Genomic DNA, 57,671 nt, shown 5'->3' with positions numbered 1-57,671 from the left:
GGGGCCCGGGTGTCGCCGAGCCGCGGCGCGACGCTGTGCACGTTCCGGGAGACTGCCCGCATTCTCGCCGGGTTCCCTGACGAGCGTCCCGGTGCGCTCGAGGAGGGCGGCGCCGCAGGCGAAGCGACACTGGCCGGCCTGCGCGTTGCGCGGGAACGGGGGATGACGGCGCCTGATCCGGCGGAGACGTCCCTCGTCCCGGAGCCGCAGGCACGGGACACCGAGGCGGTGGCGGCCGAGTCGACGAAGGACGAGCCGGCGCCTGCCCCGTCGGCGACGGTGCCTCCGGATCGCTCCACCTCCGAAACGAACCCGGCTGCGACCGACCCGGGACGGAAGGGAGACTGACATGCCGCTGACCCCGGTCCTGAGCCGCTACTGGGACGAGCCCGAATCCTGGACCCTCGACACGTACCGTCGCCACGACGGGTACGAGGGCCTGCAGAAGGCGCTGCGTATGGAGCCGGACGAGGTCATCGCGACGGTCAAGGAGGCCGGTCTGCGCGGTCGCGGCGGTGCCGGATTCCCGACCGGCATGAAGTGGTCGTTCATCCCGCAGGGCGACGACAAGCCGCACTACCTCGTGGTCAACGCGGACGAGTCCGAACCGGGCACCTGCAAGGACATGCCGCTGATGCTGGCCACGCCGCACGCGCTCGTGGAGGGCGTCATCATCGCGGCGTACGCGATCCGCGCCGGTCACGCCTTCATCTACGTGCGCGGCGAGGTGGTGCCGGTGCTGCGCCGGCTGCAGGCCGCGGTCGCGGAGGCGTACGCGGCGGGCTACCTCGGCAAGAACATCCTGGGTACCGGGTTCGACCTCGAGTTGGTCGTGCACGCGGGTGCCGGGGCGTACATCTGCGGCGAGGAGACGGCGCTGCTCGACTCGCTGGAGGGGCGCCGCGGCCAGCCGAGGCTGCGTCCGCCGTTCCCCGCGGTGGCCGGTCTCTACGCGTCCCCGACCGTCGTCAACAACGTCGAGTCGATCGCGAGCGTCCCGCCGATCATCGTGAACGGTATCGAGTGGTTCCGCTCGATGGGCAGCGAGAAGTCGCCCGGGTTCACCCTCTATTCCCTGTCGGGGCACGTGACCACACCCGGACAGTACGAGGCTCCACTGGGAATCACGTTGCGGGAGTTGCTCGAGTACGCGGGCGGCGTCCGCGCCGGGCATCGGTTGAAGTTCTGGACGCCGGGCGGTTCGTCGACGCCGATCTTCACGGACGAGCATCTCGACGTCGCTCTCGACTACGAGGGTGTCGGCGCCGCCGGGTCGATGCTGGGCACCAAGGCCCTGCAGATCTTCGACGAGACCACGTGTGTGGTGCGCGCCGTGCTCCGCTGGACCGAGTTCTATGCGCACGAGTCGTGCGGCAAGTGCACGCCCTGCCGGGAGGGCACCTATTGGCTGGTGCAGATCCTGGAGCGGCTCGAGCGGGGGGAGGGGACCGATGCGGACCTGCAGAAGTTGCTCGACATCGCGGACAACATCCTCGGCAAGTCGTTCTGCGCTCTCGGTGACGGTGCGGCGAGCCCGATCATGTCCTCCATCAAGTACTTCCGCGACGAGTACCTCGCGCACTTCGAGCAGGGCGGCTGCCCGTTCGACCCGCATCAGTCGACGCTCATGGCTGGAGTACGCGCATGATGTGGCACCGGGGCCGCGCGGTCTGGACCGAGGAGCGAGGGAGCGCAGCGAATGAGTGACGAGGGAAGGGCGGGCGTGAAAGCCCCGGTGCCCGCGAGCGGAGCGAGCCCTCACACAGTGAGCGTTGTCATCGACGGGGTGGAGGTGAGTGTTCCCAAGGGCACGTTGGTGATTCGTGCCGCGGAGATGATCGGTATCCAGATCCCGCGGTTCTGCGACCACCCGTTGCTCGATCCGGTCGGCGCCTGCCGTCAGTGCCTCGTCGACGTGGAGGGGCAGCGTAAGCCGCTCGCCTCCTGCACCACGACCGTCACCGACGGCATGGTTGTCCACACCCAGCTCACGTCGCCGGTCGCCGACAAGGCGCAGAAGGGGGTGATGGAGTTGCTGCTGATCAATCATCCGCTGGACTGCCCGGTGTGCGACAAGGGCGGCGAGTGCCCGTTGCAGAATCAGGCGATGTCCAACGGGCGCGCGGAGTCGCGTTTCGGGGAGATCAAGCGCACGTTCCCCAAGCCGATTCCGCTGTCCACAGAGGTCCTTCTGGACCGGGAGCGGTGTGTGCTGTGCGCGCGGTGCACCCGGTTCTCCCAGCAGGTTGCGGGGGATCCGTTCGTCGAGCTGATGGAGCGGGGTGCGCTGCAGCAGGTCGGGATCTACGCGAAGGAACCGTTCGAGTCGTACTTCTCCGGCAACACCGTCCAGATCTGCCCGGTGGGCGCGCTGACGGGTACCGCGTACCGGTTCCGGGCCCGCCCGTTCGATCTGATCTCCAGCCCCAGTGTGTGCGAGCACTGTGCGAGCGGTTGCGCCCAGCGCACCGATCATCGGCGGGGCACGGTGTTGCGGCGGCTGGCGGGCGACGACCCCGAGGTCAACGAGGAATGGAATTGCGACAAGGGGCGGTGGGCGTTCGCCTACGCCACCCAGGCCGACCGGATCACCACCCCGCTGGTCCGCGGCGGCGACGGCACGCTGGCGCCCGCCTCCTGGTCGGAGGCCCTGGCCGTCGCTGCGCGGGGACTGACCGCGGCGCGGGGCAGTGCGGGTGTTCTCGTCGGTGGTCGGTCCACGTGGGAGGACGCCTACGCCTACGCGAAATTCGCGCGAACGGCGCTCGGCACCAACGACATCGACTTCCGCAGTCGCGCACACTCCGGTGAGGAGGCCGACTTCCTGGCGGCCCGGGTGGCGGGGCAGCGACTCGCGGTCACCTACGACGATCTCGACGCCGCGCCGATCGTTCTCCTCGCCGGGTTCGAGCCGGAGGAGGAGTCGCCGATCGTGTTCCTCCGCCTGCGCAAGGCGGCGCGCACGAAGGCCGTTCCGGTGTACTCGATCGCCCCGTACACGTCCCGCGGCCTCGAGAAGGTGTCCGGCAGACTGCTGCGGGCCGCGCCGAATGCGGAACCGGAGGTCCTCGACGGACTCCGCACGGGTGATGCGGACCCGGGGGTCACCGAGTTGCTTCGCCGACCGGGTGCGGTCGTCGTGGTGGGGGAGCGGCTCGCCGCGGTGCCGGGGGCACTGTCCGCCGCGGTCCGGCTGGCCGACGCCACCGGTGCCCGGCTGGCCTGGGTGCCGCGACGCGCCGGTGAACGCGGCGCACTCGAGGCGGGCGCGCTGCCCGGACTGCTCCCGGGTGGCAGGCCGGTGGGCGATCCCGAGGCCCGTCGGCAGGTCGCGTCGGTGTGGAATGCCGCGGATCTACCGGACACCGCGGGCCGCGACACCGCGAGCATCCTCGCCGCCGCCGAATCGGGGACGCTGGGGGCGCTGGTGATCGGCGGTGTGGAGATCGACGACCTCCCCGACCCGCAGGCCGCGACGGCGGCCGTCGACGCGGCCGGCTTCGTCGTGAGTCTGGAACTGCGCCACAGTGCGATCACCGACCGCGCGGACGTGGTGTTCCCCATCGCACCGGTCATGGAGAAGCCGGGCACCTTCGTCGACTGGGAGGGCCGCACCCGGGATTTCGACGCCGCACTCCGCGGCACCGGGGCGATGCCCGATCAGCGTGTGCTCCACGCGATCGCCGGCGAAATGGGTGTCCCGCTGGGTCTTCCCGACGCGGCGACCGCACGGCGGGAACTCGAACGGCTCGGCGCCTGGGACGGTGACTTCCCGGATCCGCCCGACGTCCCGCAGTCCCCACGGCGGGACCCCGGGGCGGGGGAGGCGGTGCTCGCCACGTGGCGGATGCTGCTCGACTCGGGGCGGTTGCAGGACGGGGAACCGCACTTGGCGGGCACGGCGCGCACCCCGGTCGTGCGGATGTCCGCGGCGTCGGCGGCCGAGACGGGTGCCGGTGACGGAGATCCGGTCACCGTCGCGACGGAACGAGGCGAGGTGACGTTGCCGTTGGTGATCACCGACATGCCGGATCGGGTGGTGTGGCTGCCGCTCAACTCGCCCGGCTCCGCGGTCTACCGCCAACTGGCCGCCGGGGCGGGAACCGTCGTGAACGTACGCCGCGCCGCAACCACCAACGGGATCGCCCCGGGAGGTGCGCTGTGACGATCGCGGCCGTCTACCCCGACCCGGCACTGTTCGGGCACGACCCGTGGTGGCTGGTTCTGGGCAAGGCGCTGGCCGTCTTCGTGTTCCTCGTCCTCACCCCGCTTCTGACGATTCTGGCCGAACGCAAGGTCATGGCCTGGATGCAGATGCGCGTCGGCCCGAACCGGGTGGGCCCGCGGGGCATGCTGCAGAGCCTCGCAGACGGCATCAAGCTCGCCTTGAAGGAGGGGATCGTCCCGAAGGGTGTGGACAAGCCGATCTACATCCTCGCGCCGATCATCGCCGCGGTGCCCGCGTTCATGGCGTTCGCGGTGATCCCGTTCGGCCCTGCGGTGTCGATCTTCGGGCACTACACGCCATTACAGCTGACGGACCTGCCGGTGGCCGTGCTCTACGTCCTCGCAGCCACGTCGATCGGCGTCTACGGCATCGTGCTCGCCGGCTGGGCGTCCGGCTCCACGTACCCGCTGCTGGGAGGTCTGCGCTCGACGGCGCAGGTGATCTCGTACGAAATCGCGATGGCGTTGTCGTTCGCGGCCGTCTTCCTGGACGCAGGAACGATGTCCACGTCGGGCATCGTCGCCTCCCAGGAGCACACCTGGTACATCTTCCTGCTGCTGCCGTCGTTCCTCATCTACGTCACCTCGATGGTGGGTGAGACCAACCGGGCGCCCTTCGACCTGCCCGAGGCCGAAGGCGAACTGGTCGGCGGGTTCCACACCGAGTACTCCTCGCTGAGCTTCGCGATGTTCATGCTCGCCGAGTACGTGAACATGGTGACCGTCTCGGCGCTCGCCACCACCCTGTTCCTCGGCGGCTGGCACGCACCGTTCCCGCTCAGTCTGTGGGACGGCGCGAACTCCGGTTGGTGGCCGGTGCTGTGGTTCACGCTGAAGGTCTGGGGTTTCCTGTTTGTGTTCGTCTGGTTGCGCGCCACGCTGCCCCGGCTGCGGTACGACCAGTTCATGGGTCTCGGCTGGAAGATCCTGATCCCGATCTCGCTGGTGTGGGTCATGATCGTCGCCACCGTCCGGGCCTTCCGCAACGACGGCTACGACGCCCGGACGATCACCCTCGTCGTCGCGGGCCTCGTCGTGGCCCTCGTCGTGGTGGCGCTGCTGTGGAAGCGTCTGCGTCCGGGCCGCGTTCACGCACCAGAGAAACCGGTCGAGCCGCGCGACCGCGCCGAACTGTCCCCGGAGACACTCGAACCGTTCGACCCCATGGCCGGTGGATACCCGGTTCCGCCGATGCCGGGTCAGACGCTGCCCGCGTTCCGGCGCACGCCCGTCTCCGTCACCAGCGCGCACTCCACCGGATCGACTCAGGAGAACAGCGATGACTAAATTCCTCGGCCCCATAGCGGGATTCGGCGTGACCTTCTCCACGATGTTCAAGAAATCGAACACCGAGTTCTACCCGGAGGAGAAGACGCCGACGGCGCCCCGCTATCACGGCAGGCATCAGCTCAACCGGTACGCGGACGGCCTGGAGAAGTGCATCGGGTGCGAACTGTGCGCCTGGGCGTGCCCCGCCGACGCCATCTTCGTCGAGGGCGCCGACAACACCGACGAGGAACGCTTCTCGCCCGGCGAGCGGTACGGCCGGGTGTACCAGATCAACTACCTGCGCTGCATCGGGTGCGGGCTGTGCATCGAGGCGTGCCCGACACGGGCGCTGACCATGACCAACGAATACGAGATGGCCGACGACAACCGGGCGGGGCTGATCTACGAGAAGGATCGGCTGCTGGCCCCGCTCGAGTCCGGCATGGTCGATTCGCCGCACCCGATGGCCCCGGGAACCACGGCCGAGGACTACTACCGCGGCACGGTGACCGGGGGAGCGGCGCCCGCGTCGCAGGACGAGTCCGAGGCGGACGACACGGCGGGGGACAGGCCGTGATCGAGGGAGGAGAGCCGACGTGGTGAACACGATGCCGTCCGCGGTCCAACTGGTCGCGGAACCCTTCACCCAGACCTCGACCGGCGAGGGCGTGCAGTTCTGGGTCCTCGCGACCGTGGCCGTGGTCGGCGCGCTCGGAGTGGTCAGCGCGACGAAAGCCGTCTACTCGGCGATCTTCCTCGCCACGACCATGATCATCCTGGCCGTGTTCTACATCGCCCAGGGCGCGCTGTTCCTCGGCGTCGTGCAGATCGTGGTCTATACCGGAGCGGTCATGATGCTGTTCCTGTTCGTGCTCATGCTCATCGGCGTCGATTCCTCCGAATCCCTCGTCGAAAACCTGCGCGGTCAGCGGGTGGCTGCGATCGCCGCGGGACTGGGATTCGGTCTCCTGCTGATCGGCGGCCTCGGAAGTGCGTCCGTCTCCGCGTTCACCGGTCTCGACCAGGCCAACGCGGCGGGCAACGTCCAGGGGCTGGCCGAACTCGTCTTCGTCCGGTATGTGTGGGCCTTCGAACTGACCGGCGCCCTGCTGATCACCGCGACCATCGGTGCCATGGTGCTTGCCCACCGGGAACGGTTCGAGCGGCGGAAGGATCAGCGCGAGCTGTCCCAGGACCGTGTCCGCGAGGGCGCCCGGGTCACGCCGCTACCCAGTCCCGGGGTTTACGCGCGGCACAACGCCGTCGACATCCCGGCGTTGCTGCCCGACGGCACGTTCTCCGACCTCTCCGTCAGCCGGTCGCTCGACCGGCGGCCGAGCATGCCCGCCCGGGCACTGGGCACCGCGGACGTCGCGGCCCCCGAACCCGCCGCGACCGAAGACGGTGGTGGGCGATGAACCCCGAGAACTACCTCTACCTGTCGGCGCTGCTGTTCACGATCGGTGCCGCCGGGGTGCTGATCCGCCGCAACGCGATCATCGTGTTCATGTGCATCGAACTGATGCTCAACGCCTCGAATCTGGCGTTCGTGACGTTCGCCCGGATGCACGGCAACCTCGACGGGCAGGTCTTCGCGTTCTTCACGATGGTCGTCGCGGCCGCCGAGGTGGTCGTCGGTCTGGCGATCATCATGACCATCTTCCGTTCCCGCCGTTCGGCTTCCGTCGACGACGCCAACCTCCTCAAGAACTGACGGGTCCCCGATGACGCACATCCTCGAGAAGGTGACTTTGCCCGACGACACCCCGATCGGCGGTGCGGCATGAGCGGAACGCTGTCGTCGGCGGTGTGGCTACTGCCGGTTCTGCCGCTCCTCGGCGCCGCCGTGCTCCTGCTGGTGGGCAGGCGCAGCGATGCGTGGGGTCATCTCCTCGGCTGCGTGACGGCGCTGGCCTCGTTCGCACTCGGCCTCGTCTTCTTCGTCGACATGCTGGGCCGGGACGCCGCCGACCGGGTGGTGCACCAGATCCTGTTCAGCTGGGTGCCGGTCGGCGAACTCCAGGTGGACTTCGGTCTGCAACTCGACCAGCTGTCCGTGTGCTTCGTGCTGCTGATCACCGGTGTCGGCTCGCTGATCCACATCTATTCGGTCGGCTACATGGCGCACGACCCGGAGCGCAGGCGGTTCTTTGCCTACCTCAACCTGTTCCTCGCGGCGATGCTGCTGCTGGTGCTGGCCGACAATTTCCTGGGACTGTACGTCGGGTGGGAGGGCGTCGGTCTCGCGTCGTACCTGCTGATCGGGTTCTGGCAGTACAAGCCGTCCGCGGCGGCCGCGGCGAAGAAGGCGTTCGTGGTCAACCGGGTCGGCGACATGGGGCTGATCCTCGCGATCATGATCATGTTCTCGACGTTCGGTTCGATCGAATTCGCCGACGTGTTCACGCGTACCGACGCCGCGAGCGAGGGCGTGCTCACCGCGATCGGGCTCGCGCTGCTGCTCGCCGCCTGCGGCAAATCGGCGCAGGTCCCGCTGCAGTCCTGGCTCGGCGACGCGATGGAGGGCCCGACACCGGTGTCCGCGCTCATCCACGCCGCGACCATGGTCACGGCGGGTGTGTACCTCATCGTCCGCTCCAACGCGATCTTCGACCTGGCGCCGAACGCCCAGCTCGGCGTCGTGATCGTCGGCGCGGTGACCCTGCTGTTCGGCGCGATCATCGGCTGCGCGAAGGACGACATCAAGAAGGCGCTGGCGGCGTCGACGATGAGCCAGATCGGGTACATGGTGCTGGCCGCCGGACTCGGACCGGCCGGGTACGCGTTCGCGATCATGCTGCTGCTCACCCACGGCTTCTTCAAGGCCGGCCTGTTCCTCGGCGCGGGCTCGGTGATGCACGGCATGAACGACGAGGTGAACATGCGCCGCTACGGCGGTCTGCGCACCGTCATGCCCATCACATTCGTCACGTTCGGGCTGGGATACCTGGCCATTATCGGGATTCCGCCGTTCTCCGGCTTCTTCTCCAAGGACAAGATCATCGAAGCGGCGTTCGCCGCCGAGGGCGTGCAGGGCGTCGTCCTCGGAACGGTCACGCTGCTCGGCGCGGGACTCACCGCCTTCTACATGACCAGGGTGATGCTGATGACCTTCTTCGGACGCCGCCGATGGGCACCAAATTCCCACCCACACGAATCGCCAGGGGTGATGACGGTACCGATGATCCTGCTCGCGGTGGGTTCGGTCGCCGCCGGCGCCCTCCTCGCCGTCGGCTCCTCCCTCCAGCACTGGCTGGAACCTGTCGTCGGCGCCCACCACGGCGAGCCCGCCCTCCCCGTGTGGGCGATCACCGCACTCACGCTGGTGGTGGTGCTCGCGGGAGTCGCGGTGGCCTACCGGCAGTACGCCCGGCAGCCGATCCCCGACGTCGCGCCGACGGACGTCACCGCGCTCACCGTCGCGGCCCGGCGGGACCTGTACGGCGACGCGTTCAACGAGGCGGCACTGATGCGTCCCGGGCAGGAGTTGACGCGAACGCTCGTGACCGTCGACGACCGGGGCGTCGACGGCGCCGTCAACGGGTTCGCCGCGCTCGTCGGCGGAACGTCGGTGCGGGTGCGGCGTCTGCAGACCGGGTTCGTCCGGTCGTACGCCCTGTTCATGTTCGCGGGTGCGGCGCTTCTGGTCGCCACGATGCTGGTGAGGCTGTGGTGAGCGGCTTCCCGTGGCTGACGGTCCTGTGGGTGCTGCCACTCGTCGGTGCCGGTGTGGTCCTGGCCTTGCCCGTCGACAGGCGCGCGCTTGCGAAATCGGTCGCGGTCGGTGTGTCCGTGGTGGTCCTGTGCCTGGCGGTCGTGCTGGCGATCCGGTTCGACCCGACCGGCGAGCAGTACCAGTTCGTCGAATCGCACGCCTGGATCCCGGCTTTCGGCACCCGGTACATCCTGGGCCTCGACGGCATCGCGCTCGTCCTGGTCCTCCTCACCGCCGTTCTGGTGCCGCTGCTGTTGCTGGCGGGGTGGAACGACGGCGACTCCGCTCCCGACTACGACCGGCGGCGGATGGCGCACACGTACGTGGCGCTGACGCTGATGGTCGAGGCGATGGTGATCGTCTCGTTCACCGCCCTCGACGTCCTGCTCTTCTACATCTTCTTCGAGGCCATGCTCATCCCCATGTACTTCCTGATCGGAGGATTCGGCGGGGCGGGGAGGGCGTATGCCGCGGTGAAGTTCCTGCTGTACAACCTGTTCGGCGGCCTGATCATGCTGGCGGCCGTCATCGGGCTGTACGTGGTGACGGCGCGCCAGGACGCGTTCGGCGGCGGCACCTTCGACTTCCGGGTGATCGTCGCGGAGGGTCTGGACGCCGACCCCGGTGTGCTGAAGGCGCTGTTCCTCGGGTTCATGTTCGCCTTCGCGGTCAAGGCCCCGCTGTGGCCGTTCCACACGTGGCTGCCGGGCGCGGCGGTGGAAGCCACCCCGGCCAGCGCGGTGCTCATGATGGCCGTCGTCGACAAGGTCGGCACGTTCGGGATGCTGCGGTTCTGCCTGCAGATGTTCCCGGACGCGTCCGCGTACTTCGCGCCGTTCGTCACGGTGCTGGCGGTGATCGGCATCATCTACGGCGCGGTGCTGGCCATCGGACAGACCGACGTGATGCGACTGATCGCGTACACGTCGATCTCGCACTTCGGTTTCATCATCCTCGGCATTTTCGCGATGACGAGCCAGGGGCAGGCCGGATCGACGCTGTACATGGTCAACCACGGCATCTCGACCGCGGCGCTGTTCCTGATCGCCGGGTTCCTGGTGTCCCGGCGCGGCACCCGCCTCATCGCCGACTACGGCGGCGTGCAGAAGGTCGCTCCGGTGATGGCGGGCACGTTCCTCGTGGCGGGGCTGGCCACGCTGTCGCTGCCGGGCCTGGCGCCCTTCATCAGTGAGTTCCTCGTCCTGGTCGGGACGTTCTCGCGGTACCAGATCGCTGCCGTGGTCGCGACTCTCGCGCTCGTCCTCGCGGCGATCTACGTGCTGTGGCTCTACCAGCGGATGATGACGGGACCGCTGAAGGAGGGCAACGAAACGGTACGCGATCTCGTGCGCCGTGAGATCGCGGTCGTGGCACCGCTGATCGCCCTGCTGCTCGTCCTCGGCGTCTACCCCAAGCCGGTGCTGGACGTCATCACCCCCGCGGTGAGCCACGTCCTCGTCACCGTCGGTCAGCACGATCCTGCCCCCACCGTCGCCGGGCAGGACCCAGAGGGAGGCACACCCTGATGAGTACCTCCGAATTCGTCCTCGCCCAGTCCGCGCCGTTGCCTGCGCCGGACATCGAATACGGCCAGCTGGCGCCGATGTTGATCGTGTTCGGCGTGGCTGTGGCCGGTGTGCTCGTGGAGGCGTTCCTGCCCCGGCGCGGCCGCTATTCGAGCCATCTCGTTCTCGCGCTCGGCGGACTCACCGCGGCATTCGTGGCCGTCGTCCTGCTGGCCGGAACCCGCGACTCGGTGGTCGGGGGAGCGGTGGCCGTCGACGGTCCGACGCTGTTTCTCCAGGGCACGATCCTGCTGATCTCGATCCCGGCGATCCTGATCATCGCCGAGCGGAGCGTCGACAGCGGGGTCGGCGCTGCGACCGCGGAGGTCACGGCCGTCCGCGGGGCGGAGCCCGAAGGCGGAACCGACGCCTTCACCCCGCAGGCGTTCGCCGTCCCCGGCAGTGTCGCCGAGCGGGAGGCCACCAGGAACGCCCCGGGGCACACCGAGGTCTTTCCCCTCACGCTGTTCGCGGTCGGCGGGATGCTCCTGTTCCCGGCGTCCAACGACCTCCTCACCATGTTCGTGGCGCTCGAGGTGCTCTCGCTGCCGCTGTATCTGCTGTGCGGGCTGGCGCGGCGCCGCCGTCTCCTGTCGCAGGAGGCCGCGATGAAATACTTTCTGCTCGGGGCGTTCTCGTCGGCGTTCTTCCTGTTCGGGGTGGCTTTGCTGTACGGCTACGCGGGCACCGTCGCGTTGCCGGGGATCGCCGACGCGCTCGCCGAGGGCGCCGAGGACCGGACGCTGGCGCTGATCGGCACCGCGCTCCTGTCGGTGGGACTGCTGTTCAAGATCGGCGCGGTCCCGTTCCACTCCTGGATCCCCGACGTCTATCAGGGTGCGCCGACACCGATCACCGCGTTCATGGCGGCGGCCACCAAGGTCGCGGCCGTCGGGGCGATGCTGCGCATCTTCTACGTCGCGCTGCCCGACCTCCGCGCGGACTGGCGGCCGGTGATGTGGGGCGTCGCCATCCTCACCATGGTGGTCGGTGCCGTCATGGCGGTCACGCAGAACGACGTCAAGCGGATGCTCGCGTACTCCTCGGTCGCGCACGCCGGATTCATCCTCACCGGTCTGGTCGCGGCCAACCGGGCGGGTCTGTCGTCCACCATGTTCTATCTGCTGGCCTACGGATTCAGCACGCTCGGCGCGTTCGCCGTCGTCACACTCGTGCGGGACAGCCGGGGCGAGGCGACGGACCTGTCCCGCTGGGCGGGGCTGGGGCGGCGTTCGCCTCTGGTGGGCGGGGTCTTCGCCCTGTTCCTGCTCGCGTTCGCCGGAATCCCCTTGACGAGTGGGTTCGTCAGCAAGTTCGCGGTCTTCCAGGCCGCCATCGAGGGCGGTGCCGTTCCGCTCGTCCTCGTCGGCGTCGTCAGCAGCGCGATCGCGGCGTTCTTCTACGTCCGGGTGATCGTCCTGATGTTCTTCTCGGAACCGCAGAGCGACGCCCCGACGATCGTGGTGCCCAGCATGTTCACCGCCGCCGCCATCGCGGTGGGAGTGGTGGTGACGGTGGTGCTCGGAATCCTGCCGCAGGGGGCGCTGGAACTGGCGGACCAGGCCGCGGTGTTCTTCCGCTGACCCGGCGGTGCCGGCGGGTCGCGAGTGTTCGATGTGACGGATGTAGTCCAAGTGGCTGGCGGGACCCGTGTGAGTGTGGTGGAATGCAAACCGGACAACATACCGACTGAGCGAGAGTGAATGTCGGAGACACGCCGGAGCGCGACCGATCGGATATGGGGGCGACAGTGCAGATTTCTCGGAGAGACCTGTTCCGGTACGCGGCAGCGGGATCCGCCGTGGCCGGGATCGCGGCGCTCACGTCCACCACGTCCTCTGTCGCCGTCGCGAAGGCGGACAGCCTCGGCATCCTGATCGACTACGCGGGCGGCGTGCCTTCGGCGGACGCCATCCTCGAGGCCGGATACGACGGCGCCATCCGCTACGTGTCGGATCGCCGTCCCGGCGCCGAATGGATGGAAGGCAAGCCGATGCTCGCCGACGAGGCGCAGGCGCTGCTCGACGCCGGACTGTCCGTCGTCTCGTGCTATCAGTTCGGCAAGGGGCCGACCGCCGACTGGCGCGGCGGGCTCGAGGCGGGCAAACGGCACGCGGAGCGCGGGCTCGAATTGCACCTCGCCGCAGGCGGTCCCGAAGACCGCCCCATCTACGCGTCCATCGACGACAATCCTTCGCCCGCAGATTTCCTCACCATGATCGCCCCGTACCTCGCCGGGTGGGAGTCGGTGGTCGGCAAGGGCAACACCGGCATCTACGCCAACTCCAAGACCCTGGATCTGGCGGTACTCGCCGGGCTCGGGTCGTGGTACTGGCAGCACGACTGGGGCACGCCCGAGGGGTACGTGCACCCGTCGGCGCACCTGCATCAGTACGAGATCGACGCGAGCAACGTCGACGGCGTGGGCATCGATCTCAACGACATTCTCAAACCCGACTACGGGCAGTGGTGACCGGTCAGGCTGCCGGTCGATCACCCGTCTTCGAGAGCCACTGCCGCGCGTCTTCTGGTAGGTTGCCTGCGGATTCCGCTGCGCGGCACCACTTCTTGGCGGTGGCGAGAAAGTTCATCGGGTTGTACGCGTCCTCTTCGCGCGACCACAGGTTGTCGCCGGCGTAGTGGAGGATCGTGATGTTGGCGGCGGCGTGCCGCGAGCCGTCGCCGGGATCCTCCATGGGGTTGTCGATCTCGCAGATCACCCATCCGCGGTCTTCGTCGATCACGTACCAGTTCGCCGGGAACTCGGTCATCCGGCTTCCGGGGAAGGCCGACATGGTGCGCGTGACCCAGGTGCGAATGGCCTCGCGTCCGGCGAAGTGCCCGAACGCGTGCTCGACGTACGTGGCGTCCTCCGTGAAGAGGTCGGCGAATCCGTCCCAGTCTCCGAGTTCGACGCAGCGGCTGACGGTTCGCTGGTAGTGTGCGAACGCCTCGTCGAGTTCGGCGCGACTCCACGGCATGGTGCATCCCCTTCTCTCGTCCGGCACCGCGTCTGCGTGCCTCGAAGAATGAGAACACGTTTCAGTTCTGTTGTGGGGTGTTTTCCAGTGGATGGGATCGTTGAAACGCCATCCGAGTCGACTCCGATTACCTGTTGTCACTCGTTTCACTCTGGAACCCGGAGGTTCTGCCATGGATCTGCTGATCAATGTCGTGTACACCGTCGCGTCGGTTCTCTACACCGCGCTGTTCGTCAACGGATCCTGATTGGCTCCCGCGGTACCGGAATGTGCACGCTACACATGATGTGTATCATGCACAATGATGTCCCGGTCGAGGTAACCGTGCCTCGGGCAGAATGACGGTAACTCTGGGAGGTGCCGGTGTCCGATCGCGACGAGGTGGCGGCTGATGTCGAGAACGAATTGACATTGCTGTCGCGCTATCACGCCCACGCGCAGCGGGCGGGATTCCAACTCGACCGTTCCGCCTACTTGCTTCTCGGACGCCTGGAACTGGAACATCCGCTCAGCCTGAAACAGCTCGCCGAGGCGTTCCGGCTCGACATCTCGACGATCAACCGGCAGATCGGCGCGCTGCTGAAGCGCGGACTCGTCGAGCGGGTCCCCGACCCGGACGGGGGAATGGCCCGCAAGGTCGAGGCCACTGCGCGGGGGCTCGAGCAGCTTCACGCAGACCGGGCGCTCGGCAGGAACGGTGTCGAACGCATCATCGCCGAGTGGAGCGACCACGACCGGGGTGAGCTGCGCCGCCTGCTGACCAAATTCAACGGCGAGATCGAGAAGTACGACGGCAACTCCTGGCCGCGCGCCGGCCGGACGACCTGACCGGACGTCGTCAGGACTGGACGTGCGCGGTCGCGTCCCGGGCGAGGTCCGGTTCGTCGGCGATGACCGTGAGGTGAGGGTGCTCGGGCGGCGCGTCGTGCCAGCCCTTCCACGACAGCAGAGACCACCGCGACAGCCCCGACAACGCCGATCCGAGGCTGGCGAACGAGGCGGTGCTCAGTGCAGAGCCTGCCGATCCGACGGACCCAATCGAGAGCACCGAGCCGACACTCCCGATCGACAGGACCGAATAGGCGGAACCGATCGAGAGGATCGATCCTTCCGAACGGATCGACAGGATGGAACGCCGGGCGTGTCGCGATCGCAGTGAGTGGTCCGTTGTGTGATGCGTCGAGGGCATTCCTCGGTCTACCACGGTGGCGCCGTCGGCAAACAGTGAAGCGGCGCAGACATGAGCGAGGGGCCCTCCGGAAAGTCCGGAGGGCCCCTCGCTCGTTCAGCTGTGAAGTGCTACGCGACCTGGAACATGCCGACGGTGGGGAGGAAGCTGCACGTGATCGGCGCCGCGCCCTCCTTCTGGGTCGTCAGTCCGCCCGACACGACCGCGAGGACGCGGCCCGGGCCGGTGTCCGCGATCGCCGACAGGGTTGCCGGTCCGTCGGGGTTGATCTTGGCCTCGTTGGTGAGGTTCTGAGTGGCGCGCCGCTGGTTGTCCAGGTTGATCCACGTCACGGTCAGCGGTTCGGGCTGTTCGGCGGCAACGGAACTGGTTCCGAGGGCGGTGAACACGAAACCGGCCTGACCTGCCTTGGGGCCGGGCGGGGGCAGCTGGGCCGGGCCGGGGACCGCGAGCGCGGTGCCGACCGAGTCGGCGCCCTCGCCGATGCAGCCCTTGCCGATGGTCGGGTAGAGGAACTGCGCGATGACGGGCGCGTTCTCCTTCGGGATCTCGGGACCGCCGCCGCCGCTGCCGTCGAGGAACGTGATGACGCGTTCGAGGGTGGACTTGAGTTCCGGCGGGATGCCGGGGGACTCGAGAAGGTTGCGGGCCTGGTCCAGGATCGCGTCCTGGGGTCCTGCGGCGATGTCTTCGGTACCAGCGGCTGCGCCGATGATGGCGGGTGCGAACGACGCGAGCATCTCCACGGGGATGCCTTCGGGCACGGGCGGCGGCGTCGGCTGCGCGATCGCCTGGGCCGGCACTGCCATAGCGGCTGCTGCGGCAACGGCGAGAGCAGTTACTGCTCTGCGCATACCTCGGGTTCGAAGCACAGTCTCCCCATCCTTAGTCATAACAGCGTGGACGACAAAACAATCCACGTCTGACGGCTCGGGGGGTCACTCTATGTACAGCGCCCCCGGGTTGTACAGCTCACGAGTTCGTTCACCGGTAGCTGCGGCACCCCGGTGGGAGTGTATGGCATATAGACCCCGACGGTGATCCTCCGGTGACGATAGCTTGTGGCACGTGTGGTTCGTGTGATTGGTGATGCAACTGTTACGCACGGCTACGGACACCTCGGAGGCAGCGGGCGGCGCCGTCTACGCTGTGCGGGACCGTTTCGGGATCGGCTGAGACATCTACACACCTCACGGGAGAGCGCCACACTGTGTCCGACCATGCAGCGTCCGACGGCGGAGCAGCCTCCGACGACCCGACTTCCGAGCGTTCACCCACGTCGACCCGGGGAACATCCGCCCTGCACACCCTGTTGCGATGCGCGCCTGTTCTTCTCGTGCTGTCGGTGCTCGGGCGGATGGCGTGGACGCTGTTGAGCCCCAACGGGATGAACCTCGTCGACCTGCACGTCTACGTCGACGGTTCCGAGGCGCTCCACGGTGGCAGTCTCTACGACTTCACCTATTCGGAAGTGACACCGGACTTTCCGTTGCCGTTCACCTACCCGCCGTTCGCGGCGCTCGTCTTCTTTCCCCTGCACTACCTGCCGTTCCCACTGGTCGGGGTCGGCTGGCAACTGCTCACCATCCTCGCCCTGTACGCGCTGGCGCGCATGAGTCTGGGGCTCGTGCTCGGCGATGCCGCGCGCAGCCCGCACTGGCGTGCGGTCGCGGTGTTGTGGACCACGGTCGGGGTGTGGGTGGAGCCGGTGCGCACCACGCTGGACTACGGCCAGATCAACGTCTTCCTGGCCCTGCTCGTGATGACCGCGGTCCGCAGTTCCCGGTGGTGGCTGTCCGGTGCGCTCGTCGGATTCGCCGCCGGGATCAAACTGACCCCGGCGATCACCGGCCTCTATTTCCTGATGCAACGCCGCTGGAAGGCCGCCGTCTTCTCCGGGGTCGCGTTCGCCGCGACCGTCGGAGTCAGTTACCTGCTGATCGGCTCGGAGGCGCGGGAGTACTTCACCCACCTGCTCGGTGACGCCGATCGCATCGGGCCGGTCGGCTCGGTCTGGAATCAGTCGCTGCGCGGCGCGTTGTCGCGGCTGCTCGGGTACGACGTCGAGACGGGCGTCCTCTGGCTGCTGGCGGTGGCGGTCACCGTCGTCCTCGCCGGCCTGGCCTGGCGGGCGATCGCCCGGGACGATCGGCTCGGCACCCTCATCCTTGTCGAGCTGCTGGGGTTGCTCGTCTCACCGATCTCGTGGTCGCACCACTGGGTGTGGGTGATCCCGATGCTGATCTGGTTGCTGCACGGCCCCTACGGTTCGATGCTCGGCACCCGGATCCTCGCCGGGTACTGGCTCGCCACCACTCTCATCGGCGTGCCCTGGGTGCTCAGCTTCTTCCAGGACTCGATCTGGCTGATCTCCCGGCCCGCGGTACTCGCGTGGCTGGGCACCGTCGACGTCGTCGGCGCGTTCGGTGTCTACCTCTGGGTGGCCTACGCCGGGCGACGCACGAAGCGTGCCACCGCGGCCGTCGGCGAGATCAGCCCGCCAGTGAGTCGATCTGCGCAGCAAGATCCAGATCCAGCTGCGTGAGACCGCCCGCGGAATGCGTCGACAGCGTGTAGGTGACCTTGCGCCACCTGATGTCGATGTCCGGATGGTGGTTCGCGGCCTCCGCCGCCTCCGCGACCTTCCGGACCAGCTCCACCGCTTCGGGGAAACTCGGCGACTCCACGGTGCGGACGAGGGAATCACCCGCCCGCTGCCACCCGGGCAGTCCTGCGAGCGCGGTGTCGATCTCTCCGTCTGACAGCAACTCGGCCATACCTCATGATGGTGCCGTGCCCGAGGAACGTGCAAGACCTGTCGAGAACACCGGTGAAGTGGTGGCGGCCGCGATCATCGTCGACGGCCGGCTGTTGCTGGCACAGCGGACGCGGCCCCCGGAACTCGCCGGACTGTGGGAGCTGCCCGGCGGCAAGGCGGAGGCGGGGGAGAGCCCCGAGGACGCGCTGCGCCGCGAACTGCGGGAGGAACTCGGGGTCGAGGTGTCAGGCGGCGACCGGATCGGTGACGACGTGCCGCTGCCCGACGGCCGGGTGCTGCGCGCGTACCGCGTCGAACTGGTGTCAGGAACACCCGCCGCGCTCGACCACGCGGAACTGCGATGGGTGGACGGGCGGGAACTGGGCGAGATCGACCTCGTCGGCAACGACCGCGGATGGGTGCCGGACCTGCGGCTGCACCTGAACGGGTGGGCCTGACCTCACGCCGCGCGGGCCTTCTTGAGCCCCTTCTTCAGGTCCTTCTTGGACGCGCCCTCGTTCTCGAGCTTCTTCATGCGCATGATGACGACCGGGCACTTGATGCACCGCGTCTTGCTGCGGCAGCACTTCTTCTTCGGCTTGAGACCCGAGACCTTGCTGGCCTTCACCTTGCCCATACTCGGCTCGGCCTTCCTACTCCGGTGAACGCCGGTATCCGCCGGCTCCGCTCAGGTTAGCGTCCCCTCAGCTTTCGACCCCACCGCACACGCGAGAAGGGCCGAATTCGACGTGGCGCAGATCACTTTACGCTGGTCGGGCATGCCCCGCGAAGCCGGCGATGCGCGAAGTAGCCGTTCGGGCGGGTAGTATTCACGTGGCCGCGATGCCTGTACTGGGCGATTTACCATCGCCTCGACGAGGATTCTGAATCGAGATGACAAGGCGGCCGCCAGAAAGCCGTGCGAGGGAACTTTCGCGTGGCCGAATCAACTCAGCCAGGAGAGCCACCGCGTGACCATCACCAGCTTCCGTAACGTTGCCATCGTCGCACACGTCGACCACGGCAAGACCACTCTCGTCGACGCCATGTTGCGTCAGTCGGGGGCATTCGAGGAGCGCGCCGAACTGGTCGATCGCGTGATGGACTCCGGCGACCTCGAACGCGAGAAGGGCATCACCATCCTCGCGAAGAACACCGCCGTCCACAAGCACCACGGCGACGGCAGTGTCACGGTCATCAACGTCATCGACACCCCCGGTCACGCCGACTTCGGCGGCGAGGTCGAGCGCGGCCTGTCCATGGTCGACGGTGTCGTCCTGCTCGTCGACGCCTCCGAGGGCCCGCTGCCGCAGACCCGCTTCGTCCTGCGCAAGGCGCTCGCCGCGTCGCTGCCCGTCATCCTGGTGGTCAACAAGACCGACCGTCCCGACGCCCGCATCGAAGAGGTCGTCTCCGAGAGCCACGACCTGCTGCTCGACCTGGCCTCCGACCTCGACGACGAGGCCGCAGAAGCCGCCGAGCTCGCCCTCGACCTTCCCGTTCTGTACGCCTCCGGCCGTGAGGGCAAGGCGTCCAAGGTTCAGCCCGAGAACGGTCACGCGCCGGACGCAGAGAACCTCGACGCCCTGTTCGAGGTCCTCCTCAACTACGTGCCCGCGCCCAAGGGCAACGTCGACGCGCCGCTGCAGGCTCACGTCACCAACCTCGACGCGTCCGCGTTCCTCGGACGTCTCGCGCTGGTCCGCATCCACAACGGCGAGCTGACCAAGGGGCAGACGGTCTCCTGGTGCCGCGAGGTCGATGGCGAGCCCGTCGTCACCAAGGCCAAGATCACCGAACTGCTCGCCACCGTGGGCGTCGAGCGCCAGCCCGCCGAGAAGGCCGTCGCCGGTGACATCGTCGCGGTCGCCGGTTTCGCCGACATCATGATCGGCGACACCCTCGCCGACCTGGAGAACCCGGTGCCGCTGCCGCGGATCACCGTCGACCAGCCCGCCATCTCGGTGACCATCGGCACCAACACCTCGCCGCTCGTCGGCCGGGTCAGCGGACACAAGCTGACGGCCCGCATGGTGAAGTCGCGCCTCGACCAGGAACTGGTCGGCAACGTCTCGCTCAAGGTTCTCGACATCGGGCGCCCCGACGCCTGGGAGGTCCAGGGTCGTGGTGAGCTCGCGCTCGCCATCCTCGTCGAGCAGATGCGCCGCGAAGGTTTCGAGCTGACCGTCGGCAAGCCGCAGGTGGTCACCCGTCAGGTCGACGGCAAGGTGCACGAGCCCTTCGAGGAGCTCACCATCGACAGCCCCGAGGAGTACCTCGGCGCCATCACCCAGCTCCTCGCCAACCGCAAGGGCAAGATGGTGCAGATGGCCAACCACGGCGCGGGCTGGGTCCGGATGGAGTTCATCGTCCCGTCGCGCGGCCTGATCGGTTTCCGCACCGACTTCCTCACCGAGACCCGCGGCACCGGTATCGCGAACGCCGTCTTCCACGGCTACGCACCGTGGGCAGGCGAGATCCGCGCCCGCCACACCGGCTCGCTCGTCTCGGACCGCACCGGCTCGGTCACCCCGTTCGCGATGATCCAGCTCGCCGACCGCGGAACGTTCTTCGTCGAGCCCGGCGCCGACACCTACGAGGGCATGGTCGTGGGCATCAACCCGCGCCAGGAAGACCTCGACATCAACGTCACCCGCGAGAAGAAGCTGACCAACATGCGTCAGTCCTCCGCCGACGTGATGGAGACCCTCGCCAAGCCGATCAAGCTGGAGCTCGAAGGCGCGATGGAGTTCTGCGCCGGCGACGAGTGCGTCGAGGTCACCCCGGAGGTCGTGCGGGTGCGCAAGGTGCACCTGTCGGCCACCGACCGTGCCCGTGAGCGTTCGCGCTCCAAGGCCCGCGACAAGGCGGCCCTGTAGTCGGCACGTCCGACCACGTCAAACACAACCGGGCGAATGTACCTTCGATCGATCGTCGACCGAAGGTACATTCGCTCGTGGGTTTCCGGAGCCTTCCGGTATCTCTGAGGAAAGGCGGCGCGGTGGGTGCTGGGGGTCGACTCGAGAGAGTCCAGGCAGTTCGGGGACTTCGGGCAGTTCGGGGACTTCGGGCAGTTCGGGGACTTCGGGCAGTTCGGGGAGTTCGGGGCCGAAGGCGCGGGAACGGTGTGGCCGTGACCGCACTCCTGCTGGCACTGTCGACGGCGGTACTCACGTCGTGCACCGCCGATCCGCCTCCGCCGGTCGAGAGCACCGACAGCCCCAAGCCGACGGTGTCGCCGACCGAGAAGCAGCCCGTCGTCGTCGCGATCGACGACGTGGGCAGCGGATTCAACCCGCACCTGCTGTCGGACCAGTCGCCGGCGAACTCCGCGGTCAGCGCCCTTGTCCTGCCGAGCCCGTTCCGGCCGGTGCCCGACCCGGCGCACCCGGGCGGCAGCATCTGGATTCCCGACTCCTCCCTCGTCATCTCCGCGGATGTCACGTCGCAGGAACCGTTCACCGTCACGTACCAGCTGCGCAACGAAGCGCAATGGTCCGACGGCGCGCCCATCGCCGCCGAGGACTTCCGCTACCTGTGGCAGCAGATGATCAGCGCCCCCGGCGTGGTCGACCCCGCCGGCTACGACCTGATCCAGGACGTCCGGTCCTCGGGTGGCGGCAAGACGGTCACCGTCGTGATGAAGGCCGCCTACCCGGCGTGGCGTGAACTCTTCACCGACCTCCTGCCGTCACATCTCATCAAGGACTCCCCGGGTGGCTTCGCGACCGGACTGGCCGAGAACATCCCGGTGTCGGGCGCACACTTCCACATCAAGTCGATCGACCGCGGCCGCGACGAGATCCTGCTCGAACGCAACGACCGGTTCTGGGACAAGCCGGCGACCCCCGACCAGATCCTGATGCGCCGCGACGGCACCCCGTCGCAGCTCGCCGACTCGATGCGCAACAACGATACCCAAGTCGTTCAGATCCACGGGGGCACAGCGACGTCCGCTCAGCTCGCCGCGATCCCGACGGTACGCACCGGTGCGTCGTTCCAGCCCCGCGGACTCGACCTCACGCTGAACGGCCGGGTGCCCGAACTCGCCGACGTCCGGGTGCGGAAGAGTCTGCTGAACCTGCTGGACACCGAACTGCTCGCCGTCGTCGGCGCAGGCAGCGAGGCCTCGGCGGTCCCGGCGCGCTCGCAGGTCTACGCCCCGTCCGATCCCGGCTACAGCGCGACCGCACCCGCGCGGCCGAGCCGCGAACAGGTGCTGGCGCAGCTGGCCGAATACGGCTACGTCGCCGAAACACCTCCGGGCACCGTCGTTCCCGCAGGTACGGTGCCGCCCACCCGGCTCGTCCGCGAGGGCGTCCCGCTCACGCTCGTCATCGGGACACCCGAGGGCGACGACACCGCGAGCGCCGTCGCCAACACGGCGGCCGACCAGTTGCGCGGCGCCGGCATCGACGCGACCGTGACGTCGCTGCCCGCCGAGGAGTTGTACGGGGAGTCGCTGAGCAAGGGCGACATCGGAGCGGTTGTCGGCTGGTCGCGCGCCGGGTCCGACCCGGCGACGGCGCTGGCATCCCGGCACAGCTGTCCGCCCGCAGTGGTCGCGACGACCCAGCCGAACACCGAAACCGCCGGCCCCGAACGTGATTCGGTGTCGGAGGCCGAGGCCCCGTCCAACCTGTCGGGAGTCTGCGACCCCACCCTGCAGCCGTCCATCGACGCCGCGCTGCGCGGAGTCGGTGATGTGCCACAGGCCCTCGCCGACGCCGATCGCAGGCTCTGGGACCTGGCCGCGGTGCTGCCGATCATGCAGGACCGCACGCTGGTCGCGGCCGGGCCGGGCGTCGACGGGGTATCGCTGACCGGCGCCGTGCCGGTCGGAATATTCAGTGACGCAGCAGACTGGAGCAGGATCAAGGAATGAGTGAGCGGCGACTTCTGCTGGTCCATGCCCATCCCGACGACGAGACCCTCACCACCGGCGGCACCATCGCGCGCTACGCCGCCGAGGGTGCCGACGTCCACGTCCTGACGTGCACGCTCGGCGAGGAGGGTGAGGTGATCGGCGACGAGTGGGCGCACCTGGTCGCCGGCGCCGCCGATCAGCTCGGTGGGTTCCGGATCGGCGAGCTGACGTCCGCGCTGACGTCTCTCGGTGCGGGACGGCCACGATTCCTCCTGGGGGCGGGACGCTTCCGTGACTCCGGCATGGCGGGCACGGCGTCGGCGGCGAACCCGCGCGCCTTCGTCAACGCCGACCGCGACTCGGTGACCGCGGCGATCGTGGCGGTCATCCGCGAGGTGCGGCCGCACGTCGTCGTCACGTACGACCCGGACGGCGGATACGGGCACCCCGACCACATCCAGGCGCACGGGATCGTCACGGCGGCCGTCGAGGCGGCGGGAACGGAACAGTTCCCCGACGCGGGCGTCCCCTGGGAGGTCGCGAAACTGTACTGGACGGTGACCGAGGCGAGCGCGCTCGAGGCGGGACTCTGCCGGATCGGCGACCTTCCCGACGGCTGGCGGCTGCCGGAGCCCGGCGAGTTGCCGAGCGTGCCGGCCGCCGACGTGACGACGGTGATCGACGTGCGGGGTGTGCTCGACGCGAAGCGGAACGCGCTGTCGGCGCACGCCACCCAGGTGACCGTGGCGCCGAGCGGCACCGAGTACGCGCTCTCCAACGACATCGCGCAGCCGATCCTGGTGGAGGAGCATTTCGTGCTGGTCCGCGGCGCCCTCGGGGATCGGGACGCCGACGGCCGGGAGCGGGACCTCTTCGCTGGCGTGAGTCTCTGACCGCAGGTGTCTGTGACCGGCGTTACGTATTACACTGTGGCGCACGTCACGCAGCGGCCGCGGTCGAGTCCGCGTGGCACCCGTCAGGAGAGGCGATAGATGTACAACTGGGATGTTCAGAACGCCATCGTCGCGTTCGTCGATACGCTCCGGCCCTCGTGGCCGGCCCAGCACGACCTGTACTACAGCGTGCTGTACGGATTCGCCGACATGCAGAGCCATTTGCTGACCCTGCTGGGCTACCCGCCCGTCGCCTGATCCACTATTGACACATGACCGTCGGCACCGCAGCGAAACCCGGGCACCTCGACGCCGTGGGGAGGGTCACCCTCGCGCTGCTGGTGTTCGACGGTTTTCTGTGCGCCGTCCTGTCGGTGCTGTTCCTACCCAGCTACCTCGGTGCCACGCCGTTTCCGATCAGCATTCTCGTCGCCGCGGTCGCCAATCTGGCGCTGGTGATCGCCGCCCGGTCCACGACCGGCCGGATCAGGTCGGGAGTGCTGCCGCTCGCCGGCTGGGGGGCCGGTTTCCTGCTCTGCATGTTCGGCGGCCCGGGCGGCGACGTGCTGATGCTCGCGTCCGTCTGGACGCTCCTGCTCCTGATCGGCTCGCTGCTCCCCGCGGCGGTCTATCTGTGGAAGGTCAGTGCCAAAGCGGCTTTCGGGACTGTTTCGCCTCCGGAACGCGAGGGTACGCGGTAGCGACCAGCAGTCTGCTGAAGGAGCATCGCGATGACAGAACAGAACTTCACGACCGACGACGCCGGTATCCCGGTCACGAGTGACGAACACTCGCTCACCATCGGGACGGACGGGCCCATCCTCCTCCAGGACCACTATCTGATCGAGAAGATGGCCCAGTTCAACCGCGAACGCGTTGCGGAACGCCAACCGCACGCGAAGGGGGGCGGGGCGTTCGGACGGTTCGAAGTTACCGAGGACGTCTCCGCGTACACGAAAGCCGATCTCTTCCAGCCTGGGAAGAAGACGGATCTGCTGATCAGATTCTCGTCCGTCGCCGGCGAGCGCGGCAGCCCGGACACGTGGCGCGACCCTCGCGGGTTCGCCGTGAAGTTCTACACCGAGCAGGGCAACTACGACATGGTCGGAAACAACACGCCCGTCTTCTTCGTCCGCGACCCGATGAAGTTCCAGGACTTCATCCGCTCGCAGAAGCGGCGCGCCGACAACAATCTTCGCGACCACGACATGCAGTGGGACTTCTGGACGCTGTCCCCGGAGTCGGCGCACCAGGTCACCTGGCTGATGGGCGATCGGGGCATCCCGCGCACGTGGCGGCACATGAACGGGTACTCCAGCCACACGTACATGTGGGTGAACGCCGCCGGCGAGAAGTTCTGGGTGAAGTACCACTTCCACACCGACCAGGGCATCGAGTTCTTCACGCAGCACGAGGGCGACCAGATGGCGTCCGTCGACACCGATTACCACACACGGGACCTGTGGGAGCACATCGACGGCGGCGAGTACCCGAGCTGGACGCTGAAGATGCAGATCATGCCGTTCGAGGATGCGGACGACTACCGGTTCAACCCGTTCGACCTCACCAAGGTGTGGCCGCACAGTGACTACCCGCTGATCCCCGTCGGCAGAATGACCCTCGACCGCAACCCCACGGACTACCACTGCGAGATCGAACAGGCCGCGTTCGAACCCAGCAATCTGGTTCCCGGCATCGGACCGAGCCCGGACAAGATGCTCATCGGCCGGCTGTTCTCCTACCCGGACGCCCACCGCTACCGGATCGGCGCCAATTACAAGGAACTGCCCGTCAACCGGCCGCACGTGCCCGTCCACTCGTATTCGAAGGACGGCAACATGCGGCACCACAACCCCGGGGACCCGGTGTACGTGCCGAATTCCAAGGGCGGCCCGCACGCCGACCCGTCGCAGGTCGGCGAGACCGCCACCTGGTACGGCGCCGGCGACATGGTCCGCTCGCCCTACGCACTCCACAAGGAGGACGACGACTGGGGTCAGGCCGGGACGATGGTCCGTGACGTGCTCGACGACGCCGCCCGGGACCGCCTGGTGGACAACATCGTCGGCCATCTGCTGAACGGTGTCAGCGAACCGATCCTGGCGAAGGCGTTCGAGTACTGGCGCAACGTCGACAAGACGCTCGGCGACCGGATCGCCGACGGGGTGTCGACGAAGCAGTCCGAGACCGATCCCAAGGCGGGGGAGCAGGCCAATCCGGCGCGCAGCAGCGCGCAGGCGAAGGCCTAACGCTCGAACGCCACCGGGTGCCGAGGCTCGTACAGCATCATCTCTCCCGCTCCGGGGATCTTCAGCGAGGTGGTGAGGCCGTACCCGTCGTCGCGGACTCCGCGGGTGAACTCGGCACCCTTGGCCTCGAGTTCCGCCACGGTCGACTCGATGTCTTCGCACATCAGCGAGATCTCGTGATGCGGCCGGGTCGACCACGGCTCACCGCCCCGATCGTCCGAGGTGGGATGCACACCCATCTCGGACGGCCCGGTGCGGAAGATCAGCCAACCGCCGCCGGCGTCGACGTGCGCCCAGCCCAGCACGTCGCGGAAGAAATCGCGGGCGGCCTCGGCGTCGTCGGCGTAGACCAGAGTGTGCACAGCTGTGATCATGTGGGCAGCTTAGTGCGATTCGTCCGTCACACTGAGAGAATGTCGAACGACGAACTTTCCGGACTGACCATCGCCGTCACCGCGGAACGCCGGGCCGCCGAGTTCATCACGCTCCTCGAACGGCACGGCGCCACCATCGTCCACACCCCGGCCATCCACGTGCTACCGCTCGTCGACGACTCCGATCTGCGCGCCCGCACCGCCGAGATCATCGCGTCGCCGCCAGACCTCCTCGTCGTCAGCACCGCCGTCGGATTCCGGGGGTGGCTGGACGCGGCACGGGCCTGGGACGAGGAGGGTGCGCTGCTCGCCGCCCTGCAGTCGGCGCGGATCATCACCCGCGGTCCCAAGGCGAAGGGCGCCGTGCGCGGCGCAGGCCTGCGTGAGGAGTGGTCGCCCGACACCGAATCGTCCGAGGAAGTGCACGAACACCTCGTGGCCCAGGGCGTGCGCGGACTGCGCGTCGCGGTCCAGTTGCACGGCACCATCACCGAATGGGAACCGATGACCGACCTCAGCGTCTCCCTCGCCGGCGCCGGGGCCGAGACGACGGCCGTGTCGGTGTACCGGTGGATCCGACCCGAGAACCAGCAGCCACTGCTGACGCTGCTCGACCGGATCGTCCGCGCCGAGGTCGACGCCGTCACGTTCACCAGTGCGCCCGCCGTGTCCTCGCTGCTCAGCACCGCGAAGGACACTGACCGGGTCGAGGCCCTCCTGCAGGCGTTCCACGGTCCGGTCGCACCCGTCTGCGTCGGTTCCGTCACGGCCTCGCCGCTCACCGTCCTCGGGGTGGACACCATGCAACCCGCCCGCCCCCGGCTCGGCAGCATGGCCAAATACATCATCGAGGAGCTCCCGAAGCGGCGCTGACGGTCCTCCCCACCGGACGAACGGGACGTCCGTTGCGTCAGATCGAACGGGCGTCCCGTTCGTCCGGGGATCTGGGCAGCCCGGCCACGCGTGCGGCGTCGGAGAGCACCGACTCGAGCATGGCGGGGGTGAGACGTCCGGTGAACGTGTTCTGCTGGCTGACGTGGTAGCACCCGAACAGGTGCAGGGGACGTTCGGCGCCGGCCAGTTCGACGTGCGCGCCGTGCCCGAACTTGGGTCGCGGCCGGGGGACGGCCCAGCCGGCGTCGTCGAGGACGGGGAGCAGCGACTGCCAGCCGAACCCCCCGAGCACGATCACCGACCGCAGACCGGGTTGCAGGATGCGCAGTTCGGCATCGAGCCAGTGGCGGCAGTTGTCGCGTTCCTCCGGGGTGGGCTTGTTCGCGGGCGGCGCGCAGTGCACCGGGGACGTGATCCGGACGCCGAACAGTTCGAGGCCGTCGCCGATGCGGGTGGCCGTCGGCTGGCTCGCGAGACCCACGGCGTGCAGGGCGGCGTAGAGGAAATCGCCGCTGCGGTCTCCGGTGAACATGCGCCCGGTCCGGTTCGCGCCGTGCGCGGCGGGCGCGAGGCCCACGATCAGCAGGGACGCGTCGGCCGGACCGAATCCGGGAACCGGACGGCCCCAATAGGTTTCGTCGCGAAACGACGCGCGCTTGTCGCGTGCGACCGTCTCCCGCCACTCGACGAGGCGTGGGCACGCCCGGCAGTCGATGAGGTGGGCGTCGAGACCGGCGATGTCGGTCAGCGCCGCGCCCACACGTCACCTCCGCCGGGTGTCACCGACTCGATGAGCGACCACGCCTGATCGGCAGGCAGATCGATCACCAGGTACTTTCCGGTGCCGGCGGGGGTCGCGGCGATGACGGTCGCCACCCCGGCCCGCCGCTGGAAGAACGTCTGGCGCACGGTCCACCCGATGATGCCGTCGGCCTCGAGGCTGTCCCGGGCGCGGTCGAGGGAGCCGCTGCGGGTGATCAACCACCCGGGCAGCACCGCGTGACCGAGACCGCGGTACCGATCCCACGCCAGCGCCACGCCGCCGACGGCGAGCACCACGATCCCGGCCCACACCGCCCAGAACACGGGCCGGTCGAGGATCAGGAACACGAGCGCGGCGGCGAGCGCGATCTCCGCGGGGATCAGGGCCCGGGTGTAGCGCCGCCGCTGCGCGACCGGCCCGTGCGGGGTGAGCGGGACCGCGGCCTGGCGGTGGTCGCCGATGACAGTGGCCATCACCCGCTCGGCCTCCGCGCGCGGCGCCTGGGGGAGCAGGAGGGAGGACTCGTGCCTCTCGGCGCTGACACCGGTCATCACGGCATCCAGTCGGGCGCCGCCGGCGAGCCGCAGGAGAAGTGGTTCCTTCAGGGTCGTTCCGCGCAAACGGGCGCGGTCCAGGGTGCTCTGGCGGGTCTTCAGCAGGCCGTGGCTGACGTGCAGCGTGCGGCCGTTGTCCGTCAGCGTCATGTTGCCGTACGTCAGCAGGTACCGGACGCACGCGAGGCCGCTGGCGGCGATCAGGAGGACGACGATGCCGACGACGACGGCCACGGCGATCCCGACGCGCTCGGCGGATTCGATCCCCTCGGCCACCGTCGAGGAGCGGGCGATCTTCGCGCCGATTCCGTACTGGAACGCGAGTCCGACGATCGCCGCGATGGTCACCACCCCGGTCACCGAGAACGGGGCGTAGCGCACCCAGGCGGGGGTCCAGTGGCCGATCTCGGTCACCGCGGGTTCCTGCGTGACCGCGGTGTGCTCGACCTCGGGGGAGGGCTGACGGGCGAGAAGCGCGGCGCGCAGGTCGGGCACCAGCCCGGTGGAGAGCGCGTTGAGTTCGAACTTCGCCGCGTCCGGTGTGGACCCCACCTGCCGGCCGGTGCCGATGCGCACGATCGACAGCCCGAGCAGCCGGTGCAGGACGCCCGCCTCCACGTCGACGGAGCGGATCCGGTTGCGCGGTACGGACAGCAGGCGTTTGCGGAACAGGCCCTGCCGCAGTTGCACGTGGACCGGGCCGATGCGGTAACTCGTCGTGAACCAGCGCGAGACGCCGAACACCACGAACACGACGATGGCGACGAGACTCCACACGTGGTTGCCGCTCTGGGTGCCGATCACCAGCGAAATCAGCAACACCGGCAGAAGTTTGACGATCTCGTTGACGGGGTGGACCAGCAGCATCCGGCGGTCCAGACGCAACCAGGGTTGCTCCTCCTCCGCGGCGACCGCCGCCTCGCCCTGCGCGATGGGCGGCGCGACGCCCGGTTCCGGTGCCGCACTCATGTGGCGTCACCGACATTGGTGCCGGCGATCTCGGTGAGCCGCGCGACGGTGCTGTCGGCGGTGTCCTGATCGAGGGCGGAGATCTTGACGGCACCGGCGGACGACGCCGTCGTGACGGTGACGGTCGCGAGCCCCAGCATGCGGTCGATGGGTCCGCGTTCGGTGTCGACGGTCTGGATCCGGGAGATGGGCGCGATGCGCCGTTCCTGGGTGAACCAGCCGCTGCGCGTGTAGACCGCGGTGTCGCTGATCTCCCACCGATGCACCCGGTACCGCCAGAGCGGGACGACGGCGACGTGGACGATCGCGAGCACGACGGTGATCGCGAGGACCGTGACGTGCACCCACACGGGCCACCAGTGGAAGACGAGAGCGACGGCCTGCACGACGAAGACGGGAAACCAGAGGAGGGCGGCGTTGATTGCCCACAGCTGCTTGGCTTTGGGGCTGGGCCGCCACAGCGGTTCCGCCATGGTGACGGTGGTGGGCACACTCATGCCCCTACTTTGGCCGTGCCCCGCCATTCTGTCGAGAACGGACCTATGGTGGGAGGACCCCCGAAGTGAAAGGAGCGCAGACATGACGTCATTCGATGCGGCCGATTCTCCGGAGGTTCCCGAGGCGGACCGGCTCGAGCAGGAGATCGCCGTCGACGACGACAATTCCGACGAGGTCGAAGAAGTGTCGTCGCTGGAGGTGAACGAGGCGGACGCCGCCGAGCAGAGCCGGGCGGTTCCGGTCGACGAGGACTACCCGCGCGGGTAGCGATCCTCGCCGCTCACGGAGTCTGGGTGGCACGGCTCGTCGTCGATGGCGCATGATCGCTGGGTGACCCATTCAGGTGAAGAGTCCGGCCGGCCCACGATGCTTCCCATGCCGGGTGTTCCGGCGGCACCCCCGTCCGGCGCATCGGCGCAGGAAGTGGCACCGTCCGCGTCCGCGATGCGGCGGGTGTTGCGGCGGGCGCGGGACGGTGCCACGTTGAACGTGGACGAGGCGACGGTGTTGTTGCAGGCCCGCGGCGACGATCTGGTGGATCTGTGTTCGTCGGCGGCGAAGGTGCGCGATGCCGGGTTGCTGGCGGCGGGTCGGCCGAGGGCGGTGACGTATTCGCGGAAGGTGTTCATCCCGCTGACGCGGTTGTGCCGGGACAAGTGCCATTACTGCACGTTCGTGACGGTGCCGGGCAAACTGCGGGCGGAGGGGCGCGGGGCGTATCTGGAACCGGACGAGGTCCTCGAGATCGCCCGGCAGGGCGCCGAATTGGGCTGCAAGGAGGCCCTGTTCACCCTCGGTGACCGGCCGGAGGATCGGTGGCCGGAGGCCAAGCAGTGGCTGGACGAGCGGGGCTACGACTCGACGCTGGACTACCTGCGGGCGATGTCGATCCGGGTGCTCGAGGAGACCGGGCTGCTGCCGCACCTGAACCCGGGTGTGATGAGCTGGGAGGAGATCTCCCGGCTCAAGCCGGTGGCCCCGTCGATGGGGATGATGCTCGAGACCACCTCGACCCGGTTGTTCACCGACAAGGGCGAGTGCCATTACGGCAGCCCCGACAAGGATCCGGCGGTGCGGTTGCGCACGCTGACCGACGCGGGCCGGCTCAGTGTGCCGTTCACGACGGGCATCCTGGTCGGGATCGGTGAGACGGTCCGGGAGCGGGCCGAGTCGATCATGGCGATCCGGAAGTCGCACAAGGCGTTCGGGCACGTCCAGGAGGTGATCGTGCAGAACTTCCTGGCCAAACCGGACACCGCGATGCGCGATGCCCCGGACGCCGGTCTCGAGGAGTTTCTCGCGACGATCGCGGTGTCCCGGTTGCTGCTGGGCCCGGGGATGCGGATCCAGTCGCCGCCGAATCTGGTGTCGACCACCGAGTGCGCGGCGCTGCTGGGGGCCGGGGTCGACGACTGGGGTGGGGTGTCGCCGCTGACCCCGGACCACGTGAACCCGGAGCGGCCGTGGCCGAACCTGGACACCCTGGCCGAGATCACCGCGGCCGCCGGGTTCGAGCTGACCGAGCGCACGGCGGCGCAGCCGCAGTTCGTGCTGGCCGGCCCGCCGTGGATCGATCCGCGGATCACCGGGCACGTGCAGGCGTTGGCGGACCCGCAGACCGGGCTCGCCAAGGTCGGCACCATCCCGGTCGGGTTGCCGTGGCAGGAGCCGGACGAGTCCTGGGAGTCGGCGGGCCGGGTGGATCTGAACACCGAGATCGACACCGCCGGCCGCAACACCGACACCCGCAGCGACCTGGGCAGCGCGTTCGGGGACTGGGAGACCGTCCGCGAGCAGGTGCTGGAGTTGTCCGGGCCGGTGCGGGTGGACACCGACGTCCTGGCGGCGCTGCGCAGCGCCGAACGCGACCCGGCGGGGCTGTCGGACGACGAGTACCTGGCGTTGGCGACCGCGGACGGGGCCGGGCTCGAGGCGGTGGTGGCGCTGGCCGATGCGCTGCGTCGGGATGCGGTCGGGGACGAGGTGACGTATGTGGTGAACCGGAACATCAACTTCACCAACATCTGCTACACCGGGTGCCGGTTCTGCGCGTTCGCGCAACGCAAGGGGGACGCGGACGCGTTCACCCTGTCCACCGACGAGGTCGCGGACCGGGCCTGGGAGGCGCACGTGGCGGGGGCGACGGAGGTGTGCATGCAGGGCGGTATCGACCCGGAACTGCCGGTCACCGGGTATGCGGATCTGGTGCGGGCGGTGAAGAAGCGGGTCCCGTCGATGCATGTGCACGCGTTCTCCCCGATGGAGATCGTCAACGGCGCCTCCCGGGGCGGGCAGAGCATCCGGGACTGGCTGACCGAACTGCGCGAGGCCGGTCTGGACACCATTCCCGGCACCGCGGCGGAGATCCTCGACGACGAGGTGCGGTGGGTGCTCACGAAGGGCAAGCTGCCCACCGCCACCTGGGTGGAGGTGGTGACCACCGCGCACGAGATCGGTCTGCGGTCGAGTTCGACGATGATGTACGGGCACGTCGACAACCCGAAGCATTGGGTGGGGCACCTGCGGGTGCTGTCCGGAATTCAGGACCGCACCGGTGGGTTCACCGAGTTCGTGCCGTTGCCGTTCGTCCATCAGAGTGCGCCGCTGTATCTGGCGGGGGCGTCGCGGCCGGGTCCGACCAACCGGGACAACCGGGCGGTGCACGCGCTGGCGCGGATCATGTTGCACGGGCGGATCCCGAACATTCAGACCAGCTGGGTCAAGCTGGGGGTGACCGGCACCCAGGTGATGTTGCAGGGTGGGGCGAACGATCTCGGGGGCACCCTGATGGAGGAGACCATCTCCCGGATGGCGGGATCCGAGCACGGATCGGAGAAGACCGTCGAGGAGTTGCGGGCCATCGCCGAGGGCATCGGCCGCCCGGCCCGCGAACGCACCACCACACACGCACGACGCGAGGGACGGCCGCCGGCCGCATGAGCGAGACGCATCGGCTGGGCGACGACACCGTCGTCGGCATTCTGGATCGCGCCGCGCGGGGCATCAACCCCGTGCTCGATCTGGCCCTCACGGATCCGTTCGGCATCAAGGGCCGGACGTTCACCCCGACAGCGGAGGAACGGGGCGCCGCCGAGGCGCTGCTCGACGGCGTCGCCTGGGTGCTCGACACCGTGCGGTTCCCGGGGACGGCGTCGTGGGAGAAGGCGAGCGACGACGAGCGGGCACGGTGGTGGGTGACGCGGATCGGCGCGCTGAACACGATCGCGGTCGCGTCCCCGGGCATGTTCGGTGTGCTCCTCAACCGGCTCCCGATCCAGGACGTGCTCGGATTTGCGAATCAGGCCGTCGTGCTCGTCGCAGTGGCCCGGGAGCACGGCGTCACGAACCGGTCCGAGCAGGTGGACCTGCTGGCGTCCGTGCTCTGCCGGCGTGAGACGGACGCGTCCGCGGTGCTCGCCGGCGCGACGCCGCCATTCGCTTCGGCGCAGGGTGCATCGGTGTGGCGCCCGTTCGGACTGATCGGCGCGCTGTGGCGCACCGCGGGCACGGTGCGGGCGCTCAGTGACGAACTCGACAAGCGCCCGCAACCGGGCGGGACCTACGCGCTGCTGGGGAACATTCCGGTGGTCGGTGTGGTGGCCGGGTATCTCGGCGAACGGGGTGCGCTGGTGAGAGCCGTGAAACAGGCCGAGAAACGGATCGCGGCCCGGGCGTCGCTGCCCGCGGCGGTCCGCCGGGTCAGGTAACCCTCACCGCAAAGGGGTCCGCCGGGCAGGCGATAATGATTTCTTCCGCGAGGTACAAGCGGCCCGTACCTCGTGCTTACTCGTGTCAGAAAGGCAGGGAGAGCGGCAGTGCCCTACACGATTGCTGAACCGTGCGTGGATGTGCTGGACAAGGCGTGTATCGAGGAATGCCCTGTCGACTGCATCTACGAGGGCGGGCGGATGCTCTACATCCATCCGGACGAATGCGTGGACTGCGGCGCCTGTGAACCCGTCTGCCCCGTCGAAGCCATCTTCTACGAAGACGACGTCCCGGACCAGTGGAACGGCTACATTGCCGCGAACGTCGACTTCTTCGACGACCTCGGTTCCCCCGGCGGAGCGGCGAAGCTGGGCAAGGTCGACTACGACCCGCCGTTCGTCAAGGCGCTGCCCCCCATGGGCGAGGACTAGAGGTGCCTCGTATCCCGGTAGCCGCAGCACTTCCCGACTTTCCGTGGGACTCGCTCGAGTCGGCGAAGGCGAAGGCCTTCGCCCACCCGGGTGGCATCGTCAACCTGTCGGTGGGAACCCCGGTCGATCCGGTGGCCCCGATCATCCAGGAGGCGCTGACCGCGGTCGCCGCGGTGCCGGGATATCCGACGACGCACGGCACGGACGAACTCCGCAACGCCGCGGTCGAGGCGCTGCGCCGCCGCTACGGAATCACCGGCATCGACCCGGCGGCGGTGCTGCCCGCGATCGGCACGAAGGAGCTCATCGCCTGGCTGCCACGCCTTCTCGGGCTCGGCGCCGACGACCTCGTGGTCATTCCGGAACTCGCGTACCCCACCTACGAGGTGGGTGCGCTCCTCGCGGGTGCGCGGGTGATCCGCGCCGACGGTCTGAACCGCCTCGGTCCCGAGGGCGCGTCGCTGATCTTCGTGAACTCGCCGTCCAATCCCACCGGCAAGGTGCTCGGCCTCGACCACCTGCGGAAGGTGGTCGACTGGGCGCGCAGCCGGGGCGCCATCGTGGCGTCCGACGAGTGCTACCTGGGGTTGACCTGGGAAGGGGAAGCCCTCTCCATCCTCGACGAGCGGGTGAACGACGGCGATCTCACCGGTCTCCTCGCGGTGCACTCGCTGTCGAAGACGTCCAACCTCGCGAGCTACCGCGCGGGCTTCGTCACCGGTGACCCGGCGTTGGTCGCCGAACTCCTCGAGGTCCGCAAGCATGCGGGCATGATGGTGCCGTTGCCGATCCAGTCGGCGATGACCGCCGCGCTCAGCGACGACGACCACGAGAACGAGCAGCGTGAGCGGTACCGCCGGCGCCGCGAGATCCTTCTCGCCGCGGTGCGCGGCGCCGGATTCACCGTCGACGATTCCGAGGCCGGGCTGTACCTGTGGGCGACCCGCGGCGAAGCCTGCCGGGACACCGTCGAGTGGTTCGCCGAGCGGGGCATTCTCGTGGCGCCGGGGGAGTTCTACGGTCCCGGCGGCGGCACCCACGTGCGGATCGCGCTCACGGCCGACGACGAACGCATCGCGGCCGCAGCGGAACGACTGGCCTGACCCGAGTCGGCCCGGCCGGGACGGTCGCGGTGAAAGTATGGTGCCGTGACCCTCGACGACGTCGCCGACGAACTGTACGGCCTCGACCCCGGTGAGTTCGTCGAGGCGCGCACGACGCAGGTGACGGCGGCGCGGGACAACAAGGACCGCGCACTGGCCACCGAGATCGGGAAACTGCGGAAGCCGACGGTCGTCGGCTGGCTCGTCAACCTGCTCGCCCGCGAACTACCCGACGAGGTGGGTGCGCTCCTCGCCCTCGGCGACGCCCTCCGCGATGCGCAACGGCACCTGTCCGGCCCGGACCTTCGGCGGCTGACGACGCAGCGGCAGCAGGTGGTCCGGGCGTTGGCGCGCAAGGCGGGTGAGCTCGCCGCCGACCGGGGCCGGACCGTCGGCGAGGACGCGCTGCGCGATGTCGGCCAGACGCTGCACGCCGCGCTCGCCGACGCCGACACCGCCGAGCAGGTGCGGCGGGGCCGGGTGGTGACGGCGGCGACCTACAGCGGTTTCGGGCCTGCCGGACTCACCGTCGTCCAGGGAAAGACGGCGAAGAAGCCGCCGAAGTCCGAGCCCGCCTCCACGCCGCCGGCCGAAAAGCCGAAGAAGGCGAAGAAATCGCAGGAGCGTGATCTCGACGCCGCACGCGCGGCGGCCGAGGCGGAACTGGCGGACGCCACCGCCGGGGCCGACGAGATCCGCGGCGCGCTGGACGACGCGAACACCGAACTCGGGCGGGCGCGATCGACTCTGACCGAGATCGACCACCGGATCGAGGAACTGCGCGCCGAACTCGAACACGCCGAGCAGGAGCGGCAGTTCACCCGGAACGCGGAGAAGGCCTCGGCGGAGGCGGTGCACCGGGGAGAACGCGAACTGGAGGCGGCGGAGCGGCGGGTCGAGAAGGCCCGGCACGCACTCGACAATCTCGGTTGAGAAGAGTCCCGGAAACCTTGACCTCGAGCACCGTTGAGGTTCTAGCCTGACCTCATGTCCTTCACCGAGCAGGAACTCGACTATCTGGCATCACAGCGCATCGGCAGGCTCGCCACGGTGCAACCGGGCGGAACCTTGCAGGTCAGTCCCGTCGGCTTCCACTACAACCCCGACACGTCCACGATCGACATCCAGGGCTACAACATGGCCGCGAGCCGCAAGTTCCGCAACGTCGCCGACAACGGGAAGGTGGCGTTCGTCGTCGACGACGTGCCGTCCGTCGACCCGTGGCGGGTCCGCTGCGTCGAAATCCGCGGGCGCGCCGAGGCCCTCGACGCCGACGCCGCCCAGGCGAACGGCCTCGGCGGCCCGACCATCCGCATCCGCCCGGAACGCATCATCAGCTTCGGGCTCGGCGCCACCGACCAGGACGCCCACCAGCTCGTCGCGAACGCACGCGACGTGGAGAGCTAGGCGATGTCCGGGCGGTAGCCGGCCGCGAGGACGGCGACGGTGGACGGCGGTGTCAGGACCGTGGCGGTGCCGGTCGGCCGGTTCGACGGCGTCCCGTATCCGTCGGCCGACCACGGGACGACAGTCTCGTCGAGCACGACCGCAGGTCCGTCGTCGAACAGCACGAAGGTGCCGCGGGGCAACGACGACCACGCGGCCCGGTGCGTTCGCTGACGGGACCCGTCCAGTCGTTCCCCGTGCAACCGGGCGTCCATCTCGTCGGCGCTCGGCAGGCCGCCCCCGTTCGCGGACCGCCACGCGGCGCGAAAATCGTTGTACCGCTCGCGCCTGCAGAGGGCGCACGGCCGGTGCCCGGCGGCCAGCGCCACCGCCTCGTCGTGGAAGAACAGCACCGTGTAGTGGCCCTCGCTCCACTGCGGGACCGTGCGCGCCGGGTAGTCGGTGACGCAGATGATCCATCGTTTGCCGGAATGATTGCGTACCACGGAGTGCCCGCGGTGCAGGCAGCCCCGATTGCCCATGAACCGGCCGCGCAGTGGAATCGCGACGATGTCGGATCGGGGTGACACGCGGTTCCGTTCGGCCATGCGCCGATGCTAGCCAGCCCGTCGGCGCGTCAAAACCGGATGGGTACCCCCATCCAGAGCTAACCTGGGCTCGAGGGTTCCGTTCGGACGGGTGTCCCCGTCCGGCCGCGGTTCCCGGTCACAGTTCCTCACACGATCTGAGGGCAGGAGGCAGGCAGCATGGACGCCATCACCCAGGTTCCGGTGCCCACCAACGAGCCGGTCCACACGTACGCGCCGGGCAGTCCCGAACGTTCCCGAGTGCAATCCGCGCTCACCGACATCGCCACCAATCCCGTCGACATCCCGCACGTGATCGGTGGCAAACACCGTCACGGCAACGGCGACCGCGTCGACGTCGTGCAACCCCATCGGCATGCCGCCGTGCTCGGCACGCTGCGCAGCGCCACCCACGACGACGCGTCGGCGGCGATCGAGGCGGCCACGGCCGCGGCACCGGACTGGCGGGCGCTGTCGTTCGACGACCGGGCCGCCGTGATCCTGCGTGCCGCCGACCTGCTGTCCGGGCCGTGGCGCGAGACGCTCGCCGCGGCGACGATGCTCGGGCAGTCGAAGTCGGTCCAGCAGGCGGAGATCGACGCGCCGTGCGAGCTGATCGACTTCTGGCGCTTCAACGTTCACTTCGCCCGCCAGATCCTCGCCGACCAGCCGATCTCCTCGCCCGGTGTGTGGAACCGGCTCGAATACCGTCCGCTCGAGGGCTTCGTCTACGCCATCACTCCGTTCAACTTCAGCGCGATCGCCGGCAATCTGCCGACCGCGCCCGCGCTGATGGGCAACACGGTGATCTGGAAGCCGTCGTCGACGCAGACGGTCGCCGCGTACTGGACGATCAAACTGCTCGAAGCGGCGGGCATGCCCCCGGGCGTGATCAATCTGCTCACCGGCAGCGGGCAGGCGGTGTCGGAGGTGCTGCTGAGCGACCCCCGGCTCGCAGGAATCCACTTCACGGGTTCGACCCGCACGTTCCAGCACCTCTGGAGCGAGGTGGGCGCGAACATCGGGAAGTACGCGGGCTACCCCCGGCTGGTGGGGGAGACCGGCGGCAAGGACTTCGTGGTCGCGCACGCCTCGGCCGACGAGGACGTGCTGCGGACGGCGCTGATCCGCGGCGCATTCGAATACCAGGGCCAGAAGTGTTCCGCAGCCTCCCGTGCCTACGTCCCGAAGTCGCTGTGGCGGCGGATGCGGGACACGTTCACCGCGGAAGTCGACGCCCTCACCTACGGGGACGTGACCGACCTGGAGAACTTCGGCGGGGCCCTCATCGACCGGCGCGCCTACGACAAGAACGTCGCGGCCATCGAACGCGCCCGCGGCGCGGCAGGCCTCGAGATCGCCGTCGGCGGCAAGTACGACGACAGCGTCGGCTACTTCGTCCGTCCCACCGTGCTCCTCGCGGACGACCCCGACGACGAGGCGATGACCACCGAGTACTTCGGCCCGATCCTGACGGTGCACGTGTACGACGACTCGGCCCCGAACGCGTTCACCGACGTGCTCGCCAAGGTCGACTCGGCGGCCCCGTACGCGCTGACCGGTGCGGTGATCGCCGACGACCGGCAGGCCGTCGAGCAGGCGACGGCGGCTCTGCGGTTCACCGCCGGAAACTTCTACGTCAACGACAAGCCGACCGGTGCCGTCGTCGGGCAGCAACCGTTCGGTGGGGCCCGCGCGTCCGGCACCAACGACAAGGCCGGGTCCAAACTCAACCTGCTGCGTTGGGTGTCGGCCCGCACCATCAAGGAGACTTTCGTCCCCGCCACCGATTACCGATATCCGCACATGGGGTCGGAATGAAAGCGCCGACGGTTCTGGCGAATCCGCTTCGCCCGGCGATCCTCGCGGCGGCCCGGTCGTCGCGCGTCAAACGCGCCGTCACCGGTGCCCCGGTCACCCGGAAACTGGTCGACCGCTTCGTGGCGGGCGAGAGCCGGGAGTCGGCGCTGGCGTCCGTTCGGGAGATCCTCGATTCGGGCCGATCGGTGTCGATCGACTTCCTCGGTGAGGACACCCGTGACGCGGCGGGCGCGCAGGTGACGGTCGACGAGTACCTGGCGCTCGTCGCCGATCTCGGTGCCCTGCCGGAGGCGGCGGACAGGACGTCGGGGGTCCGCCGGCTCGAGGTGTCGATGAAGTTGTCGGCGCTCGGGCAGGCGCTCGCCGGCGACGGCAAACGGATCGCCACCGACAACGCCCGCACGATCTGCGCCGCAGCCGAGGCGGCCGGGGTGTGGGTGACCGTGGACGCCGAGGACCACACGACCACCGATTCGACGCTCGCGATCGTCCGCGAACTCCGCACCGACTTCCCCTGGCTCGGTGCCGTGGTGCAGTCGTATCTGCGCCGCACCGAGGACGACTGCCGAGCCCTCGGAGGCCCCGGTTCGCGGGTCCGGCTCTGCAAGGGGGCGTACCGGGAACCCGAATCCGTGGCATTCAAGGACCGCGCCGCCGTGGACGCCTCGTATCTGCGTTGCCTGACGATCCTCATGGAGGGCGACGGGTACCCGATGGTGGCCTCGCACGACCCGGCCGTCATCGACGCGGTCGCCCCGCTGGTCGGGCGCACCGGTCGCGCCGCGGACGCCTACGAGCACCAGATGCTGTTCGGGATCCGGGACGTCGAGCAGCGTCGGCTCGCTAACCAGGACAAGCAGGTTCGGGTGTACGTTCCGTACGGAAGCCAGTGGTACGCGTACTTCATGCGGCGACTGGCCGAGCGTCCCTCGAACCTGCGGTTCTTCCTGCGCTCGGTGGTCACCAAGGACTGACCGGCGCGGCCGCTGACCGGTTCCGCTGCGGGTGCGTCGTTGTAGAGTTTCGCGGTGACGACTTCAGGCGCGGGATGGATCAGCGCGGTCCTCTTCGCCGTCGTTCTCGTACTCGCCTCGCTGATCGCATCGGTGCAGATCGGCGAGGGGCGCATCGGCGAGATGCGGCTCACCCGTCCGCCGCGCACCGCGGTGGTGCTGTGGCTGCTGATCGCCGTGCCGTCACTGCTGCAGATCGTCGTTCCCGCCGTCCTCGACGCCCTCGAGCGTGACCCCGACCAGATCCGGGACCACCAGTGGTGGCGGATCTTCACGTCGGTCGCGGTGCAGGACGGGGGAGTGGCCGGAACCGTGGTGAACCTGCTCGTCCTCGCGTGGGTGGCGCCGCTCGCGGTGCGGGTGTGGGGTGGGGTCCGGGCGGTACTGCTGTTCGTGGCGAGCCAGATCATCTTCGGCCTGTTCACCGCGTTCCTGTTCCCGTCGCCCGGCGCGGGCAACTCGGGCGCCACGCTCGCGCTGGCCGCGTCGTTCGCGGGGTTGGTGGTGATGCAGTCCAAGGAGTGGTGGGTCCTCGCCGCGAGCGGGGGCATCGTGCTCGCCGGGGTCCTGCTGGTGGTGGTCGACGACGCCCACGGGCTGGCCGTCCTGACCGGGGCCCTGCTGGGTGCGGCACTCGCCACGGTCAGTCCGCCTCCGGGAGACCCACCGGACCGCCTCCGGGCCCTGTGAGAAGCTGTCGATGTGCTGCTGCGATCTCTGAATCCTCTGGCCGTCGCCCAGGGCGACGACATTCCCGACGCCATCCGGATCGGCGACACCACCCTGTCCCGCGGCGACGTGCTCGGCGCGGCGACGTCCGTGGCCGAACGGGTGGCACGCGCGGATCGGGTCGCGATTCTCGCCACCCCCACTGTGACCACGGTCCTCGCCGTTGTGGGCTGCCTCATCGCGGGTGTGACCGCGGTGCCGGTGCCACCCGATTCCGGACCCGCCGAACTCGAGCACATCCTGCGCGATTCCGGTGCGCAGGCGTGGCTCGGTGAGGCGCCGCCGGACGCTGCGGGCCTGCCCGTCGTGCCGGTGCGTGTCCACGCCCGGTCGTGGCACAGCTACCCCGAACCGCCCGAGTCGAGCATCGCGTTCGTGCTCTACACGTCCGGTACCACGGGACCGCCCAAGGGGGTCCTGATCAGCAGGAAGGCCATTGCCGCCGGTCTCGACGCCCTCGCGGACGCCTGGCAGTGGACCCGCAACGACACTCTGGTGCAAGGACTTCCGCTGTTCCACATCCACGGGCTCATCCTCGGTGTGCTGGGACCGTTGCGTATCGGCAGCAGGCTCGTCCACACGGTCAAACCCACCCCGGCGGCCTACGCGGCGGCACGGGGAACGATGTACTTCGGTGTCCCCACGGTGTGGAGTCGTATTGCCGGCGACCCCGAGTCGGCGCGGGCGCTGTCGGGTGCGCGACTGCTGGTGTCGGGGAGCGCCCCGCTGCCCGTCCCGGTGTTCGAGAAGGTGCAGGAGCTGACCGGGCTCGCACTCGTCGAACGGTACGGCATGAGCGAGACGATGCTCACGCTCAGCACCCGGGCCGACGGCGAGCGTCGCCCGGGGTGGGTCGGTGTGCCGGTCCGCGGCGTCGAGACCCGGCTGCGCGACGAGCGCGGTGGCGACGTCCCCCACGACGGCGAATCCATCGGCGGTCTGCAGGTGCGGGGGCCCATGCTGTTCGACGGCTACCTCGGCAGGCCCGACGCGACCGCCGAATCCTTCACGGACGACGGCTTCTTCAAGACCGGTGACGTCGCCGTCATCGACCAGGGCGGGTTCCACCGCATCGTCGGCCGCGAATCCACGGACCTGATCAAGTCGGGTGGATTCCGCGTCGGGGCCGGTGAGGTGGAGACGTCCCTCCTCGGCCACCCCAGCGTGCGGGAGGCGGCGGTCGTCGGCCTCCCCGACCCGGACCTCGGTCAGCGGCTCGTGGCGTTCGTGGTGGGGGACGACGTGTCGGAGGCCGCGCTGATCGATCACGTCGCCACCGAACTGTCGGTGCACAAGCGGCCCCGCGAGATTCGCGTCGTCGAGTCGCTTCCCCGCAACGCGATGGGCAAGGTGCAGAAGAAGCAGCTGTTCTGAAATCGGTAAGGTGGCGGGCGATACCGGCCCAACACGGATTGGCAGGCGCACAGTGAGTGTCGAGAGCATCGTTCAGAGCACCCGGATCGTCCTCGCCTCCCGGCCGGACGGCGCGCCGACCGCCGACAACTTCCGGCTCGAGGCGGTGAATCTCCCCGACCCCGCCGAAGGCCAGGTGCTGATCCGCGTCATCTACCTGTCGCTCGACCCGTACATGCGCGGCCGGATGAGTGCCGCCGAGTCGTACGCCGACCCGGTCGAGATCGACGAGGTCATGGTCGGTGGCACCGTCGGGCAGGTCGTCGACTCCCGGCACCCGGATTTCGCGACCGGTGACTACGTTCTCGGGTACGCGGGATGGCAGTCGCACGCCGTGGTCGACGGCAACCACCTCCGCGCACTCGACCGCGACGCCGCGCCGTTGTCGACCGCGGTCGGAGTGCTCGGCATGCCCGGCTTCACCGCGTACTCCGGCCTGCTGAAGATCGGGCAACCGAAAGCGGGCGAGACGGTGGTCGTCGCGGCGGCCAGTGGTCCGGTCGGCTCGGCCGTGGGACAGATCGCGAAACGGAAGGGCGCCCGGGCGGTCGGGATCGCAGGCGGACCGGAGAAGTGCGCCTACCTGCTGGACGAACTCGGATTCGACGCCGCCGTCGACCACCGGTCTCCGAACTTCGCAGAGGAGCTGCGCGCCGCGTGCCCCGACGGCATCGACGTCTACTTCGAGAACGTCGGCGGTGCGGTGGCCGCGGCGGTGCTGCCGCTGCTCAACCTGTACGCGCGCGTTCCCGTGTGCGGCCTGATCGCGCAGTACAACGACACCGAGGCCCCCGAGGGGCCGGATCGGCTGCCCGGGTTCTTTTCCCGGGTGCTCGTCAAGAGCCTCACCATCCGCGGGTTCATCCAGAGCGAGTTCGTCTCAGAGATGTACGCGGACTTCCAGCGCGACGTGTCCGAGTGGATCCGGGAGGGCCGATTCGCCTACCGCGAGGACATCGTCGACGGGCTCGAGAATGCGCCCGCGGCGTTCATCGGGCTCCTCCGGGGCAGCAACTTCGGCAAGCTGGTCGTCCGGGTCGCCGAGGAGAACTGACCGACCATCGGCTGTGGTGCCGGTATTCGCCCTGGACAGGGCGCTGTCGTGATAGAACGGTGACAGAAGCGGACCCTCGTTATGTGTGCGTGATGTCGATGATGCGGGAGTTCGGTGTCATCCACATATGGAAGCGGTCAGATCTATGACGAATCACAGTCCGGGGGCGGGTTCGCAGATCCTCGTCGACGGCAGGCCCGCGTCCGCCCCGCTGCGCGACACGCTGACCGTCGCGCAGAAACTGGTCCGCCACTTCGCCGACAACGTCACCCCGTGCGGTTCGCTGCCCGGTGAACAACTGCAGAGCGACGTCATGGATTTCACGATCGCCTGCCTCGGTCTCGGCATCCAGATGCTCGACGAGGGCATCAGCCCGACGGACGAGGACCTCGCGGAGGTGCGCAACAGTTCCGCGCGCTGGGCCCGCGAGGGGTTCCCGCTGAAACTCGTGCTCCGCATCCTCCACGAAGGCATCCGCGAGGCCGGCGACCTCGTCGCCTCGAACGCCCGCGAGGAAGACCTGCCCGAACTCCTGGTCATCCAGAAGGTGATGTTCACCCTCCTCGAATGCGTGACGGTCGCCGCCACGACCAGCTACGTGGAGGAACTCGAAGCGGTCAACAGCGAACGCGACGGCGCCGCAGTCAATCTCGTCACGGCGCTGTTCAGCGGCCGAAAGGCGGCGACGGCGGCCCGGCACGCAGGTGTGGAGCTGGCCGACGAGTACGTGGTGCTGGGGCTGTCGATTCCGTCGCATCCCACCGAGGCCGTGACCCACCGGCGCAAGGCCGTCGTCGCCCGGCAGAAGCTGCGCCGGTTGCAGATCGAACTGGCGGACGCCGCGGGTGGGGCAGCCCTGTGTTCGCTGAGCCCGGACGGCGGAACGCTGTTGCTTCCGGGCTCGCCGGAGCGGGCGTGGATGGTCTCCCTGCTCGACCGGATCGGAGCGGCCGCCGGGGTTCCCCTCACCGCCACGGCGACCCGGGTCCGCACTGCCGGTATCCCCGCGGCGGCGGACCAGGTCCACGAACTCCTCGACCTCGCCGATCAGCTGGCCCTGGAGCCGGGCCTCTACGAGATGGACGATCTGGCGCTCGAATACCAGCTCACCCGGCCGGGGCCGGGCAGGACCCACCTGGCTCGGCTCCTCGAACCGCTGCAGGGCTCGCCCGAACTGATCGAGACGCTCGAGGTGCACATCGGCCACGATCTGAATCGGCAGCGCACCGCGAAGCAGATGCACCTGCACACCAATACGGTGGACTACCGGCTCAAACGGGTGGCGCAGCTGACGGGCTGCGATCCGACCCGGCCCTCCGGGCTCCGGCGGATCCAGGCCGCGCTCGTGGCACGCCGGCTAGAGGTCGAGCAACCCAATCGCTGACCGGTCCGCTCGCGCCGCCGAGTGGAAATTCCTGTCACCAGCGCAAAGTTCTGCGGAGCACCGTTCGCTACGATGTGGGCCGGATCATATTCGGTCCGGTGCGACGGTGGTCGTCTCGTGACCGAACTGTTAGAGGGGGCAGGCGATGGCCGGAGGGCGTCATTCGAGCGCGGGGCCGGAGCGGGAGGGGCGCTCACCCGCCTTCTACGCGGTGTGCGCTGCCGCCGTGATCGGGCTCGTGGCCTCCGTCGTGGTCGTCGTTCAGGCGGTGCGCTCCTGGGCGGACGAGTGCGACCAGGTCACCGACTACACCCTCGCCGCCGACCCGAGCATCGCTCCCGCCCTCGGCGGCATCCTCGGCGAAGCGAAGCGCACCGACCTGGGCTGTGCGAACGTCGCCGTCGGCGCCGCGACGTCCGGCGACATCGCGGGACGGCTCGGCAAGGGAACCGGCGCCCCGGATCTCTGGATCCCCGACAGCGGCGCCTGGGTGGGCAAGGCGGCACTCACCGCGGCCGGACCGGTCGAGGTCATGACGGGGTCGATCGCGTCCTCGCCCGTCGTGCTGGCCTCCCGCGAGGAGGACGCCCCCACGTCGCCGACGTGGCTCGCCGCCCTGCAAATCAAGGACATCCAGCTGGGCAACCCCCTCGTGACCGGGGTCGCGCAGGCGCCGATCAACGCGGCACTCGCCGAGGGCCAGGCCGACCCCGTGTCCGCGGGGACGGTGCGGGCCGCGCTGGTTCCGCTCGCGCAGGAGGAAAGCGCGCGCACCGCGGACGAACCCGTCGGCGAGGAGATGCTCCAGGGTGTCGTCGACAACGGCGGAGTCGCCGTCGCCACCGAACAGTCCGTGCTCGAATTCACCGACGGTGACGGCGCCCGCACGCTCGCCGCGACGGTGCCCCCGACGGGCAGCAACTTCATGAACTTCCCGCTCGTCGTCACGTCGCCTGCCCCGGACCGGCACTACAAGGCCACCCAGGTGGCACGCGCCGTCGCCGCGGTCCTCGGCGGCGAGGAGGCCCGCGCGGTGCTCGCCGAGCACGGATTCCGCGGACCGGACGGAAGTCCACCGGCCGACGGCCGCGGCGTCGGCAGGATCACCAAGCTCGCGCTCGACGACGAGTCGCCGTTGCAGGACGCCCTGGGCGGGTGGGCGATGATGGCACTGCCGATCCGCACACTCGTCGCGATCGACGTGTCGGGGTCGATGGAGACCCCGGCCGGCGACCGGTCGCGCATGGATCTGACGGTCGATGCCGCCCTCGAAGGCAACGCGATGTTCCCGGACAGCGTGTCCGCCGGGTTGTGGGCGTTCTCGCAGGGGCTCGGCGGGGGACCGCAGGACTACCAGGAGCTGGTCCCGATCCGCCGCTACGACACCGTGGTGGACGGACTCACGCAGCGTGCGCTGATGGCCCAGCAGGCGGGAAAGGTCGAGGGGCTGATCGGCGGCGGCACCGGCCTGTACGACACGACGCTCGCCGCGTTCCGGACGGTGCAGGACACGTACGACCCGCGCGCAGTGAACAGTGTGATCATCCTGACCGACGGCGCCAACGAGGACCCGGACTCGATCACGAAGGAACAGCTCCTGAGCATCCTGGAGCGTGAGATGGACCCGGCCCGGCCCGTCATCATCGTGACCATCGGCATCACCGACGACGCCGACGCGGCCACGCTTGCCGAGATCTCGCGGGTGACCGGAGGGTCGAGCTACGTCGCGAAGGATCCCGCCGACATCGCCAACGTGTTCGTCAACGCGCTGGCCGCCCGCGGCCGCAGCTAGGGGAATTCCGTTCCGGCGCAGCGTGTGCCGACAAAAAGACGGTTCGGTTCGGCGGCCGGGTTCCACGTGTGGCGAGCGGAGCGGATTTTCCGGCCGGTACCTCTAGCCATCCACCTGCCGGTAGTGCTTGGGTGGAAGTGAGTGGGATCTCATTCGAGGAGCACATCATGGCCAAGCCGTTCAGAGGTGTCGTCAATCTCGATATTCGTGACTCTGTCCCGGACTGGGGACCGTACGAGCAACCGAAGGCCCCGCCAGGCTCACCGAACGTGCTGTACATCGTCCTCGACGACGTCGGGTTCGGTGCCCTGGGCTGTTACGGCGGGCCGATCGAGACGCCGAACATCGACAAGATCGCCGCCAACGGGCTGCGCTACGGTCAATGGCACACCACGGCCCTGTGCTCCCCGACCCGGTCCTGCCTGCTGACCGGCCGCAATCACACCACCAACGGAATGGCCTGTATCAGTGAGGCCGCGGTCGGTTTTCCCGGCGGCAACGGACACATCCCGCCGGAGTGCGCGACCCTCGCCGAGGTCCTGGTCGAGCAGGGGTTCAGCACGGCGATGGTCGGAAAGTGGCATCTGTGTGCCGAGGACGAGATGAACCTCGCCTCCACCAAGCGCAATTGGCCCGTCGGCCGTGGTTTCGAACGCTTCTACGGCTTCCTCGGGGCGGAGACCAACCAGTGGTATCCCGATCTGGTCCACGACAACCACCCCGTGCAGCAACCGGCCACTCCGGAGGAGGGCTACCACTTCAGCGTCGACATCACCGACAAGGCCATCCAATACCTCGACGACGTCAAGGCGATCGCCCCCGACCGTCCGGTGTTCCTGTACTACGCGCCGGGCTGCGCGCACGCACCACACCAGGTGCCCCAGGAGTGGGCCGACCGCTACCGGGGCCGGTTCGACGAAGGTTACGAGGCCTTGCGCGAGCAGACCCTGGCCCGGCAGAAGGAAATGGGCCTGGTACCCCAGAACACCGAACTTCCCCCGCTGAACCCGATCGGGACCCCCGACACGCGCACCGGACCCGACGGGCAACCGTTCCCGCCGCTCGACTTCACCCGACCCTGGGACACCCTCTCCGCCGACGAGAAACGGCTCTTCGCCCGAATGGCCGAGGTGTACGCGGGGTTCCTGTCTCACTGCGACGACCAGATCGGGCGCCTGATGGGCTACCTCGAGGAGATCGAACAGCTCGACAACACCATTGTCATGCTGGTCTCCGACAACGGCGCCAGCGGTGAGGGCGGCCCCAACGGTTCGGTCAACGAGAACAAGGTCGCCAACAGTGTGCCGGACGACATGGCCGAGAACATGAAGATGCTCGACGAGCTCGGCAGCACCAGAACCTACAACCACTACCCGAACGGGTGGGCGATGGGCTTCAACGCCCCGTTCAAGATGTGGAAGAGGTATTCGTTCAACGGCGGCACCTGCGACCCGTGCATCATCTCGTGGCCCGCCGGGATCGCCGCCCGTGGCGAGACCCGCGACCAATATCACCACGCCATCGATCTCGTCCCGACCGTGCTGGACTGCATGGGGATCGAACTGCCCGACACCGTGAAGGGTTACACCCAGCACCCGCTGCAGGGCGTGAGCATGCGGTACAGCTTCGATGCGGCCACCATTCCGACGGCGAAGCACACCCAGTTCTACTCGATGCTCGGCACCCGAGGCATCTGGCACGACGGTTGGAAGGCCGTGAGCACCCATCCGGCGATCAGCGGCTGGGGCCGGTTCCCCGAGGACTCGTGGGAGCTCTACCACACCGACGTCGACCGCGCCGAGCTGCGGGACCTCGCCGCCGACGAGCCCGGGCGGCTCGCCGAGCTGATCGGCCTGTGGTTCCACGAGGCCGGCGCCAACCAGGCGCTGCCCCTCGACGACCGCTCGGCGGTCGAGATCTTCACCACCCCCCGCCCCCAGCTCGCGGCGCCGCGCAACCGCTACGTCTACCGGGCGGGCGGTGCCGAGGTGCCCGAGTCGGTGGCGGTCAACATCCGAAACCGCTCCTACTCGATCGGCGCGCTGGTCGATCTCCGCGAACCCGGGGCGTCCGGTGTGCTGTTCGCACACGGCAGCCGCTTCGGTGGGCACGCCCTGTACGTCAAGGACAACCGCCTGCATTACGTCTACAACTTCCTCGGCAGCGAGGAACAGCGGATCAGCGCCACCGAGGATCTGCCGACCGGCGAGAACCTGCTCCTGGCCGCCTCGTTCGACAAGGACGGTGAGGATCCGCCCGGCACCGCTCACGGGGTGCTGACCCTGTACTACGGGGACCGCCAGGTCGGCGAGGGCAGGATCCGAACTCAGCCCGGCAAGTTCAGCATCGCCGGCGAGGGCCTCAGTGCCGGCCGCGACACCGGGGAACCCGTCACCGACGACTATCTCGGCACCGCGCCGTGGGCGTTCACCGGCGGCACCCTGAACCGGGTGGCAGTCGACGTCAGCGGTGAACCCTACGTCGACCTCGAACGCGAAGCAGCCGCCATGCTCTCGCGCGAGTGAGAGCATGGCGCCTCGACGGAGTCACCACTCCCTGGATTGCTGTCGCCACCGGGCGAAATCCCTACCGCCGTTCGGGAGGGCACATCATGGTCGCGATGAACTCATTTCGGGTTTCGTCCGCCCAGGAGGCGCTCTGGCTGGCGCAGAGGTTGGCGCCTGGCCTTTCGAACAATATTGCAGCGTATCTCGATATTTCCGGTGACATCGACCCTCCGGTGATGGAAGCCGCGCTGCGGCGAGTGGCGAAAGAGGCCCGTTCGGTACTGGTGAATTTCGTCGAGGACGGGGACGGCCCACGCCAGGTCGCGCGGGATTCGAACTCGTGGAAACCGTTCTTCGTCGATGTCAGTGCTGCGGCAGACCCCGAATCGGCGGCGAAAGCGTCGATGGCAGAGGTCTGCGCCGTGCCCTTCGATCTGGAACATGATGCGCTGTATCGAGCAGGCTTGATCAAGGTTCACGGCGCGCGATTCTTCCTGTGCGCCGTCTGCCACCACATCGTGATGGACGGGTTCGGCGTCGCGATTCTCGCGCGTCGAATCGGTGAAATCTACACAGCGCTGAAGGCGGGAAGACCGATCCCTGAATCCGGATTCGGCGGACCGGGACTGATTGTCGACGAAGATGCCCGCTACCGGCAGTCCGATCGATTCGCCCGCGACAAGGAGTTCTGGCGAAACTACACCGCTGCCTTGCCCGAACCACTGCGACTGCCACGGCATCCGAGTTCGCCGGTTCCCGTGACTTTGCATCACAGCCTGACGGTGTCGGACGATGAGACCGCGCAATTGCTCACGGCGGCAGAATCGATCGGGACACCGGTGCCGGGCTTCCTGGCGGCAGCGGTAGCCGGACTCTTCCACCGGCTGTCGGGTACGTCGGAATTCATGATGCGATTGGCCGTCGCCAATCGAGTCGGTGCCGCCCGGCGAACCCCGGGGCTGGTATCGAATTGGGTGCCCTTCCGGGTGGAGATCCCCCCGCGGTCGCTTTTCGCCGCAGTCGCGCACGACGTGGGTACCGCGATTCGTTCCGTTTTGCGTCATTCCCGTTACCAGGGTTCTGACATAAGACGAGACAGAGGATTGTCCGGATCCATGGAGAATCGGTTCGGTCCGATTCTGAATATCATCCCGTTCTTCGATTCGATCGACTTTGCCGGCAACCCGTCATCCATGCGCGGCGTGTCGTTCGGCCCCGTGGACGACCTTTCGATTTCGATCTACTACGGCGGACGCAACAGTGCAGGCATGCACATCGAGATCGACGCGAACGGCGCGCTGCACAGCAGTGAGGACGTCAGGCTCTATGCGGATCTGCTGATGGCTTTCGTTCGTGCGGTCGTCGCCGATCCGGCAGGCCGGACAGAGCAATACGACTTCCTCCGACCCACCGAACGCGAACTGGTACTGCGGACCTGGAACGACACGACGGTACCGGTTCCCCAGGCCACCCTTCCCGGCCTGGTCGAACAGCGGGCCGCCGCGACACCCGACGCGGTGGCGCTGACTCTCGGCGATGGGCACTGGACCTATCGAGACGTCAATGACCGGGCGAATCGGTTGGCGCGGTATCTCATCGCGTGCGGTGTGGGCCCCGAATCCATCGTGGCCGTCGCGATGCCACGTTCGTCCGAACTGATCGTCGCACTCCTTGCGACTCTCAAGGCCGGTGGCGGATATCTTCCGATCGATCCGAACTATCCCAGCGCGCGAACCGCTTTCATTCTCACCGATGCCGCACCCCTCCTGGTTCTGACCGACACCGCGACCGCCGCATCGTTGCCGGACAACGACATTCCTTGTCTCGTGTTGGACCCGGACGACGCCGGCACCGAGGGAATCTCAGCGGTGACCAACCCTGCCGACGATGAGCGGATCGCCCCGCTGAGACCCTCCAACACCGCGTACGTCATGTATACATCCGGTTCGACCGGCACCCCGAAAGGGGTTGTCATCACCCACCGCAACGTGGTGTCGTTGTTTGCCGGGACCGATCGGTGGTGCGGTTTCGGAGATGGGGATGTGTGGGCCTGGTGTCATTCACAGGCCTTCGACTTCTCGGTGTGGGAGTTGTGGGGGGCATTGGTGCACGGCGGGCGAGTCGTGATCGTGCCCTGGGACGTGGTGCGCTCGCCCGCCGAGTTGTGGAATCTGGTGCGGCGGGAGCAGGTGACGATCCTCAATCAGACCCCCTCCGCGTTCTACGAGTTCGCAGACGCCGAACGCAGGGACCATTCCCGTGGGCCCGATTCGGTTCTGCGAATGGTGGTTTTCGGGGGAGAGGCATTGGACCCGGGCCGGCTACGCGACTGGCTCCCGGGCGAACGTCCGAACACTCCGGTTCTGGTGAACATGTACGGAATCACCGAAACCACGGTGCATGTGAGCTATCTGGAGTTGACCGCAGGCGTCGGCGACGGCGGTCGTAGCCCGATCGGGACTCCTATCGGCAACGCGCGGATTTACGTGCTGGGTCCGGGACTGGTGCCGGTGCCGATCGGAGCGGCGGGGGAGTTGTACGTCGCCGGGTTCGGGGTCGGCCGAGGATATGTGGGAAGGCCGGGGTTGACGGCGGAACGGTTCGTCGCGTGCCCGTTCGGCGAACCCGGTTCGCGGATGTATCGGTCCGGCGACGTGGTGCGGTGGACGTCCGACGGCGTGCTCGATTTCGTCGGACGGGTGGACGAGCAGGTACAGGTGCGGGGATTCCGGGTCGAACCAGGGGAGGTCGAGACGGCACTGATGTCGCACCCTGCGGTGGCGCAGGCGGCGGTGATCGCCCGGGAACCCGCTGCCGGAACCGATGCACAGCTGGTGGGGTATGTCGTGCTCGACAGGGGTGTCGCGCTCGTCCGTGACAGGGAGCGGGAGGCAGAGCTGGTTTCGCAGTGGCGGCGGGTGTACGACGACCTGTATTCCGGGGACGCGTCCGATGCCGGTGAGCCGCTCGACCAGGCAGCGTTCGGAGAGGATTTCGGGGGGTGGAACAGCAGCTACACCGGGAAGCCCATCGCCCTCGAGCAGATGCGGGAATGGCGCGCGGCGGCCGTCGCACGGATTCGCGAGCTCGGGCCGGCTCGGGTGCTGGAGATCGGAGTCGGAACAGGGCTGTTGCTGTCGCAGTTGGCGCCGCACTGCGAAGAGTATTGGGGCACCGACTTTTCCGCCACCACGATCGACGATCTGCGATCACAGTTGGCGGATCGGCAGGACCCGTGGGTCGAGCGGGTGCACTTGAGGGTCCAGGCCGCCGACGACCTCGGGGGTGTGCCGCTCGGCGTCTTCGACACAGTGGTGTTGAACTCGGTCGTGCAGTACTTCCCGAACGCGGGGTACCTGATCGACGTGATCGACACTGCAGTGCAATTGCTGCGCCCCGGGGGCGTGCTGTTCCTCGGTGACGTGCGGAATCTTGCGTTGCTCCGGGAATTCGCGACAGGCGTGCAGATCGCCAACGCACATGCCGACACAACCGTCATGGTGTTACGCGATCGGGTGCGCCGGAGCATTGAGGCCGAGCAGGAGTTGCTGCTCGCGCCGGAGTTCTTCACAGCGTTGCCGACGCTGATCCCCGACATCGGCGCGGTCGACATTCAACTCGAGCGCGTCCGGTCAGTCAACGAATTAAGCTGTTACAGATACGAAGTCGTGCTGCGCAAGAATCCTGCGAATGCCCGGTCGCTGGCTGATGTGCCGTCGACGTCGTGGCAGCGAATCGGCGATCCCACCGCGCTGCGGAAGTTCCTGACGGGCCGCCGTGCGGACTGTGTGCGGGTGATCGGCGTACCGCACAGGGGACTGGCGCCCGATGTCGAGGCCACACACGCTCTCGACGTTGCCGCTGACCGCGATCACGTTCCCACCCGGCATGAGGCGGACAGCCGGACGGACGCGATGTTGCCGCAGGACTGTCACGACTTGGGTGAGGCGCTGGGGTTCGCGGTGTCGGTGACCTGGTCACCGGCACCGGGCCTGATGGATGTGATATTCACCGATATCACGACCCGGGCGCACGAAAACGCGCACGCATCCGGCGCGGTGTCCGATGTCTACCTGCCCGGGGAACCACTCGGTGACATGACCGAATACGTCAACGACCCCGGTGCAAGCAGACTGCCGTCCGAGGTTCGTCGTTTCGTGGCCGGGCGGCTGCCGGAGTTCATGGTGCCCGCGGCGGTGGTGGTGCTGGATCGGTTGCCGCTGACGGTGAACGGCAAGCTCGACCGAAAAGCGTTGCCCGCGCCGGACTTCGTGGGTGGCGTGTTCCGGGCCCCGCGGTCACGGGTGGAGGAGACGCTGGCGTCGCTCTACGGTGACGTGCTCGGTCTTCCACGGGTGGGGATCGACGACAGTTTCTTCGACCTGGGCGGGCATTCTCTGTCCGCGACGCGGCTGGTGGGGTTGATCCGCAACGCGCTCGGGGTGGAGGTGCCGATCCGGGTGGTGTTCGAGTCCCCGTCGGTCGCGGAGTTGGCGTCCCGGCTGGGTGACGCTGCGGTGGCGAGGGTGTCGTTGCTTCCGCGGGTGCGGCCGGAGCGGGTGCCGTTGTCGTTCGGGCAGGCCCGGTTGTGGTTTCTGTATCTGTTGGAGGGGCCGTCGGCGACGTACAACATTCCGGTGGCGGTGCGGTTGACCGGTGCTCTTGATGTGGGGGCGTTGGTGGCGGGGTTGGGGGATGTGGTGGCTCGGCACGAGAGCCTGCGGACGGTGTTCGGTGAGGATGGCGGTGTGCCGTTCCAGCGGATCCTGTCGGCTGAGCAGGTCGACGCGGAACTGCCGGTTGAGGTCGTCGACGCCGGGGACGGCACTGCGATGGATGTGGTCGCGGAGGCTGCGGGACATCGGTTCGATCTGTCCGGCGAGATTCCGATTCGGGCAACGTTGTTGGAATGCGGTTCCCGAGAGCACATCCTGGTGTTGGTGCTGCACCATATCGCGGGGGATGGGGGTTCGTTGGCGCCGTTGGCTCGGGATGTGGCGGTCGCGTATGCGGCGCGCACCGGGGGCGAGATGCCGGGGTGGGTGCCGTTGCCGGTGCAGTATGCCGATTACACGCTGTGGCAGCGGGAGCTTCTGGGCAGTGCGGATGATCCGCGGAGTGTGCTGGTCGCGCAGGTGGAGTATTGGCGGGCCGAGCTGGCGGGGTTGCCGGAGTGCATCGAGTTGCCGACTGATCGTCGACGTCCGGCCGAACCGAGTTACCGGGGCGGGACCGTGGAGTTCGCGATCGAACCGGAACATGCTTCGGCAGTCACGGAACTTGCCCGCAGATGTGGGGCGACACGATCGATGGTGCTGCAATCCGTGCTCGCCGTGCTGCTCCACCGGCTCGGCGCGGGAGAGGATATCGCGATCGGTGGGCCGATCGCGGGCCGTACCGACGAGGCGTTGTCCGAGTTGGTGGGGTTCTTCGTCAACACCTGGGTGTTGCGGGTGGATGTGTCGGGGAATCCGCGGTTCGATCAGGTCCTCGACCGGGTGCGGGTAAAAGCTCTAGGTGCGTACGAGAATCAGGATGCGCCGTTCGAGCGGTTGGTGGAGTTGCTGAATCCGGTTCGTTCGACGGCGTATCATCCGTTGTTTCAGGTGTCGTTTGCGATGCAGGACAATGTGTTTCCCGATGTCGCGTTCCCCGGGTTGGGGTGGGAGACGTTGCCGGCGTCGACGGGGACGTCGCGTTTCGATCTGTCGTTCACCGTCGCCCCCACCGAACGGCAGGGTCTGGCCGGAGTCATCGAGTACGCGAGTGACCTGTTCGATCGGGCGACGGTGGAGGGTATCGCGGCCCGGTACGTGCGGTTGCTGGAGCTGATCGTCGCGGATCCGCGCGGGCGGATCGAGGGGTACGAGATCCTCGAGCCGGACGAACGCACACTCGTACTGGAGAGCTGGAACGACACGTGCGCACCGATACCGGACTCGACGATCCACGGTTTGTTCGACGCCCAGGTCGCCGCGACTCCGGACGCGGTGGCCGTCACATTCGGCGACGGGACCTGGACCTACCGGGAGCTGAGCAGTCGAGCGAACCGACTGGCACACCGTTTGATCGGTGTGGGTGTCGGACCGGAAGTGCTGGTCGCGGTCGCACTGGAGCGATCACCCGAGTTGATCATCGCGCTTCTGGCCATCCTCGAGGCCGGCGGTGCATACCTCCCCATCGACCCCCGCTATCCGAGTGCACGGACCGAGTTCATCCTGCGCGACGCTGCGCCGATCCTGATCCTGACCGACACCGCGACCGCAAGCATGCTGCCAGACAACGGCATCCCCGCACTGCTGCTCGAGACGTGTTCGGAACAGGGCGAACACTGGGAGGACACCGCCGGCAACGGCCGCACCACAACGCTGCGACCGGACAATACCGCGTACGTGATGTACACCTCCGGATCAACCGGCACCCCGAAAGGGGTGACGATCAGCCACCACAATGTCGTCAACTGCATGGTGCACGTGGCCTCGCGTCTCGGTGCGCCAGGGTTGGCCCGGGTGCTGGCAAGTACATCGGTGAGTTTCGACGTGTCCGTGTTGGAGATTTTCGCCGCGTTGTGCGCCGGCGGGAGTATCGACGTGGTCCGTGACGTTCTCGTGCTCGGCGAACACCGCACCTGGAGCGGGAGTGTGATCAGCACGGTCCCGTCGGTGTTCGCGGAGGTACTCGACCAGATCGAGAACACGGTGAGCGCGGAGACGGTGGTGTTCATCGGTGAGCAGTTGTCCGGTCGATTGCTCGGTGCCGTTCGTGCCGCGATTCCTGGAGTCCGGGTGGTCAATGGGTACGGTCCGACCGAGACCACCGTCTACGTGACCAGCCGGGTTATGGAGCAGTCGGACGAGTGTGCCGGCGAATCGGTGTCGATCGGTGTGCCGGTAAGGAATTCGCGGGTGTTCGTGTTGGGTGCGGGGCTTGGGCCGGTTCCGGTGGGTGTGGTGGGGGAGTTGTATATCGCCGGGGTGCAGTTGGCGCGTGGGTATTTGGGTCGGCCGGGTTTGACGGCGGAGCGGTTCGTGGCGTGTCCGTTCGGTGTGCCTGGTGCGCGGATGTATCGGTCGGGGGATCTGGTGCGGTGGGCGGTTGGTGGTGTGCTCGAGTTCGTGGGGCGTGCTGATGAGCAGGTGAAGGTGCGGGGGTTCCGGGTGGAGCCGGGGGAGGTCGAGGCGGTGCTGCTGTCGCATCCTGCTGTTTCGCAGGCTGTGGTGATTGGTAGTGAGTCTCCGGCGGCTGTTGGGGTGGGGTGTCGGTTGGTGGGGTACGTGGTTCTCGAGTCCGTCGGCACGGTTGCGGGTGTGGGGTTGCGTGAGTTCGTGGCCGGGCGGCTGCCGGAGTTCATGGTTCCGGCGGTGGTGATGGTGGTGGATCGGTTGCCGTTGACGGCGAATGGGAAGCTCGACCGAAAAGCGTTGCCGGCGCCGGAGTTCGTTGGTGGGGTATTTCGTGGGCCGCGGTCGCCGGTGGAGGAGACGTTGGTGGCGTTGTTCGCGGAGGTGCTGGGTGTTCCGCGGGTGGGGATCGATGACGGGTTTTTCGATCTGGGTGGGCATTCGTTGTCGGTGACGCGGTTGGTGAGCCGGATTCGGTCGGTGTTGGGGGTGGAGGTTGCGGTTCGGGTGGTGTTCGAGTGTCCGTCGGTCGCGGAGTTGGCGCCGCGTCTGAGGGAGGGGCCGGTTCGGGTGCCGTTGCTCCCGCGGGTGCGGCCCGAGCGGGTGCCGCTGTCGTTCGCGCAGGCCCGGTTGTGGTTCCTTCACAAATTCGAGGGACCGTCGGCGACGTACAACATTCCGGTGGCGGTGCGGTTGACCGGTGCTCTTGATGTGGGGGCGTTGGTGGCGGGGTTGGGGGATGTGGTGGCTCGGCACGAGAGCCTGCGGACGGTGTTCGGTGAGGACGACGGTGTGCCGTTCCAGCGGATCCTGTCGGCTGAGCAGGTCGACGCGGAACTGCCGGTGGAGGTCGTCGACGCCGGGGACGGCACTGCGATGGATGTGGTCGCGGAGGCGGCGGGCCATCGATTCGACCTGTCGGTGGAGATCCCTGTGCGTGCAACGCTTGTGCGATGCGGCGAGAACCAGCACATCCTGGTGTTGGTGCTGCACCATATCGCGGGAGACGGGGGCTCGTTGGCGCCGCTGGCCCGTGACGTGGCGGTCGCATATGCGGCGCGTACCGGGGGCGAGATGCCGGGATGGGTGCCGTTGCCGGTGCAGTATGCCGATTACACGCTGTGGCAGCGGGACCTTCTGGGGAGCGAGGACGATCCGGGCAGTGTGCTGGCCGCGCAGGTCGGGTATTGGAAGACTGAGCTGGCGGGGTTGCCGGAGTGTATCGAGCTGCCTACCGATCGTCGGAGGCCGGCGGCGCCGAGTTACCGTGGCGGCACGGTGGAGTTCGCGATCGAACCGGAACGTGCTTCGGCAGTCACGGATCTTGCCCGCAGATGTGGGGCGACACGATCGATGGTGCTGCAATCCGTGCTCGCGGTGCTGCTCCACCGGCTCGGCGCGGGAGAGGATATCGCGATCGGTGGGCCGATCGCGGGCCGTACCGACGAGGCGTTGTCCGAGTTGGTGGGGTTCTTCGTGAACACGTGGGTGTTGCGGGTGGATGTGTCGGGGAATCCGCGGTTCGATCAGGTCCTCGACCGGGTGCGGGTAAAGGCTCTAGGTGCGTACGAGAATCAGGATGCGCCGTTCGAGCGGTTGGTGGAGTTGCTGAATCCGGTTCGTTCGACGGCGTATCATCCGTTGTTTCAGGTGTCGTTTGCGATGCAGGACAATGTGTTTCCCGATGTCGCGTTCCCCGGGTTGGGGTGGGAGACGTTGCCGGCGTCGACGGGGACGTCGCGTTTCGATCTGTCGTTCAGTCTCGCCCCCACCGAACGGCAGGGTCTGGCGGGGGTTGTCGAGTACGCGAGTGACCTGTTCGATCGGGCGACGGTGGAGGGTATCGCGGCCCGGTAT

The 57,671-nt window shown here is 68.2% G+C and carries 48 protein-coding genes (1 of these 48 running past the window's edge); 38 read left to right on the top strand and 10 right to left on the bottom strand.

The genetic code is table 11. The features are described from left to right. The 11 genes from nuoE to CJ179_RS07515 all read left to right on the top strand — a co-directional run. Positions 1–348 carry the end of an NADH-quinone oxidoreductase subunit NuoE gene (gene nuoE / locus CJ179_RS07565; protein ID WP_072940567.1) on the top strand. Its footprint begins 576 nt before the window's first position, so 348 of the gene's 924 nt are visible here — the last part of the coding sequence; its start codon lies off the left edge, out of view; the stop codon is at positions 346–348. A 1-nt stretch (position 349) separates the two neighbouring features. Then, positions 350–1,648, top strand: coding sequence for an NADH-quinone oxidoreductase subunit NuoF (gene nuoF / locus CJ179_RS07560; protein ID WP_072940564.1), 1,299 nt, complete (start codon positions 350–352; stop codon positions 1,646–1,648). Positions 1,649–1,699: 51 nt separating this feature from the next. Further along, positions 1,700–4,165, top strand: a complete 2,466-nt coding sequence (locus CJ179_RS07555) for an NADH-quinone oxidoreductase subunit G (RefSeq protein ID WP_257015379.1) — start codon at positions 1,700–1,702, stop codon at positions 4,163–4,165. Beyond that, positions 4,162–5,514, top strand: coding sequence for an NADH-quinone oxidoreductase subunit NuoH (gene nuoH / locus CJ179_RS07550; protein WP_095861105.1), 1,353 nt, complete (start codon positions 4,162–4,164; stop codon positions 5,512–5,514). Before CJ179_RS07555 ends, nuoH begins: the two co-directional genes overlap by 4 nt. Then, entirely contained in the window at positions 5,507–6,073 is a 567-nt protein-coding gene (gene nuoI / locus CJ179_RS07545; RefSeq protein WP_072940556.1) for an NADH-quinone oxidoreductase subunit NuoI, read from the top strand. The genes nuoH and nuoI overlap by 8 nt, the downstream gene beginning before the upstream one ends. Before the next feature lie 31 nt (positions 6,074–6,104). Continuing rightward, positions 6,105–6,914, top strand: coding sequence for an NADH-quinone oxidoreductase subunit J (locus CJ179_RS07540; protein ID WP_167372241.1), 810 nt, complete (start codon positions 6,105–6,107; stop codon positions 6,912–6,914). Further along, positions 6,911–7,210, top strand: coding sequence for an NADH-quinone oxidoreductase subunit NuoK (nuoK, locus tag CJ179_RS07535; protein ID WP_005239116.1), 300 nt, complete (start codon positions 6,911–6,913; stop codon positions 7,208–7,210). Before CJ179_RS07540 ends, nuoK begins: the two co-directional genes overlap by 4 nt. 69 nt (positions 7,211–7,279) lie before the next feature. Then, the gene (nuoL, locus tag CJ179_RS07530) at positions 7,280–9,172 is read left to right on the top strand and encodes an NADH-quinone oxidoreductase subunit L (RefSeq protein WP_095861104.1); all 1,893 of its coding nucleotides are present in this window, start codon (positions 7,280–7,282) and stop codon (positions 9,170–9,172) included. Continuing rightward, entirely contained in the window at positions 9,169–10,737 is a 1,569-nt protein-coding gene (locus tag CJ179_RS07525; protein WP_179377540.1) for an NADH-quinone oxidoreductase subunit M, read from the top strand. The genes nuoL and CJ179_RS07525 overlap by 4 nt, the downstream gene beginning before the upstream one ends. Beyond that, on the top strand, positions 10,737–12,359 hold the full coding sequence (gene nuoN / locus CJ179_RS07520) for an NADH-quinone oxidoreductase subunit NuoN (RefSeq protein WP_072940547.1): 1,623 nt from the start codon (positions 10,737–10,739) through the stop codon (positions 12,357–12,359). Before CJ179_RS07525 ends, nuoN begins: the two co-directional genes overlap by 1 nt. A gap of 155 nt (positions 12,360–12,514) precedes the next feature. Beyond that, positions 12,515–13,249, top strand: coding sequence for a DUF1906 domain-containing protein (locus CJ179_RS07515; protein WP_072940544.1), 735 nt, complete (start codon positions 12,515–12,517; stop codon positions 13,247–13,249). Positions 13,250–13,253: 4 nt separating this feature from the next. Here the strand turns inward: CJ179_RS07515 and CJ179_RS07510 are convergent, their stop codons facing one another. Continuing rightward, entirely contained in the window at positions 13,254–13,757 is a 504-nt protein-coding gene (locus CJ179_RS07510) for a nuclear transport factor 2 family protein (protein WP_072940541.1), read from the bottom strand. Between the two features lie 357 nt (positions 13,758–14,114). Here CJ179_RS07510 and CJ179_RS07505 point away from each other — a divergent pair, with 357 nt between their 5' ends. Further along, positions 14,115–14,585 (top strand): MarR family winged helix-turn-helix transcriptional regulator, encoded by a 471-nt coding sequence (locus tag CJ179_RS07505; protein WP_095861102.1) that lies wholly within the window; start codon positions 14,115–14,117, stop codon positions 14,583–14,585. A gap of 10 nt (positions 14,586–14,595) precedes the next feature. On the opposite strand, the gene CJ179_RS07500 is transcribed toward CJ179_RS07505, so the two are convergent. Together CJ179_RS07500 and CJ179_RS07495 are read right to left on the bottom strand one after the other, a co-directional pair. Beyond that, positions 14,596–14,946, bottom strand: coding sequence for a hypothetical protein (locus CJ179_RS07500; RefSeq protein WP_072940536.1), 351 nt, complete (start codon positions 14,944–14,946; stop codon positions 14,596–14,598). A gap of 110 nt (positions 14,947–15,056) precedes the next feature. Beyond that, a complete protein-coding gene (locus CJ179_RS07495; RefSeq protein WP_174705479.1) occupies positions 15,057–15,839 on the bottom strand; it encodes a hypothetical protein in 783 nt (260 codons plus the stop codon). 317 nt (positions 15,840–16,156) lie between these two features. Between CJ179_RS07495 and CJ179_RS07490 the strand changes: the two genes are divergently transcribed. Then, complete coding sequence (locus tag CJ179_RS07490; RefSeq protein WP_095861101.1) at positions 16,157–17,491, top strand: mannosyltransferase; 1,335 nt, start codon at positions 16,157–16,159, stop codon at positions 17,489–17,491. Here CJ179_RS07490 and CJ179_RS07485 read toward each other — a convergent pair. Further along, positions 17,439–17,723 carry a 4a-hydroxytetrahydrobiopterin dehydratase gene (locus CJ179_RS07485; protein WP_015889728.1) on the bottom strand — a complete coding sequence of 95 codons (285 nt, stop codon included), beginning with the start codon at positions 17,721–17,723 and terminating at the stop codon, positions 17,439–17,441. The two genes, CJ179_RS07490 and CJ179_RS07485, sit on opposite strands and share 53 nt — an antisense overlap. A gap of 58 nt (positions 17,724–17,781) precedes the next feature. On the opposite strand from CJ179_RS07485, the gene CJ179_RS07480 reads away from it, so the two are divergent. Next, a complete protein-coding gene (locus CJ179_RS07480) occupies positions 17,782–18,162 on the top strand; it encodes a (deoxy)nucleoside triphosphate pyrophosphohydrolase (RefSeq protein ID WP_072940528.1) in 381 nt (126 codons plus the stop codon). Positions 18,163–18,164: 2 nt separating this feature from the next. Here the strand turns inward: CJ179_RS07480 and CJ179_RS51300 are convergent, their stop codons facing one another. Continuing rightward, positions 18,165–18,332, bottom strand: coding sequence for a hypothetical protein (locus CJ179_RS51300; RefSeq protein ID WP_167372117.1), 168 nt, complete (start codon positions 18,330–18,332; stop codon positions 18,165–18,167). Between the two features lie 343 nt (positions 18,333–18,675). On the opposite strand from CJ179_RS51300, the gene typA reads away from it, so the two are divergent. From typA to CJ179_RS07445, 7 genes are all read left to right on the top strand, one after another. Continuing rightward, the gene (gene typA, locus CJ179_RS07470; protein ID WP_072940524.1) at positions 18,676–20,583 is read left to right on the top strand and encodes a translational GTPase TypA; all 1,908 of its coding nucleotides are present in this window, start codon (positions 18,676–18,678) and stop codon (positions 20,581–20,583) included. A 126-nt stretch (positions 20,584–20,709) separates the two neighbouring features. Further along, entirely contained in the window at positions 20,710–20,841 is a 132-nt protein-coding gene (locus CJ179_RS52635) for a hypothetical protein (RefSeq protein WP_257015377.1), read from the top strand. Beyond that, a complete protein-coding gene (locus tag CJ179_RS07460; RefSeq protein WP_179377539.1) occupies positions 20,832–22,589 on the top strand; it encodes an ABC transporter family substrate-binding protein in 1,758 nt (585 codons plus the stop codon). Before CJ179_RS52635 ends, CJ179_RS07460 begins: the two co-directional genes overlap by 10 nt. Continuing rightward, positions 22,586–23,464 carry an N-acetyl-1-D-myo-inositol-2-amino-2-deoxy-alpha-D-glucopyranoside deacetylase gene (mshB, locus tag CJ179_RS07455; RefSeq protein WP_095861097.1) on the top strand — a complete coding sequence of 293 codons (879 nt, stop codon included), beginning with the start codon at positions 22,586–22,588 and terminating at the stop codon, positions 23,462–23,464. Before CJ179_RS07460 ends, mshB begins: the two co-directional genes overlap by 4 nt. Before the next feature lie 99 nt (positions 23,465–23,563). Beyond that, complete coding sequence (locus CJ179_RS51295; RefSeq protein ID WP_005239161.1) at positions 23,564–23,722, top strand: hypothetical protein; 159 nt, start codon at positions 23,564–23,566, stop codon at positions 23,720–23,722. A gap of 14 nt (positions 23,723–23,736) precedes the next feature. After that, complete coding sequence (locus CJ179_RS07450; protein ID WP_072940514.1) at positions 23,737–24,165, top strand: hypothetical protein; 429 nt, start codon at positions 23,737–23,739, stop codon at positions 24,163–24,165. A 30-nt stretch (positions 24,166–24,195) separates the two neighbouring features. Continuing rightward, complete coding sequence (locus CJ179_RS07445; RefSeq protein ID WP_072940511.1) at positions 24,196–25,713, top strand: catalase; 1,518 nt, start codon at positions 24,196–24,198, stop codon at positions 25,711–25,713. On the opposite strand, the gene CJ179_RS07440 is transcribed toward CJ179_RS07445, so the two are convergent. Continuing rightward, a complete protein-coding gene (locus CJ179_RS07440; protein ID WP_072940508.1) occupies positions 25,710–26,087 on the bottom strand; it encodes a VOC family protein in 378 nt (125 codons plus the stop codon). The genes CJ179_RS07445 and CJ179_RS07440 overlap by 4 nt on opposite strands. A gap of 39 nt (positions 26,088–26,126) precedes the next feature. Between CJ179_RS07440 and CJ179_RS07435 the strand changes: the two genes are divergently transcribed. Beyond that, a complete protein-coding gene (locus CJ179_RS07435; RefSeq protein WP_072940505.1) occupies positions 26,127–26,960 on the top strand; it encodes a uroporphyrinogen-III synthase in 834 nt (277 codons plus the stop codon). A 37-nt stretch (positions 26,961–26,997) separates the two neighbouring features. On the opposite strand, the gene CJ179_RS07430 is transcribed toward CJ179_RS07435, so the two are convergent. Genes CJ179_RS07430 through CJ179_RS07420 form a run of 3 tightly spaced genes read right to left on the bottom strand, consistent with a single transcriptional unit; the run spans position 26,998 to position 29,764 of the window. Then, positions 26,998–27,741: a uracil-DNA glycosylase gene (locus tag CJ179_RS07430; RefSeq protein WP_095861096.1), complete on the bottom strand. Its 744-nt coding sequence runs from the start codon at positions 27,739–27,741 to the stop codon at positions 26,998–27,000. Continuing rightward, a complete protein-coding gene (locus CJ179_RS07425) occupies positions 27,726–29,267 on the bottom strand; it encodes a PH domain-containing protein (RefSeq protein WP_072940499.1) in 1,542 nt (513 codons plus the stop codon). The genes CJ179_RS07430 and CJ179_RS07425 overlap by 16 nt, the downstream gene beginning before the upstream one ends. Then, positions 29,264–29,764: a PH domain-containing protein gene (locus tag CJ179_RS07420; protein WP_072940497.1), complete on the bottom strand. Its 501-nt coding sequence runs from the start codon at positions 29,762–29,764 to the stop codon at positions 29,264–29,266. The genes CJ179_RS07425 and CJ179_RS07420 overlap by 4 nt, the downstream gene beginning before the upstream one ends. Positions 29,765–29,846: 82 nt before the next feature. Between CJ179_RS07420 and CJ179_RS07415 the strand changes: the two genes are divergently transcribed. From CJ179_RS07415 to CJ179_RS07385, 7 genes are all read left to right on the top strand, one after another. Then, the gene (locus CJ179_RS07415) at positions 29,847–30,032 is read left to right on the top strand and encodes a hypothetical protein (RefSeq protein WP_015889740.1); all 186 of its coding nucleotides are present in this window, start codon (positions 29,847–29,849) and stop codon (positions 30,030–30,032) included. A 45-nt stretch (positions 30,033–30,077) separates the two neighbouring features. After that, positions 30,078–32,705 carry a bifunctional FO biosynthesis protein CofGH gene (locus tag CJ179_RS07410; protein ID WP_095861095.1) on the top strand — a complete coding sequence of 876 codons (2,628 nt, stop codon included), beginning with the start codon at positions 30,078–30,080 and terminating at the stop codon, positions 32,703–32,705. Next, on the top strand, positions 32,702–33,472 hold the full coding sequence (locus CJ179_RS07405) for a hypothetical protein (protein WP_095861094.1): 771 nt from the start codon (positions 32,702–32,704) through the stop codon (positions 33,470–33,472). The genes CJ179_RS07410 and CJ179_RS07405 overlap by 4 nt, the downstream gene beginning before the upstream one ends. Before the next feature lie 108 nt (positions 33,473–33,580). Next, positions 33,581–33,904 carry a ferredoxin gene (fdxA, locus tag CJ179_RS07400; RefSeq protein WP_005263360.1) on the top strand — a complete coding sequence of 108 codons (324 nt, stop codon included), beginning with the start codon at positions 33,581–33,583 and terminating at the stop codon, positions 33,902–33,904. 2 nt (positions 33,905–33,906) lie between these two features. Then, positions 33,907–35,007, top strand: a complete 1,101-nt coding sequence (gene dapC, locus CJ179_RS07395; protein WP_072940488.1) for a succinyldiaminopimelate transaminase — start codon at positions 33,907–33,909, stop codon at positions 35,005–35,007. Between the two features lie 45 nt (positions 35,008–35,052). Beyond that, the gene (locus tag CJ179_RS07390; RefSeq protein WP_095861093.1) at positions 35,053–35,940 is read left to right on the top strand and encodes a hypothetical protein; all 888 of its coding nucleotides are present in this window, start codon (positions 35,053–35,055) and stop codon (positions 35,938–35,940) included. Between the two features lie 54 nt (positions 35,941–35,994). Then, complete coding sequence (locus tag CJ179_RS07385) at positions 35,995–36,414, top strand: PPOX class F420-dependent oxidoreductase (protein WP_095861092.1); 420 nt, start codon at positions 35,995–35,997, stop codon at positions 36,412–36,414. Here CJ179_RS07385 and CJ179_RS07380 read toward each other — a convergent pair. Further along, the gene (locus tag CJ179_RS07380; protein WP_095861091.1) at positions 36,411–37,001 is read right to left on the bottom strand and encodes a hypothetical protein; all 591 of its coding nucleotides are present in this window, start codon (positions 36,999–37,001) and stop codon (positions 36,411–36,413) included. The genes CJ179_RS07385 and CJ179_RS07380 overlap by 4 nt on opposite strands. A gap of 159 nt (positions 37,002–37,160) precedes the next feature. Between CJ179_RS07380 and pruA the strand changes: the two genes are divergently transcribed. The 9 genes from pruA to CJ179_RS07335 all read left to right on the top strand — a co-directional run. After that, positions 37,161–38,801 (top strand): L-glutamate gamma-semialdehyde dehydrogenase, encoded by a 1,641-nt coding sequence (gene pruA / locus CJ179_RS07375; RefSeq protein ID WP_095861090.1) that lies wholly within the window; start codon positions 37,161–37,163, stop codon positions 38,799–38,801. Continuing rightward, positions 38,798–39,775 (top strand): proline dehydrogenase family protein, encoded by a 978-nt coding sequence (locus CJ179_RS07370; protein WP_095861089.1) that lies wholly within the window; start codon positions 38,798–38,800, stop codon positions 39,773–39,775. The genes pruA and CJ179_RS07370 overlap by 4 nt, the downstream gene beginning before the upstream one ends. A 54-nt stretch (positions 39,776–39,829) precedes the next feature. Further along, positions 39,830–40,504 carry a rhomboid family intramembrane serine protease gene (locus CJ179_RS07365; RefSeq protein WP_072940471.1) on the top strand — a complete coding sequence of 225 codons (675 nt, stop codon included), beginning with the start codon at positions 39,830–39,832 and terminating at the stop codon, positions 40,502–40,504. A gap of 12 nt (positions 40,505–40,516) precedes the next feature. Further along, a complete protein-coding gene (locus tag CJ179_RS07360) occupies positions 40,517–41,917 on the top strand; it encodes an acyl-CoA synthetase (protein WP_072940468.1) in 1,401 nt (466 codons plus the stop codon). A gap of 52 nt (positions 41,918–41,969) precedes the next feature. After that, positions 41,970–43,010, top strand: a complete 1,041-nt coding sequence (locus CJ179_RS07355) for an NADP-dependent oxidoreductase (protein ID WP_095861088.1) — start codon at positions 41,970–41,972, stop codon at positions 43,008–43,010. Between the two features lie 145 nt (positions 43,011–43,155). Continuing rightward, on the top strand, positions 43,156–44,394 hold the full coding sequence (locus CJ179_RS07350) for a CdaR family transcriptional regulator (RefSeq protein WP_095861087.1): 1,239 nt from the start codon (positions 43,156–43,158) through the stop codon (positions 44,392–44,394). A 145-nt stretch (positions 44,395–44,539) separates the two neighbouring features. After that, on the top strand, positions 44,540–46,186 hold the full coding sequence (locus CJ179_RS07345) for a substrate-binding and VWA domain-containing protein (RefSeq protein ID WP_095861086.1): 1,647 nt from the start codon (positions 44,540–44,542) through the stop codon (positions 46,184–46,186). A 167-nt stretch (positions 46,187–46,353) separates the two neighbouring features. Further along, complete coding sequence (locus CJ179_RS07340) at positions 46,354–48,711, top strand: arylsulfatase (protein WP_095861410.1); 2,358 nt, start codon at positions 46,354–46,356, stop codon at positions 48,709–48,711. Between the two features lie 86 nt (positions 48,712–48,797). Next, positions 48,798–57,671 (top strand): non-ribosomal peptide synthetase (locus CJ179_RS07335; RefSeq protein ID WP_143548878.1); only part of this gene is annotated, 8,874 nt, incomplete at its 3' end.

This window comes from Rhodococcus sp. ACS1 (genome assembly GCF_002300155.1).
GTDB classification, from domain to species: Bacteria; Actinomycetota; Actinomycetes; order Mycobacteriales; family Mycobacteriaceae; genus Rhodococcus_F; species Rhodococcus_F koreensis.
This window is presented reverse-complemented; position numbering and strand designations above follow the sequence as displayed.

What these genes read in the sequence shown, in the direction of transcription:
- nuoF (WP_072940564.1), top strand. Translation starts at nt 350, where the DNA reads ATGCCGCTGACCCCGGTCCTGAGCCGCTACTGGGACGAGCCCGAATCC.
- CJ179_RS07555 (WP_257015379.1), top strand. Translation starts at nt 1,700, where the DNA reads ATGAGTGACGAGGGAAGGGCGGGCGTGAAAGCCCCGGTGCCCGCGAGC.
- nuoI (WP_072940556.1), top strand. Translation starts at nt 5,507, where the DNA reads ATGACTAAATTCCTCGGCCCCATAGCGGGATTCGGCGTGACCTTCTCC.
- CJ179_RS07540 (WP_167372241.1), top strand. Translation starts at nt 6,105, where the DNA reads ATGCCGTCCGCGGTCCAACTGGTCGCGGAACCCTTCACCCAGACCTCG.
- nuoK (WP_005239116.1), top strand. Translation starts at nt 6,911, where the DNA reads ATGAACCCCGAGAACTACCTCTACCTGTCGGCGCTGCTGTTCACGATC.
- nuoL (WP_095861104.1), top strand. Translation starts at nt 7,280, where the DNA reads ATGAGCGGAACGCTGTCGTCGGCGGTGTGGCTACTGCCGGTTCTGCCG.
- nuoN (WP_072940547.1), top strand. Translation starts at nt 10,737, where the DNA reads ATGAGTACCTCCGAATTCGTCCTCGCCCAGTCCGCGCCGTTGCCTGCG.
- CJ179_RS07515 (WP_072940544.1), top strand. Translation starts at nt 12,515, where the DNA reads ATGGGGGCGACAGTGCAGATTTCTCGGAGAGACCTGTTCCGGTACGCG.
- CJ179_RS07510 (WP_072940541.1), bottom strand. Translation starts at nt 13,757, where the DNA reads ATGCCGTGGAGTCGCGCCGAACTCGACGAGGCGTTCGCACACTACCAG.
- CJ179_RS07500 (WP_072940536.1), bottom strand. Translation starts at nt 14,946, where the DNA reads ATGCCCTCGACGCATCACACAACGGACCACTCACTGCGATCGCGACAC.
- CJ179_RS07495 (WP_174705479.1), bottom strand. Translation starts at nt 15,839, where the DNA reads ATGACTAAGGATGGGGAGACTGTGCTTCGAACCCGAGGTATGCGCAGA.
- CJ179_RS07485 (WP_015889728.1), bottom strand. Translation starts at nt 17,723, where the DNA reads ATGGCCGAGTTGCTGTCAGACGGAGAGATCGACACCGCGCTCGCAGGA.
- mshB (WP_095861097.1), top strand. Translation starts at nt 22,586, where the DNA reads ATGAGTGAGCGGCGACTTCTGCTGGTCCATGCCCATCCCGACGACGAG.
- CJ179_RS51295 (WP_005239161.1), top strand. Translation starts at nt 23,564, where the DNA reads ATGTACAACTGGGATGTTCAGAACGCCATCGTCGCGTTCGTCGATACG.
- CJ179_RS07450 (WP_072940514.1), top strand. Translation starts at nt 23,737, where the DNA reads ATGACCGTCGGCACCGCAGCGAAACCCGGGCACCTCGACGCCGTGGGG.
- CJ179_RS07445 (WP_072940511.1), top strand. Translation starts at nt 24,196, where the DNA reads ATGACAGAACAGAACTTCACGACCGACGACGCCGGTATCCCGGTCACG.
- CJ179_RS07440 (WP_072940508.1), bottom strand. Translation starts at nt 26,087, where the DNA reads ATGATCACAGCTGTGCACACTCTGGTCTACGCCGACGACGCCGAGGCC.
- CJ179_RS07435 (WP_072940505.1), top strand. Translation starts at nt 26,127, where the DNA reads ATGTCGAACGACGAACTTTCCGGACTGACCATCGCCGTCACCGCGGAA.
- CJ179_RS07425 (WP_072940499.1), bottom strand. Translation starts at nt 29,267, where the DNA reads ATGAGTGCGGCACCGGAACCGGGCGTCGCGCCGCCCATCGCGCAGGGC.
- CJ179_RS07420 (WP_072940497.1), bottom strand. Translation starts at nt 29,764, where the DNA reads ATGAGTGTGCCCACCACCGTCACCATGGCGGAACCGCTGTGGCGGCCC.
- CJ179_RS07415 (WP_015889740.1), top strand. Translation starts at nt 29,847, where the DNA reads ATGACGTCATTCGATGCGGCCGATTCTCCGGAGGTTCCCGAGGCGGAC.
- CJ179_RS07410 (WP_095861095.1), top strand. Translation starts at nt 30,078, where the DNA reads ATGGCGCATGATCGCTGGGTGACCCATTCAGGTGAAGAGTCCGGCCGG.
- CJ179_RS07405 (WP_095861094.1), top strand. Translation starts at nt 32,702, where the DNA reads ATGAGCGAGACGCATCGGCTGGGCGACGACACCGTCGTCGGCATTCTG.
- CJ179_RS07385 (WP_095861092.1), top strand. Translation starts at nt 35,995, where the DNA reads ATGTCCTTCACCGAGCAGGAACTCGACTATCTGGCATCACAGCGCATC.
- CJ179_RS07380 (WP_095861091.1), bottom strand. Translation starts at nt 37,001, where the DNA reads ATGGCCGAACGGAACCGCGTGTCACCCCGATCCGACATCGTCGCGATT.
- pruA (WP_095861090.1), top strand. Translation starts at nt 37,161, where the DNA reads ATGGACGCCATCACCCAGGTTCCGGTGCCCACCAACGAGCCGGTCCAC.
- CJ179_RS07370 (WP_095861089.1), top strand. Translation starts at nt 38,798, where the DNA reads ATGAAAGCGCCGACGGTTCTGGCGAATCCGCTTCGCCCGGCGATCCTC.
- CJ179_RS07350 (WP_095861087.1), top strand. Translation starts at nt 43,156, where the DNA reads ATGACGAATCACAGTCCGGGGGCGGGTTCGCAGATCCTCGTCGACGGC.
- CJ179_RS07345 (WP_095861086.1), top strand. Translation starts at nt 44,540, where the DNA reads ATGGCCGGAGGGCGTCATTCGAGCGCGGGGCCGGAGCGGGAGGGGCGC.
- CJ179_RS07340 (WP_095861410.1), top strand. Translation starts at nt 46,354, where the DNA reads ATGGCCAAGCCGTTCAGAGGTGTCGTCAATCTCGATATTCGTGACTCT.